General features: G+C 69.8%; 44 protein-coding genes, 1 tRNA gene and 1 pseudogene (1 of these 46 running past the window's edge). 24 read left to right on the top strand and 22 right to left on the bottom strand.

Annotation, left to right across the window (positions count from 1 at the left end):
• Nucleotides 1-412, top strand: partial view of a PQQ-binding-like beta-propeller repeat protein gene (locus AB0G52_RS09220; protein ID WP_361335225.1) — the 3' portion only. It extends 1,379 nt beyond the left edge of the window; the window shows 412 of its 1,791 coding nt (coding positions 1,380-1,791); its start codon lies off the left edge, out of view; its stop codon occupies nt 410-412.
• A 234-nt stretch (nt 413-646) separates the two neighbouring features.
• A complete protein-coding gene (locus AB0G52_RS09215; RefSeq protein WP_132891905.1) occupies nt 647-1,339 on the top strand; it encodes a response regulator transcription factor in 693 nt (230 codons plus the stop codon).
• On the opposite strand, the gene AB0G52_RS09210 is transcribed toward AB0G52_RS09215, so the two are convergent.
• Entirely contained in the window at nt 1,336-1,683 is a 348-nt protein-coding gene (locus AB0G52_RS09210) for a hypothetical protein (protein WP_132891904.1), read from the bottom strand. The genes AB0G52_RS09215 and AB0G52_RS09210 overlap by 4 nt on opposite strands.
• 27 nt (nt 1,684-1,710) lie before the next feature.
• The gene (locus AB0G52_RS09205) at nt 1,711-3,411 is read right to left on the bottom strand and encodes a sodium:solute symporter family protein (RefSeq protein ID WP_132891903.1); all 1,701 of its coding nucleotides are present in this window, start codon (nt 3,409-3,411) and stop codon (nt 1,711-1,713) included.
• A gap of 125 nt (nt 3,412-3,536) precedes the next feature.
• Here AB0G52_RS09205 and galT point away from each other — a divergent pair, with 125 nt between their 5' ends.
• The 3 genes from galT to galK are packed head-to-tail and all read left to right on the top strand — an operon-like array spanning nt 3,537 to nt 6,720.
• A complete protein-coding gene (gene galT / locus AB0G52_RS09200; RefSeq protein WP_132891902.1) occupies nt 3,537-4,595 on the top strand; it encodes a galactose-1-phosphate uridylyltransferase in 1,059 nt (352 codons plus the stop codon).
• Nucleotides 4,595-5,566: a UDP-glucose 4-epimerase GalE gene (gene galE / locus AB0G52_RS09195; RefSeq protein ID WP_132891901.1), complete on the top strand. Its 972-nt coding sequence runs from the start codon at nt 4,595-4,597 to the stop codon at nt 5,564-5,566. Before galT ends, galE begins: the two co-directional genes overlap by 1 nt.
• A complete protein-coding gene (gene galK, locus AB0G52_RS09190; protein WP_132891900.1) occupies nt 5,566-6,720 on the top strand; it encodes a galactokinase in 1,155 nt (384 codons plus the stop codon). The genes galE and galK overlap by 1 nt, the downstream gene beginning before the upstream one ends.
• A gap of 3 nt (nt 6,721-6,723) precedes the next feature.
• Here galK and AB0G52_RS09185 read toward each other — a convergent pair whose 3' ends face one another.
• On the bottom strand, nt 6,724-7,182 hold the full coding sequence (locus tag AB0G52_RS09185) for a GNAT family N-acetyltransferase (RefSeq protein WP_207921867.1): 459 nt from the start codon (nt 7,180-7,182) through the stop codon (nt 6,724-6,726).
• Nucleotides 7,183-7,439: 257 nt separating this feature from the next.
• Here AB0G52_RS09185 and AB0G52_RS09180 point away from each other — a divergent pair, with 257 nt between their 5' ends.
• A complete protein-coding gene (locus AB0G52_RS09180; protein WP_361335220.1) occupies nt 7,440-8,213 on the top strand; it encodes a response regulator transcription factor in 774 nt (257 codons plus the stop codon).
• Between the two features lie 95 nt (nt 8,214-8,308).
• Here the strand turns inward: AB0G52_RS09180 and AB0G52_RS09175 are convergent, their stop codons facing one another.
• Entirely contained in the window at nt 8,309-8,806 is a 498-nt protein-coding gene (locus AB0G52_RS09175; protein ID WP_132891897.1) for a MarR family transcriptional regulator, read from the bottom strand.
• 89 nt (nt 8,807-8,895) lie between these two features.
• Between AB0G52_RS09175 and AB0G52_RS09170 the strand changes: the two genes are divergently transcribed.
• The 3 genes from AB0G52_RS09170 to AB0G52_RS09160 all read left to right on the top strand — a co-directional run bounded on the left by AB0G52_RS09170 (nt 8,896) and on the right by AB0G52_RS09160 (nt 10,338).
• Nucleotides 8,896-9,723 (top strand): trans-aconitate 2-methyltransferase, encoded by an 828-nt coding sequence (locus AB0G52_RS09170; protein WP_361335217.1) that lies wholly within the window; start codon nt 8,896-8,898, stop codon nt 9,721-9,723.
• A complete protein-coding gene (locus tag AB0G52_RS09165) occupies nt 9,723-10,085 on the top strand; it encodes a VOC family protein (RefSeq protein ID WP_132891895.1) in 363 nt (120 codons plus the stop codon). Before AB0G52_RS09170 ends, AB0G52_RS09165 begins: the two co-directional genes overlap by 1 nt.
• Before the next feature lie 79 nt (nt 10,086-10,164).
• Nucleotides 10,165-10,338, top strand: a complete 174-nt coding sequence (locus AB0G52_RS09160) for a CsbD family protein (RefSeq protein WP_361335212.1) — start codon at nt 10,165-10,167, stop codon at nt 10,336-10,338.
• Between the two features lie 38 nt (nt 10,339-10,376).
• Here the strand turns inward: AB0G52_RS09160 and AB0G52_RS09155 are convergent, their stop codons facing one another.
• Entirely contained in the window at nt 10,377-11,054 is a 678-nt protein-coding gene (locus AB0G52_RS09155) for a TetR/AcrR family transcriptional regulator (protein WP_132891893.1), read from the bottom strand.
• A complete protein-coding gene (locus AB0G52_RS09150; protein WP_132891892.1) occupies nt 11,051-12,061 on the bottom strand; it encodes a fatty acid desaturase in 1,011 nt (336 codons plus the stop codon). Before AB0G52_RS09150 ends, AB0G52_RS09155 begins: the two co-directional genes overlap by 4 nt.
• Nucleotides 12,062-12,363: 302 nt before the next feature.
• Here AB0G52_RS09150 and ppc point away from each other — a divergent pair, with 302 nt between their 5' ends.
• Nucleotides 12,364-15,105 (top strand): phosphoenolpyruvate carboxylase, encoded by a 2,742-nt coding sequence (gene ppc / locus AB0G52_RS09145; RefSeq protein ID WP_132891891.1) that lies wholly within the window; start codon nt 12,364-12,366, stop codon nt 15,103-15,105.
• A 64-nt stretch (nt 15,106-15,169) separates the two neighbouring features.
• Here ppc and AB0G52_RS09140 read toward each other — a convergent pair whose 3' ends face one another.
• From AB0G52_RS09140 to AB0G52_RS09125, 4 genes and pseudogenes are all read right to left on the bottom strand, one after another.
• The gene (locus AB0G52_RS09140; RefSeq protein ID WP_132891890.1) at nt 15,170-15,670 is read right to left on the bottom strand and encodes a hypothetical protein; all 501 of its coding nucleotides are present in this window, start codon (nt 15,668-15,670) and stop codon (nt 15,170-15,172) included.
• 42 nt (nt 15,671-15,712) lie between these two features.
• Nucleotides 15,713-15,796 (bottom strand): annotated as a pseudogene (locus tag AB0G52_RS09135) (aminoacyl-tRNA hydrolase); the annotation flags it as partial.
• The gene (locus AB0G52_RS09130; protein WP_361335207.1) at nt 15,792-16,454 is read right to left on the bottom strand and encodes a DUF4276 family protein; all 663 of its coding nucleotides are present in this window, start codon (nt 16,452-16,454) and stop codon (nt 15,792-15,794) included. The pseudogene AB0G52_RS09135 and the gene AB0G52_RS09130, both read right to left, overlap by 5 nt.
• Nucleotides 16,455-16,456: 2 nt before the next feature.
• The gene (locus AB0G52_RS09125) at nt 16,457-17,581 is read right to left on the bottom strand and encodes an AAA family ATPase (RefSeq protein WP_361335204.1); all 1,125 of its coding nucleotides are present in this window, start codon (nt 17,579-17,581) and stop codon (nt 16,457-16,459) included.
• A 201-nt stretch (nt 17,582-17,782) separates the two neighbouring features.
• Between AB0G52_RS09125 and pglW the strand changes: the two genes are divergently transcribed.
• On the top strand, nt 17,783-22,396 hold the full coding sequence (gene pglW / locus AB0G52_RS09120) for a BREX system serine/threonine kinase PglW (protein WP_361335201.1): 4,614 nt from the start codon (nt 17,783-17,785) through the stop codon (nt 22,394-22,396).
• Between the two features lie 23 nt (nt 22,397-22,419).
• On the opposite strand, the gene AB0G52_RS09115 is transcribed toward pglW, so the two are convergent.
• Together AB0G52_RS09115 and AB0G52_RS09110 are read right to left on the bottom strand one after the other, a co-directional pair.
• Nucleotides 22,420-22,704: a hypothetical protein gene (locus AB0G52_RS09115; protein WP_361335198.1), complete on the bottom strand. Its 285-nt coding sequence runs from the start codon at nt 22,702-22,704 to the stop codon at nt 22,420-22,422.
• Entirely contained in the window at nt 22,701-23,054 is a 354-nt protein-coding gene (locus tag AB0G52_RS09110) for a hypothetical protein (protein WP_361335195.1), read from the bottom strand. The genes AB0G52_RS09115 and AB0G52_RS09110 overlap by 4 nt, the downstream gene beginning before the upstream one ends.
• A gap of 133 nt (nt 23,055-23,187) precedes the next feature.
• On the opposite strand from AB0G52_RS09110, the gene AB0G52_RS09105 reads away from it, so the two are divergent.
• From AB0G52_RS09105 to AB0G52_RS09075, 7 genes are all read left to right on the top strand, one after another.
• Nucleotides 23,188-24,033, top strand: coding sequence for a helix-turn-helix transcriptional regulator (locus tag AB0G52_RS09105; protein ID WP_361335192.1), 846 nt, complete (start codon nt 23,188-23,190; stop codon nt 24,031-24,033).
• Nucleotides 24,030-24,242: a DUF397 domain-containing protein gene (locus AB0G52_RS09100; RefSeq protein WP_361335189.1), complete on the top strand. Its 213-nt coding sequence runs from the start codon at nt 24,030-24,032 to the stop codon at nt 24,240-24,242. The genes AB0G52_RS09105 and AB0G52_RS09100 overlap by 4 nt, the downstream gene beginning before the upstream one ends.
• 142 nt (nt 24,243-24,384) lie before the next feature.
• The gene (pglX, locus tag AB0G52_RS09095; protein WP_361335186.1) at nt 24,385-28,059 is read left to right on the top strand and encodes a BREX-2 system adenine-specific DNA-methyltransferase PglX; all 3,675 of its coding nucleotides are present in this window, start codon (nt 24,385-24,387) and stop codon (nt 28,057-28,059) included.
• A 297-nt stretch (nt 28,060-28,356) separates the two neighbouring features.
• Nucleotides 28,357-32,268 carry a phage resistance protein gene (locus tag AB0G52_RS09090; RefSeq protein WP_361335183.1) on the top strand — a complete coding sequence of 1,304 codons (3,912 nt, stop codon included), beginning with the start codon at nt 28,357-28,359 and terminating at the stop codon, nt 32,266-32,268.
• Nucleotides 32,265-35,231 carry a BREX-2 system phosphatase PglZ gene (pglZ, locus tag AB0G52_RS09085; protein WP_361335180.1) on the top strand — a complete coding sequence of 989 codons (2,967 nt, stop codon included), beginning with the start codon at nt 32,265-32,267 and terminating at the stop codon, nt 35,229-35,231. Before AB0G52_RS09090 ends, pglZ begins: the two co-directional genes overlap by 4 nt.
• A complete protein-coding gene (gene brxD / locus AB0G52_RS09080) occupies nt 35,228-36,547 on the top strand; it encodes a BREX system ATP-binding protein BrxD (RefSeq protein ID WP_361335177.1) in 1,320 nt (439 codons plus the stop codon). The genes pglZ and brxD overlap by 4 nt, the downstream gene beginning before the upstream one ends.
• A 7-nt stretch (nt 36,548-36,554) precedes the next feature.
• A complete protein-coding gene (locus AB0G52_RS09075; protein ID WP_361335174.1) occupies nt 36,555-38,693 on the top strand; it encodes a DEAD/DEAH box helicase in 2,139 nt (712 codons plus the stop codon).
• A gap of 27 nt (nt 38,694-38,720) precedes the next feature.
• On the opposite strand, the gene pth is transcribed toward AB0G52_RS09075, so the two are convergent.
• The 6 genes from pth to AB0G52_RS09045 all read right to left on the bottom strand — a co-directional run bounded on the left by pth (nt 38,721) and on the right by AB0G52_RS09045 (nt 43,853).
• Nucleotides 38,721-39,338 (bottom strand): aminoacyl-tRNA hydrolase, encoded by a 618-nt coding sequence (gene pth / locus AB0G52_RS09070; protein WP_132891889.1) that lies wholly within the window; start codon nt 39,336-39,338, stop codon nt 38,721-38,723.
• 74 nt (nt 39,339-39,412) lie between these two features.
• The gene (locus AB0G52_RS09065; RefSeq protein WP_132891888.1) at nt 39,413-40,009 is read right to left on the bottom strand and encodes a 50S ribosomal protein L25/general stress protein Ctc; all 597 of its coding nucleotides are present in this window, start codon (nt 40,007-40,009) and stop codon (nt 39,413-39,415) included.
• Nucleotides 40,010-40,206: 197 nt separating this feature from the next.
• Entirely contained in the window at nt 40,207-41,187 is a 981-nt protein-coding gene (locus AB0G52_RS09060) for a ribose-phosphate diphosphokinase (protein WP_132891887.1), read from the bottom strand.
• A 141-nt stretch (nt 41,188-41,328) separates the two neighbouring features.
• On the bottom strand, nt 41,329-42,777 hold the full coding sequence (gene glmU, locus AB0G52_RS09055) for a bifunctional UDP-N-acetylglucosamine diphosphorylase/glucosamine-1-phosphate N-acetyltransferase GlmU (RefSeq protein ID WP_132891886.1): 1,449 nt from the start codon (nt 42,775-42,777) through the stop codon (nt 41,329-41,331).
• Between the two features lie 128 nt (nt 42,778-42,905).
• A tRNA-Gln gene (locus AB0G52_RS09050) sits at nt 42,906-42,978 on the bottom strand.
• A gap of 14 nt (nt 42,979-42,992) precedes the next feature.
• Nucleotides 42,993-43,853 (bottom strand): hypothetical protein, encoded by an 861-nt coding sequence (locus AB0G52_RS09045; protein ID WP_132891885.1) that lies wholly within the window; start codon nt 43,851-43,853, stop codon nt 42,993-42,995.
• A 166-nt stretch (nt 43,854-44,019) separates the two neighbouring features.
• Here AB0G52_RS09045 and AB0G52_RS09040 point away from each other — a divergent pair, with 166 nt between their 5' ends.
• On the top strand, nt 44,020-45,408 hold the full coding sequence (locus AB0G52_RS09040; RefSeq protein WP_132891884.1) for a histidine kinase: 1,389 nt from the start codon (nt 44,020-44,022) through the stop codon (nt 45,406-45,408).
• A 16-nt stretch (nt 45,409-45,424) separates the two neighbouring features.
• Here the strand turns inward: AB0G52_RS09040 and AB0G52_RS09035 are convergent, their stop codons facing one another.
• The gene (locus AB0G52_RS09035; RefSeq protein ID WP_132891883.1) at nt 45,425-45,958 is read right to left on the bottom strand and encodes an SUKH-3 domain-containing protein; all 534 of its coding nucleotides are present in this window, start codon (nt 45,956-45,958) and stop codon (nt 45,425-45,427) included.
• 88 nt (nt 45,959-46,046) lie between these two features.
• The gene (locus tag AB0G52_RS09030) at nt 46,047-46,583 is read right to left on the bottom strand and encodes a YwqJ-related putative deaminase (protein ID WP_132891882.1); all 537 of its coding nucleotides are present in this window, start codon (nt 46,581-46,583) and stop codon (nt 46,047-46,049) included.
• A 297-nt stretch (nt 46,584-46,880) separates the two neighbouring features.
• Here AB0G52_RS09030 and AB0G52_RS09025 point away from each other — a divergent pair, with 297 nt between their 5' ends.
• The 3 genes from AB0G52_RS09025 to AB0G52_RS09015 all read left to right on the top strand — a co-directional run bounded on the left by AB0G52_RS09025 (nt 46,881) and on the right by AB0G52_RS09015 (nt 51,627).
• Nucleotides 46,881-47,864 carry an SMI1/KNR4 family protein gene (locus tag AB0G52_RS09025; RefSeq protein WP_132891881.1) on the top strand — a complete coding sequence of 328 codons (984 nt, stop codon included), beginning with the start codon at nt 46,881-46,883 and terminating at the stop codon, nt 47,862-47,864.
• Between the two features lie 8 nt (nt 47,865-47,872).
• Entirely contained in the window at nt 47,873-50,509 is a 2,637-nt protein-coding gene (locus tag AB0G52_RS09020; protein WP_361335167.1) for an SUKH-4 family immunity protein, read from the top strand.
• 230 nt (nt 50,510-50,739) lie between these two features.
• On the top strand, nt 50,740-51,627 hold the full coding sequence (locus AB0G52_RS09015) for a cellulose-binding protein (protein WP_361335164.1): 888 nt from the start codon (nt 50,740-50,742) through the stop codon (nt 51,625-51,627).
• Between the two features lie 41 nt (nt 51,628-51,668).
• Here the strand turns inward: AB0G52_RS09015 and AB0G52_RS09010 are convergent, their stop codons facing one another.
• Nucleotides 51,669-53,267, bottom strand: a complete 1,599-nt coding sequence (locus AB0G52_RS09010) for a cation acetate symporter (protein WP_132891972.1) — start codon at nt 53,265-53,267, stop codon at nt 51,669-51,671.
• 26 nt (nt 53,268-53,293) lie between these two features.
• Nucleotides 53,294-53,704 (bottom strand): DUF485 domain-containing protein, encoded by a 411-nt coding sequence (locus tag AB0G52_RS09005; RefSeq protein WP_132891879.1) that lies wholly within the window; start codon nt 53,702-53,704, stop codon nt 53,294-53,296.
• A gap of 516 nt (nt 53,705-54,220) precedes the next feature.
• On the opposite strand from AB0G52_RS09005, the gene AB0G52_RS09000 reads away from it, so the two are divergent.
• Together AB0G52_RS09000 and AB0G52_RS08995 are read left to right on the top strand one after the other, a co-directional pair.
• Entirely contained in the window at nt 54,221-55,009 is a 789-nt protein-coding gene (locus AB0G52_RS09000) for an ABC transporter ATP-binding protein (RefSeq protein ID WP_132891878.1), read from the top strand.
• Nucleotides 55,006-57,585 (top strand): FtsX-like permease family protein, encoded by a 2,580-nt coding sequence (locus AB0G52_RS08995; protein ID WP_361335160.1) that lies wholly within the window; start codon nt 55,006-55,008, stop codon nt 57,583-57,585. The genes AB0G52_RS09000 and AB0G52_RS08995 overlap by 4 nt, the downstream gene beginning before the upstream one ends.
• The last annotated feature ends 86 nt before the right edge of the window (nt 57,586-57,671 follow it).

The raw sequence follows: 57,671 nt of genomic DNA, 5'->3' as shown, positions 1-57,671 counted from the left end.
CCTGGCCACCGAGGAGCACGACGGCAGCGGGGCCTTCGCGAAGACCAACGAGATCGTCGCCTTCGACCTCGCCACCGGTGAGCAGACCGGCCAGCGCGCCGACGCCGGCAACAACTACACGATCACGCCGCTGCGCATGGACGGCCCCAATGTGATCGCGTACAAGAACGCCCCGTACAACAAGGGTGCTCAGGTCGTCAGTATCGACGGCGGCTCGTTCAAGGAGACCAGGCTGCTGGAGAATCCGGTGAGTACGGCGGTCAAGGCGGTGGAGACGAGCATGTCACCGCAGTACGCGGAGGTCCTCTACGGACAGGGCCGGCTCTACCTGTCCGCGGTGTACGCCCACGCCGTCGGTGCGTCGACGTCGGGGAAGGAGTATCTGGTCACCGCGTTCGGCGCGGGAGGCTGATCCCCGGTCAAGTGGGTGCTTACCGCACCACACCCGCTCTTCACCCGCGAATACGAGAAAAGCCTGAGATTCCTCCGATCCGGGGCACTTCTCATCAGTAGGGGCAGCGCAACGTCGAACAAGCGTGTAGCTTCCGGGGGCATGAAAGGACGGGGTGCCGGGGGGCCCTCTGTCCATGCGGCCCCGTGGGCATCCATAGTGGGGCATCCATGGGGGGGACTGGGGGGTTGCTCTATGGGAGTGCGGCTCATGGTGGTGGACGACCACCGGTTGCTCGCCGAGGCGCTGGCGTCTGCGCTGAAACTGCGCGGCCACCGGGTGCTCGCGGCGGCGGCACCGGCGGCGGGCGCGGCCGAGCTGGTGATCACACGGGCGCCCGAGGTGTGCCTGCTGGGCACGGCGACCCCGGCCGAGCCCGGCATCTTCGACCCGGTGGTGCGGATCAAGAAGGAGCGCCCACAGGTCGCGGTGCTGGTGCTGGGCCCGGTGCCGTCCCCGCGGGGCATCGCGGCGGCCTTCGCGGCGGGCGCCTCCGGTTACGTACGGCACGACGAGCGGATAGAGGGCGTCGAGCGGGCCATCATGAAGGCGCGGGCGGGTGAGGCGGCCGTGGCCCCCGCCCTCCTCCAGGGCGCGTTCGGCGAACTCCTCAACCCCGCCGCCCAGCCCGACGACGAGGGCCAGCGCCTGCTGCAGATACTCACCCCGAGGGAGGTCGAGGTGCTGGTCCGGGTGGCCGACGGCGAGGACACCCGCCTCATCGCCGCCGGCATGAACATCGCCCCCAGCACGGCCCGCACCCACGTCCAGCGGGTCCTGATGAAGCTGGGCGTGGGGTCCCGCCTGGAAGCGGCGGCCCTGGCGGCACGTACCGGGCTGCTGGATCGGGCGGGACCCCTCAACGGCGGCGCAGAAGCGCCCCGTTAGTACTCCGCCGCCTTCTCCTCCTCCTCCACCGGAGGCACCGGCGGCGGAGTGGGCCGCAGCCACAGCCACACCAGGAAGAACACCCCCAGCAACAGCATCCCGATCCCCGTCCACAGGTTGATGTTGATCCCCTGTGCCTTGTCGATCTCGGCCTGCGAGTCCGTGATCCCGGTGATCGTCACGATGATCCCGTACACCACGAACAGCCCGCCGATGATCCTCCGCAGGTCGAAGATCCGCGCGGCGGTCGCGGACCGCCCCTCCAGCTCGGTGACCTCCCGCTGGACGTCCTGCTCGGAGTAGTGGAACCCGGTGCGCTCCGGGTGCCCGAAGTCGTCGGTCATGGTCTCTCCATTCTCCAGCGACGGCGATCAGAACGAGAACGGGATGTAGCACAGGGCCGCGAGGACCACCGCACCCCAGCCCAGCAGCGCCGGCCGCCGGTACCAGGCCTCGTCCCCGGGCGCGGGCGGCTCGGCCATGCCGGGGGAGGTCGTGCCGTAGACCAGCCCGGCCAGTTCCTCCTCCGGCTTCGGCGCCGTGAACAGGGACACGACCACCATCACCACCGCGCCGGCGACGAACCCGGCGATCGCGGAGACGAAGTTGGCGCCCTGGTCGGAGGGGATGTGGATGATGTGCCGCTTGTAGAGGACGAAGTAGTTGACCATCGCGGTCACCGTCCCCGCGAGCAGCCCCCAGAAGCCGGATTTCGCCGAGGCGCGCTTCCAGAACATGCCGACGATGAAGACGACGAACATCGGCACGTTGAAGAAGGAGAACAGGGTCTGGAGGTAGCTCATGATGTTCGAGAACGACGACGCGAGGAACGCCGTCCCGATGGACGCGCAGACGCCGATCGCGGTGATCAGCCGACCGAAGCGCACGTAGTAGCCGTCCTCGCGGCCCTTCACCACGTACTTCGCCCAGATGTCGGTGGTGAACACGGTGTTGAAGGACGACACGTTGGCGGCCATGCCCGCCATGAAGGCCGCCAGCAGACCGGTCACCGCGATGCCGAGCACGCCGTTGGGCAGCAGCTGCGACATGAGGTAGGGGATCGCGTCGTTGTACTGGAGGCCGGACTTCGCGGTCCCGATGTTCGGCACCAGCGCGGCGGCGACCAGCCCCGGGATCATCACCAGGAAGACGATGAAGATCTTCGGGTAGGCGGCGATCAGCGGCGTGCGCTGGGCGGCGGAGAGGTTCTTCGCCGACAGGGCGCGCTGCACCTCGGCGAAGTTCGTCGTCCAGTAGCCGAAGGAGAGGACGAAGCCGAGGCCGAGGACGATGGTCAGCCAGTTCGCGCCGAGCGGGTTGGCGGAGCCGATGCCGGTGCCGCCCCAGGCGGTGGTGAAGTTGTGGCCGTGGGTGGCGGTGAGCTTGTCGACCAGGCCGTTCCAGCCGCCGACCTTCTTCAGGCCGAGCACGGACAGCGGGATGAGGGCGGCCAGGATCACGAAGAACTGGAGCACCTCGTTGTAGATGGCCGAGGAGAGGCCGCCGAGGGTGATGTACGCCAGGACGAACGCGCCGGCGACCACGATCGCCACCCACTGGGGCCAGCCGAGCAGCGCCTCGACGACGATCGCGAGGGCGTACAGGTTGACGCCCGCGATGAGGATGGCCGCGAAGGCGAACAGGATCGAACTCAGCAGGTGCGCCGCCCTGTCGAAGCGGAGCAGCAGCATCTCGGGGACCGAGCGGACCTTGCTGCCGTAGTAGAAGGGCATCATCACCAGGCCGAGGAAGACCATGGCGGGGATGGCGCCGATCCAGTACCAGTGCACGGTGTACGCGCCGTACTGCGCGCTGTTGGCGGCCATGCCGAGGATCTCGGTCGCGGCCAGGTTCGCCGAGATGAACGCGAGGCCCGTGATCCAGGCGGGCAGCGACCGGCCGGAGAGGAAGAAGTCGAGGCTCGTTCGCACCGAGCGGCGGGCCGCGAAGCCGATGCCCAGGACGACGACGAAGTAGATCGCCAGGATCGTGTAGTCGAGGCCGTTGGTGGGGAGCCGGAGCCCCGCCGCGAGGAATGTGGGGGAATACGGGGCGTTTGTGGGGTTCTGCACCCAGTAATTCAACACTTTCGTTGTCTCACCTTGATTGATTCCGATGTTGACTGGCGTGGTGAGTTGTGTTTTGGTGTGTTCGGTTCTGTTTGAAGGTTGGATGACTCGATCAACGGGAGTCCGCAGTGAAGAAGACCTCGACCCGGCTGGCCGACGGTCGCGAGCTCATCTACTACGACCTGCGTGACGACACCGTGCGGGACGCGGTGGACCGCCGGCCGCTGGAGCGGACGCACACCACCTCGGAGATCCGCCGGGACCCGCTGCTCGGCGACCAGGTCGCCATCGCCTCGCACCGGCAGGGCCGCACCTACCACCCGCCGGCCGACCAGTGCCCGCTGTGCCCGACCGAGGGCGACCGGCTGAGCGAGATCCCGGACTCGTCGTACGACGTGGTGGTCTTCGAGAATCGTTTCCCCTCGCTGGCCGGCGACTCCGGACGCTGTGAGGTGGTCTGCTTCACCTCGGACCACGACGCCTCCTTCGCGAGCCTCACCGAGGAGCAGGCCCGGCTGGTCCTCGACGCGTGGACCGACCGGACCTCGGAACTGTCGCATCTCCCCTCCGTCGAGCAGGTGTTCTGCTTCGAGAACCGCGGCGAGGAGATCGGCGTGACGCTCGGTCACCCGCACGGGCAGATCTACGCCTACCCCTTCACCACCCCGCGCACCGCCCTGATGTTGCGTTCACTCGCGGCACACAAGGAGGCGACCGGCGGCGAGAACCTCTTCGACGCCGTCCTGGAGCGTGAACTCGCCGGCGAGCGGATCGTCCTTGAGGGTGAACACTGGGTCGCCTTCGTGCCCTACGCGGCGCACTGGCCCTACGAGGTCCACCTGTACCCGAAGCACCGCGTCCCCGACCTGCTCGCCCTCGACGAGGCGGCCCGCTCAGAGTTCCCCAAGGTTTATCTGGAACTCTTGAGGCGCTTCGACCGTATCTTCGGCGAGGGTGAACCTCCCACGCCCTACATCGCCGCCTGGCACCAGGCGCCGTTCGGGACGCTGGAGGAGTTCGAGGGTGTCACGCGCGACGACTTCGCGCTCCACCTCGAGCTTTTCACCATCCGCCGAACGTCCGGCAAGCTGAAGTTTCTCGCGGGTTCCGAATCCGGCATGAGCGTGTTCATCAACGACGTGCCGCCGGAGCGCGCGGCCGAGCGACTGCGAGAGGTAGCGAGTTGATGAAGTACCTGGTGACGGGCGGAGCGGGTTACGTCGGCAGCGTGGTCGCCCAGCACCTGCTGGAGGCGGGCCACGAGGTCACCGTCCTCGACAACCTCTCCACCGGCTTCCGCGAGGGCGTCCCCGCGGGCGCCGCCTTCGTCGAGGGCGACATCCGCGACGCCGCCAAGTGGCTCGACTCCTCCTACGAGGCGGTCCTGCACTTCGCCGCGTTCTCCCAGGTCGGCGAGTCGGTCGTGAAGCCCGAGAAGTACTGGGACAACAACGTCGGCGGCACCATGGCGCTGCTCGGCGCGATGCGCGAGGCGGGCGTGCGCAAGCTCGTCTTCTCCTCCACGGCGGCCACCTACGGCGAGCCCGAGCAGGTCCCGATCGTCGAGACCGCCCCGACGAAGCCGACCAACCCGTACGGCGCCACCAAGCTCGCCGTCGACCACATGATCACCGGCGAGGCCGCCGCCCACGGCCTGGGCGCGGTCTCCCTGCGCTACTTCAACGTGGCCGGCGCCTACGGCGCGCAGGGCGAGCGGCACAACCCCGAGTCGCACCTGATCCCCCTGGTCCTCCAGGTCGCCCAGGGCAAGCGGGAGGCCATCTCGGTCTTCGGCGACGACTACCCGACGCCCGACGGCACCTGCGTCCGCGACTACATCCACGTCGCCGACCTCGCCGACGCCCATCTGCTGGCGCTCAGGGCCGCACGGCCCGGCGAGCACCTGATCTGCAACCTCGGCAACGGCGAGGGCTTCTCGGTCCGTCAGGTCATCGAGACCGTCCGGCAGGTCACCGGCCACCCGATCCCCGAGGTCGTGGCCCCGCGCCGGGGCGGTGACCCGGCCGTCCTGGTCGCCTCGGCGGCCGCCGCCCGCGAGCAGCTGGGCTGGCACCCGACCCGCGCGGACCTCGCGGGGATCGTCGCGGACGCCTGGGAGTTCGCACAGACCATCGCAAGCGCGGCAAGGGAGCAGTAGTGGGGGCACAGCAGGTCCGTGAGGGCTTCACCGAGCTGTACGGCACCGCACCGGACGGCGTCTGGTCGGCGCCCGGCCGGGTCAACCTGATCGGCGAGCACACCGACTACAACGACGGCTTCGTGATGCCGTTCGCGCTGCCGCACGTGACGACGGCCGCGGTCGCCCGCCGTACCGACGGGGTGCTGCGCCTGCACTCCTCGGACATCGAGGGCGGCGTCGCCGAACTCTCCCTCGACGCCCTGGAGCCCGGCACCGACCAGGAGTGGACGGCGTACCCGGCGGGCGTGGTCTGGGCGCTGCGCGAGGCCGGCCACCCGGTGACCGGCGCCGACGTCCACCTCACCTCGACGGTTCCGACCGGCGCGGGCCTGTCCTCCTCCGCGGCCCTGGAGGTGGTGATCGCCCTCGCCCTCAACGACCTCTTCGCACTCGGCCTGCAGCGCTGGCAGCTGGCCCGGCTGTGCCAGCGCGCGGAGAACGTCTACGTCGGGGCGCCGACCGGCATCATGGACCAGACGGCGTCCGCCTGCTGCGAGGACGGGCACGCCCTGTTCCTGGACACCCGCGACCTCTCGCAGAAGCAGATCCCCTTCGACCTCGCGGCCGAGGGCATGCGGCTGCTGGTCGTGGACACCCAGGTCAAGCACGCGCACAGCAACGGCGAGTACGGCAAGCGCCGCGCGGGCTGCGAGAAGGGCGCGGCCCTGCTCGGGGTGGACGCCCTGCGGGACGTTCCCTACGGCGAACTGGACGCGGCGCTCGACCGCCTCGGCGACGAGGAGGAGGTGCGCCGCCTGGTCCGCCACGTCGTCACCGAGGACCACCGCGTCGAACGCGTCGTCGCCCTCCTGGAGGCCGGCGACACCCGGGCCATCGGACCGGTCCTCACCGAGGGCCACGCCTCGCTGCGCGACGACTTCCGGGTCTCCTGCCCGGAGCTGGACCTGGTGGTCGAGGCGGCCAACGCGGCCGGTGCGCTGGGCGCCCGGATGACCGGCGGCGGCTTCGGCGGCTCGGCGATCGTCCTCGCCGAGACGGCCGACGTCGACACGGTCACCAAGGCGGTCGAGGAGGCCTTCGCGGCGGCCGGTTTCAAGGCGCCGCGGGTCTTCGAGGCGGTGCCGTCGGCAGGTGCCCGCAAGGCGGGCTGAGCCTCAGGCCAGCCGTTTGGTCAGGGTGTACTCCGTGATCCCCGGCGGGTAGTCGGGGATCACGCACACCACGTCGTACCCCTGCTTCCGGTAGAAGTCGGGGGCCTGGAAGTCCCAGGTCTCCAGGCGGGCGGCGGTGCAGGCGTGGTCCTCGCGGGCGATGCGCTCCGCCTCGGCGAGCAGTCTCCCGCCCAGCCCCGTGCCGCGCCGGCGGGCGTCCACCCACAGGTAGGTGACGTGCAGCCAGGACGCCCAGGTGTGCCCGACGAGGCCGCCGCCCAGGTCGCCCGTACGCTCGTCCGTCGCCCAGACGTGCAGCGGCGCTTCGCGTTCCGCGGGGGTACCGCGCAGGGCCGCCAGCACGGGGGAGGCCGCGGTGTTGGTGGCCAGCAGCCGAGCGCGGAGCAGATCACGTCGTTCCTTGTCGACTTCCGCCTCAATACGAAACATGCGGCACACCATAAACGCGTCCGCCGGACAGTTCTGCAAATTGCCTTCCGCTTCCGGCGCCCAGCCGTACTCTGATGAGCGGTACCGGTGGGGGCCGGTGCTGATCAGGGGGCGAGACAAGTCGGGTACGACGCCCGTGGTGGGGTAGCTGTTCAGGCACGGCGGCGGCCGTGCGGTTCCTCCCCCCACGGGTGTCGTGTCCGCATGGGTCGTCGTTTCCCGACCTTGGGGTATCCCCTGCTCTTGAGGAGCTTGGGGAAGGGGGTTTCGTGGTTCGCATCCGAGTCCTGGTCGTCGACGACCACCGCATCTTCGCCGAGTCGCTGGCCGCCGCACTGGCCGCCGAGCCCGATGTCGACGTGTCCGCGGCCGGCAGCGGTCCGGCGGCGCTGCGCTGCCTGGAGCGCGCGGTCGCCGAGGGCCGCCGCTACGACGTGCTGCTCGTCGACGCCGACCTGGGCGGCCAACTGACGGCCGGCCGGCCGGCCGTGCCGGTGCAGGTGGCCAACGAGGAGGGGCTGGTCGACGGCATATCGCTGGTCGCCGGTGTCCGCGCCGCGCATCCCGCCGTGCGGGTCGTCGTCCTCGCCGAGCGGGACGACCCGCGGCGGGCGGCCCTGGCCCTGCAGGCCGGCGCCTGCGGCTGGGTGGCCAAGGACTGCTCGCTGTCCCGGCTGCTGAACGTGATCCGCGGCGTGCTGCGCGACGAGACGCACCTGCCGCCCGCCCTGCTGACCGGGGTGCTGCGCGAGCTGACGGCCGCCCGCAAGCACCGCACCGAGAGCGAACGGCTGGTGGAGTCCCTCACGCCGAGGGAGCGGGAAGTGCTCCGGTGCATGGTGGCGGGTCTGGGGCGCAAGGCGGTCGCCGAGCGCCTGTTCCTGTCCCCGCACACCGTCCGCACCCACATGCAGAACGTCCTCGGCAAACTCGGCGTCCACAGCACCCTGGCCGCGGTCGCCCTGGCACGGCGGGCCGGGGTCGGCCCGGCGGACCTGGGACCCACCGGCCGGATCATGCCGGAGGCGACCAGCAGCGCCTGACGGCAGCGCCCCTTAGGGGCGCGAGGAACTGCGCGACCAGCCCCGACGGCGCCGCAGCCGACAACTGGCATGGCGCGGCAAGTCCAGCGGAGCGCCTACCCGGGGATGTTGTCGAACGGGGCGGTCAGCCGGCGCAGCAGTCCCGCCAGTTCGGAACGCTGCGGGCGGGAGAGCTCCCCGAGGATCGCCCGCTCCTGCTCCAGGAGACCTGCCAGGGCCTGGTCCGCGCGGTCCTGGCCCTCGGTGGTCAGCCGTACCAGCACACCACGCCGGTCGCTCGGGTCCGGCAGCCGCTCCACCAGCCCCTTCTTGGCCAGCCGGTCGATCCGGTTGGTCATCGTCCCCGAGGTGACCAGGGTCTGCGTCAGCAGCTGGCCCGGGGAGAGCTGGTAGGGGGTGCCCGCGCGCCTGAGCGCGGTCAGCACGTCGAACTCCCAGGGCTCCAGGCTGTGCTCCGCGAAGGCCAGCCGACGTGCCCGGTCCAGGTGCCGGGCCAGTCGGCTCACCCGGCTGAGCACCTCAAGCGGTTCCACGTCGAGGTCCGGGCGCTCCCGGCGCCACGCAGCCACCAGCCGATCGACCTCGTCCTCCATGGCGATCAGTGTAGTGGTTGTGTCGACATGAAGTCTCTTGATGTCGAGTCTCTTGACATCAAGATATACGTCCGGCGAAGGTGGACCCCATGACGACTCCCGCCTGGGACCCCGCCCAGTACCTCCGGCACGCCGGCCACCGCGCCCGCCCCTTCACCGACCTGCTCGCCCGCGTCCCCGGCCTCCCCGGCGAATCCACCCCCGGCCGCCCCCGCATCGCCGACCTCGGCTGCGGCCCCGGCAACGTGACCGCCCTGCTCGCCGAACGCTGGCCCACCGCCCACATCACCGGCTACGACAACTCGCCCGACATGCTCGACAAGGCCCTCGTGGAGTACGAGGGCCCCACCGCCGGCGGCGGCCGCCTGGACTTCCGCCACGCCGACGTCCGCACCTGGACCCCCGAGGCGCCGTACGACCTGATCGTCTCCAACGCGACACTCCAGTGGGTCCCCGGGCACCCCGACCGCTTCGCCGACTGGACCGCCGCCCTCGCCCCCGGCGGCACCTTCGCCTTCCAGGTCCCCGGCAACTTCACCGCCCCCAGCCACCGGCTGATGCGCGACCTCGCCCACTCCGCCCGCTGGCGGGGCCGGCTCGCCGAGACCCTCCGCCACGAGGACGCGGTCCTCGCCCCCGAGGCCTACCTGGAGCGGCTGACCGCCCTCGGCTGCGCCGCCGACGTCTGGGAGACGACGTACATCCACCTGCTCACCGGCGAGGACCCGGTCCTCGACTGGGTGAAGGGCACCGGCCTGCGCCCCGTCCTCACCGCCCTCGCCGACGACCCCGAGGCCCGTGACGCCTTCCTCGCCGACTACCGCACCGCCCTGCGCGAGGCCTACCCGCCCGGCCCGCACGGCACCCCGTTCCCGTTCCGGCGGATCTTCGCCGTCGCCCGCAAGGAGGCCTCCTGATGCTCACCGCCCTCGACCACGTCCAGCTGGCCGCGCCACCCGGCTCCGAGGACCTGCTGCGCGCGTACTACGTCGACCTCCTCGGCATGACCGAGATCCCCAAGCCGCCCGTGCTCGCGGCGCGCGGCGGCTGCTGGTTCCAGGCCGGGGCCGTGCACCTGCACCTGGGGGTCGAGGCGGCCTTCCGCCCCGCCCTGAAGGCCCACCCGGGACTGCGGGTCACGGACATCGAGGCCGTCGCCGACCGGCTCGCAGCGGGCGGCGCCCCGGTCACCTGGGACGACGAACTGCCCGGACACCGCCGTTTCTACTCCCAGGACCCGGTCGGCAACCGCCTGGAGTTCCTGGAACCGGTGCGCTGACCGCCGTTTGCCCCGGCCCGCTCGCGGTTACCCGGACCGGTGACCCCACGCACGTTCTCCGCGTCAGGAGGAACCCACGGTGTCAGGACACCAGAAGGCCAAGGCCAAGAAGGAACAGCTCAAGGGCAAGGCCAAGGAGGCCGGCGGCCGCGCGGTGCGCGACGTGCCGCTGGAGTCCGAGGGCCGCCTGGAGCAGTCGAAGGGCGACGCCCGGCAGGCCAAGGAGAAGATCAAGGACGTCTTCAAGCACTGAGAAGCACGGAAAACGCTGATATCAGGGCACCGGGGCCCTCACGCCTTCCGGTGCCCTATCAGCCGCGGCTTCTGCTCCAGGCCGTCCAGCCCGTGCCAGGCCAGGTTGACCAGGTGGGCGGCGACCTCCGCCTTCCTCGGCCGGCGCACGTCCAGCCACCACTGCCCGGTCAGCGCGACCATGCCCACCAAAGCCTGCGCGTACAGCGGGGCCAGCTTCGGGTCGAAGCCGCGGGACTTGAACTCGCGGCCCAGGATGTCCTCCACCTGGGTGGCGATGTCCGAGATCAGCGAGGCGAAGGACCCCGTCGACTGCGGGATGGGGGAGTCGCGGACCAGGATCCGGAAACCGTCCGTGTACTCCTCGATGTAGTCGAGGAGCGCGAAGGCTGCCTGCTCGCACAGCTCCCGCGGATGCCCGGCCGTCAGCGAACCGGTCACCATGTCGAGCAGCCGCCGCATCTCCCGGTCCACCACCACCGCGTACAGCCCCTCCTTGCCGCCGAAGTGCTCGTACACCACCGGCTTGGAGACCCCCGCCTTCGCCGCGATCTCCTCCACCGAGGTGCCCTCGAACCCCTTCGCCGCGAAGAGGGTGCGACCGATCTCCAGCAGCTGCTGGCGGCGCTCCGCCCCGGTCATCCGGGTGCGGCGCGTCCGCCGCTGCTTGCCGTCGGGACTGGGGGTGCTGGAGTCGGTCGCCACGGCGTCAATCATGCCGCCTTCGCGGTCTCCGCCCCCTGCCGGGAGCCGCCGTCCCCGGTGTTACGACGCGAATCGATACGCGAGCGTGACGGCCAGCGCACGTCGTACGCCCAGCCCAGCTGCTCGCACCAGCGGATGATCCGCGCCGACGAGTCCAGCTGCCCGCGCTCCACACCGTGCCGCGCGGAGGTCGGGTCGGCGTGGTGCAGGTTGTGCCAGGACTCGCCGCAGGACAGCACCGCCAGCCACCACACGTTGCCCGAGCGGTCCCGCGACTTGAACGGCCGCTTGCCCACCGCGTGGCAGATCGAGTTGATCGACCACGTCACATGGTGGAGCAACGCCACCCGCACGAGTGAACCCCAGAAGAACCCGGTGAACGCGCCCCACCAGGACATCGTCGCCAGACCGCCGATCAGCGGCGGCAGCGCCAGCGACAGCATCGTCCAGTAGACGAACTGCCGCGAGATCGCCCGGATGGCCGGGTCCTTGATCAGGTCGGGGGCGTACTTCTCCTGGTTGGTCTGCTCCTCGTCGAACATCCAGGCGATGTGCGCCCACCACAGGCCCTTGATCAGCGCCGGCACGGTCTCCCCGTACCGCCACGGGGAGTGCGGGTCGCCCTCCGCGTCGGAGAACTTGTGGTGCTTGCGGTGATCGGCCACCCAGCGCACCAGGGGGCCCTCCACCGCCATCGAGCCCGCGACGGCCAGCGCGATCCGCAGCGGCCGCTTCGCCTTGAACGACCCGTGCGTGAAGTACCGGTGGTAACCGATCGTCACGCCGTGGCAGCCCAGGTAGTAGAAGAAGACCAGCAGAGCCAGGTCGAGCCAGCTCACGCCCCAGCCCCACGCCAGCGGCACCGCCGCCAGCAGCGCGAGGAACGGGACGACGATGAACAGCAGAAGGGTGATCTGCTCGATCGAACCCTTCTGTTCGCCGCCCAGAGTGGCGGACGACGGCGAGGCGGTGGGGGGCTGCTGGGCTTCTTCGATCACATCGGAACCAGACGAGGTCATGCGCGTCCCCTGTGGGGTCGAGGGTTGAGACAGGTGCCGATCCGCGGCCACCGCACGGGACTCTAGAACTCATTCCCTACGGTTCCGTAACCTACGGCGACGTAAGTATGGCAGCGAGGCGTCTCACAGCAAGAGCCCGACAGCCTGCGCGTCCTCGTGGACACCTATCCTTGAGTCGGTCGGACAGCGCGGTCCGCTCTGTTTCCTTCCCGGATGTCCGGCCCGTATGCGGGGCACGCCCGCCGCGGCCGACGGACGGGTTCCCCTCCAGATGAGCTTCAACACTGCAAGGAGCCGCACCTGTGAGCAGTGCCGACGACCTGACTACCAGTGCCACGACGACCAGCAGTGAGCTGCGCGCCGACATCCGGCGACTGGGAGACCTCCTCGGCGAGACCCTCGTCCGGCAGGAGGGCCCCGAACTGCTGGACCTCGTCGAGCGGGTCCGCCGACTGACCCGCGAGGACGGCGAGGCCGCCGCCGAACTGCTGCGCGGCATCGAACTGGAGACCGCCGCCAAGCTGGTCCGCGCCTTCTCCACCTACTTCCACCTCGCCAACGTCACCGAGCAGGTGCACCGCGGCCGCGAGCTGCGCGCCCGCCGCGGCGCCGAGGGCGGCCTGCTCGCCCGCACCGCCGACCGGCTCAAGGACGCCGACCCCGACCACCTGCGCCAGACCGTCCAGAACCTCAACGTCCGCCCGGTGTTCACGGCCCACCCCACCGAGGCCGCACGCCGCTCCGTCCTCAACAAGCTCCGGCGCATCGCCGCACTCCTGGACACCCCCGTCATCGAGTCCGACCGCCGCCGCACCGACGTCCGCCTCGCCGAGAACATCGACCTCGTCTGGCAGACCGACGAGCTGCGCGTCGTACGCCCGGAACCCGCCGACGAGGCCCGCAACGCCATCTACTACCTGGACGAGCTGCACGCCGACGCGGTCGGCGACGTCCTGGAAGACCTCACCGCGGAGCTGGAACGGGTCGGCGTCAAGCTCCCCGACGACACCCGCCCGCTCACCTTCGGCACCTGGATCGGCGGCGACCGCGACGGCAACCCCAACGTGACCCCCCAGGTCACCTGGGACGTCCTCATCCTCCAGCACGAACACGGCATCAACGACGCCCTGGAGATGATCGACGAACTGCGCGGCTTCCTCTCCAACTCCATCCGCTACACCGGCGCCACCGAGGAACTCCTGGAGTCCCTCCGCGCCGACCTGGAGCGGCTCCCCGAAATCAGCCCCCGCTACAAGCGGCTCAACGCCGAGGAGCCCTACCGGCTCAAGGCCACCTGCATCCGGCAGAAGCTGGAGAACACCAAGCACCGCCTGGCCACCGGCACCCCGCACGAGGCCGGCCACGACTACCTCGGCACCGCCGAGCTCCTCGCCGACCTGCGCGTCATCCAGACCTCCCTGCGCGCCCACCGCGGCGGCCTGTTCGCCGACGGCCGCCTCGCCCGGACGATCCGCACCCTGGCCGCCTTCGGCCTCCAGCTCGCCACCATGGACGTCCGCGAACACGCCGAAGCCCACCACCACGCCCTCGGCCAGCTCTTCGACCGCCTCGGCGAGGAGTCCTGGCGCTACGCCGACATGCCCCGCGAGTACCGCGCCAAGCTCCTCGCCAAGGAACTGCGCTCCCGCCGGCCCCTCGCGCCCACCCCGGCACCCGTCGACGCGGCCGGCGAGAAGACCCTCGGCGTCTTCCAGACCGTGAAGAGGGCCCTGGAGGTCTTCGGACCCGAGGTCGTCGAGTCGTACATCATCTCCATGTGCCGGGGCGCCGACGACGTCTTCGCCGCCGCGGTGCTGGCCCGCGAGGCCGGACTGCTCGACCTGCACGCCGGCTGGGCGAAGATCGGCATCGTGCCGCTCCTGGAGACCACCGACGAGCTCAAGGCCGCCGACACCATCCTGGAGGACATGCTCTCCGACCCCTCGTACCGCCGGCTGGTGGCACTGCGCGGGGACGTCCAGGAGGTCATGCTCGGCTACTCCGACTCCTCCAAGTTCGGCGGCATCACCACCTCCCAATGGGAGATCCACCGCGCCCAGCGCCGGCTGCGCGACGTCGCCCACCGCTACGGGGTGCGGCTGCGCCTCTTCCACGGCCGCGGCGGCACCGTCGGCCGTGGCGGCGGCCCCTCGCACGACGCGATCCTCGCCCAGCCCTGGGGCACCCTGGAAGGCGAGATCAAGGTCACCGAGCAGGGCGAGGTCATCTCCGACAAGTACCTCATCCCCTCCCTCGCCCGGGAGAACCTGGAACTGACCGTCGCGGCCACCCTCCAGGCCTCCGCCCTGCACACGGCCCCCCGCCAGTCCGTGGAAGCCCTCGCCCGCTGGGACGCGGCCATGGACGTCGTCTCCGACGCCGCCCACGCCGCCTACCGCCGCCTCGTGGAGGACCCGGACCTGCCGACGTACTTCCTCGCGTCGACGCCGGTGGACCAGCTCGCCGACCTGCACCTGGGCTCCCGGCCCTCCCGCCGCCCCGGCTCCGGCGTCTCGCTCGACGGCCTGCGCGCCATCCCGTGGGTGTTCGGCTGGACCCAGTCCCGGCAGATCGTCCCCGGCTGGTTCGGCGTCGGCTCCGGCCTCAAGGCCCTGCGCGAGGCCGGCCTCGACACCGTCCTGGACGAGATGCACGAGCAGTGGCACTTCTTCCGCAACTTCATCTCCAACGTCGAGATGACCCTCGCCAAGACGGACCTGCGGATCGCCCAGCACTACGTCGACACCCTCGTCCCCGACGAGCTCAAGCACGTGTTCGACACCATCAAGGCCGAGCACGAGCTGACCGTCGCCGAGGTCCTGAAGATCACCGGAGAGGCCGAACTCCTCGACGCCACCCCGGCCCTCAAGCAGACCTTCACCATCCGCGACGCCTACCTGGACCCGATCTCCTACCTCCAGGTCACCCTGCTCAAGCGCCAGCGCGACGCGGCCGCGGCGGGCGCCGAACCCGACCCGCTCCTCGCCCGCGCCCTCCTCCTCACCGTCAACGGCGTGGCGGCGGGCCTGCGCAACACCGGCTGACCGCCGCTCCCGGACACGGCTGTGCCCCCGGGGGTCCGTACCCCGGGGGCACAGCCGTGTGCGGCTACCGCACCGTGACGAAGGCCGCCGTGAGCAGCGCGAGCCCCGAGATCCCCAGCACCCACGCCACCCGGCTCAGCCGCAGCCCTCCGGCCACCACCACCGACGCCAGCAGCAACGCCCCGCCGAACGGCACCCAGGAGTACAGGAACCCCGCCGCACCGGACCGGACCACCTCGTCGGTACCGGGCTTCACGATCACGTCGTACGTCCGCCCCTCGCGCACCGCGACCGACCTGTCGATGACGACCCCGGGGCGCGCCGAGGCGCCGGGCGAGACGGGGGTGAACGGTCCCGAGCAGCTGTCCGCACCGCACGAGGTCACCCTGACCGTGCCCCGCTCCTTGCCCTTCGTCAGCATCACGTGCTGCGCGGTGCCCCAGGAGCCCCACACCCCGCCGACCAGGATCAGCACGGCGACCGCGCCCATCACCACGACACGCAGCGCGTCGACCGCAGCCGTACGGGAGGAGGTCGCGGAGGCAGCAGGCATGGCCGGGATCATTGGCCATGTCCCTACGGCCGGTCAACTTCCGTGGGCGACTCGTCAGGAGTTGTACGAGCTCTGCGCCCGCTCCAGCCCCTCCGTCACCAGCGCCTCCACCGCGTCGGCCGCGCGGTCCACCTCAAATCAGCCGTGCAAGGGCCAGGAGCCTCGTGATCCAGTTGTCGAAGTGCGGGCAGGCAGCGCGCAGAGCAGGCAAACCGAGCTCCATGACTGCCACAGGTCCGTCCTGTGTTTTCGCATACCTCGGGTACAGCTTCAGAATCCTCTTGGAGGGAGCGGTCGCCGGCCCGTCGTTCACGTTCTCCGGCCCGCCGGCCCGGTCAGCCTGACGCTTCAATTCCTGGCCGAGGCTTGGGTCGTCGACCCAGTCTCCGAGCTGTTCTGCTGCCGCAAAGACCCAGCTTTCTGTTTCGTGCAGGACGACATGAGGGAGGAAACGACGGTGGCCGATGCATTCCGCGAGGCGTCGCTCGACGTGTATCACCCGATCGAGAGCCGAGCCGTTCGGTCGGTCGCTCATCCCCGGGCTGTCCAGGGGAAGACCGTAGTAGTCAAGAAGAGTGGTGACCGCCGCCCAATGGGTGCCGGCCAGCAGCTTGTGCAGGTCCTTCTCGATCTTCGCCCACTTACTGACTCCACCTTTACCGCCAGGACCACCCGCTGGCATTCGGGTCACCAGGACGGTTGGAACCAGGCAAATGCCGTACTCAGCCAGCTCAGGTAGGAGGAAATCATTGACCATGTTTTCTTCAGTCTGCCCCTCGCACAGCACCCCCACCATGATCATTCCGGGCGGCCTCGCAACGGCAGCTCCGGCGAGGGCCTGCCGCCCAGCACATTCTTCTCCCAGAGCTCCCCGAGGGAGTAATCCTCCAGCCACCCCTGGAGCTCCTCAGGAGCCGGACGTCTCAGCTCTGTCGCCCCTTCCTCGCGCTCCACCACCACAATGTCGTCCAGCGAGAACTGGTTCAGGAGGGTCACCGACTGTGTGGCGATCACGATCTGACTGCGCACGGCGGCTGAGCGAAGCATGTCCGACAACTGGACGATCGCGTAGGGATGCAGCCCGAGTTCCGGCTCATCGAGCGTGAAAAGAGCCGGTGGATCAGGTTGTAGGAGCAAGACGCACAGGCAGATGTAACGCAAGGTGCCGTCCGAGAGCGCCTCCGCGGGAAATACCGCGTCGACCCCCTCTTGCATCCAGCGCAGACGGATCCTTCCACCCGGCTCCTCTGCCAGCAGGAAGTCCCGGAAGAACGGCGCTACGGACTTGATCGCCCGCACGATACGCCGGTAGCACTTCGGCTCGCCCTCGCGCAGCCGCAGCAGAAACGCCGCGAGATTCCCAGCATCAGGGCGCAGCGCCTCGTTGTCCGCCGCATACCCGAACTGCTTGACCGGCGCCTCACGGCTGGTGTCCTGGAAGTGGAAGACACGGCAGCCCGCCAGAATCTGTCTCACTGGACCCGCCAGGCGGGAGAGCTGCTCTTCCTCCTTCTGCCTCAGCAGTGATTCCCGATGTCCGCGGCCGAAGCTCTCCTCCATCGGGCGCCCCGGGCCCGGCTCGTGGAAGTGCCCCTTCTCCTCAGCGAACACGAGGCTGTCGTTCGCCGCGGGGACGAGATGGGCTTCATAGCGATACGGGGGAGCACTGACCCTGAGCCGGATGCCCTTCTCCATGCCGCGCCCCGCGAACTGCAGGGCTTGGGCGCCACCGTGGATACCCACCTGGAGTGCCAGGTCGCCGTCCGCCATCCACCCCAGCAGTTCGAGCGCGCCGACGACGTTGCTCTTGCCCGCTCCATTGGCGCCCACCAAGACGGTCACGCCCTCGCCCAGCTTCAGTGTGCTTGATCGCAGGGAGGTGTATCCCTCGACGGTCACCTCTGAGAGCTTGTACGACGGCATGACCCCAACCCTAGGTCAGGGCCACCGTCCCGCGGTGTGTAGAGGCCCAACAAATGATCTGTTGCCACCGCTTTGTCCACAGCATGCCAGTCCACGCTTCTGGCCTGTCGGTCGTGCTCGATAGGCTGGACCACCTGCTGTGATCCAGCCACCGGCAGGGAACAGACGAGACAGCGAGATACGGAAAGGGGCGTCGCGGTCATGCGAGACGGCAGGTGGACCACTGTCACCGAGTCGCAGTTCCAGCACGAGCGCAGCGGACTGCTGTATCTCAAGGAGAGGCTCCCGGACACCGAGCCCTACCGCGCCTGGTCGAACTTCACGTTCACCGCACACAGCGGCCACGTCCGCGAGGTCGACCTGCTGGTCGCCGCCCCGGCAGGCCTTTTCCTGGTCGAACTGAAGAACTGGCAGGGCACGGTCAGCACGTCCGGAGCGAGCTGGCTGCAGACGCTCTCCGACGACCGCACCCGTATCCACCGCAATCCTCGCCACCTCGCCAACCAGAAGGCGAAGGAACTGAAGGGTCTACTCAAGGACGCCCTTCAGAAGACCGACCTCCGGCGCCGCGTCCCGTACATCCATGAACTGGTCTTCTTCACCGATCCCGGCCTGCGTGTCCGCCTCGCGCCGAACGATCTGGTGGGAGTCTTCGGCAAGGCCGGTCACAGCGGCCTGGACGACATCCTCACCGAGCTCCAGCGCCCTGCCCGCGACATGAAGTCGGGCATCGACCGCCAGTTCTCCCGTCAGCTCGGCAAGCTTCTGGCTGAAGTGGGCATCGGCCGTTCCGATGCCGAGTTCCACGTCGGCACCTACCGCCTGGACCGCACTCCTTTCGACACCGGGCCGAACTGGGGCGACTACCTCGGTCGCCACGACTCCCTGAACAAGACCCGCCGGGTACGCGTCTACCTGCGCGAACGCGGAGCGGACCGGCAGGCCCGCGAATCCATCAGCCACACCGCCGAGCGTGAGGCACGGGCACTGGAGGGCCTGAGGCACCCGGGCCTGGTCGCTCTGGAGAACTTCGACGAGAACGGCCACAGCGCCGGTCCCGCCCTCCTCTACGCCTACGACCCGCGCACGCTCCGCCTGGACGACTACCTCCTCCGGTACGGCGCGAAGCTGGACGCCCAGGCGCGGGCGGCCCTCCTGCGTCAGCTGGCCGAGACCGTCCACTACGCGCACCGGCACCTCCTCTTCCACCGTGCCCTGCACGCCCGGGCCGTCCATGTCCTGCCCGGCCCGCGCACCGGAACCGGCAGCGAGGAGGACCGCTGGCTCCACCCGATCCTCCAGATCGCCGAATGGCAGACGGCGGTCCGCCGGCCCCGCACCAAGGGCGCCTCGGGAGGCTCCGGCGGCACCCTGAGCAGCGGCCACGAGATAATCCCGTCGAACAACCTCGCCGCGTACGTCTCCGAGGCCGCCGACCCGTACCTCGCCCCCGAGGTGACCGCCAAGTCCCCGGACCCCACCGCCCTCGACGTTTTCGGGCTCGGCGTACTCGGCTATCTGATCTTCACCGGCAAGCCGCCCGCGAGCAGCCAGGCCGAGCTGGGTGCCAGACTCGAACAGGGCCGCGGGCTTGTGCCCTCCGCCGTATCCGACGGCCTGACCAAGGACGTCGACCAGATCGTCCAGGACGCCACGGCTTTCGACCCGCACCGCCGCATCCGGACGGCCGCGGAATTCCTGGAGTGGCTCGACGTCGTCGAACAGGGGCTCAAGCCCGCGAAGCCCGAGCCGCAGGCGACTCCTGAAGCCCCTGGCGATGAGGGCGACCCGCTGGAGGCCGCCCCGGGCGACGTCGTCGGCCGCCGTTTCCGCATCAAGCGGAATTTGGGCCAGGGCTCCACCTCTCGCGCCCTGCTCGCCGAGGACCTCGAGCGCGACAACGCACCAGTCGTCCTCAAGATCGCCCGCAAGGACAAGTACGCCGAAGCGCTGCGCCGCGAGGCCGACGTCCTGTCCAAGCTGCGCAACGACTCCAAGGTCATCCACCTAACCCTGCCCGAGCCGATCCGCATCGGCCCGCGCACCGTCCTCGTCCTCGACCACGCGGGCGACCGCACCGTCGCCCGCCAGCTGCGCGAGCGGGGCCCGCTCCTCACCGACCAACTGGAGACCTACTCGACTTACCTCTTCGCCGCCGTCGACTTCCTGGACGGCGAAGGCGTGTGGCACCGCGACCTCAAGCCAGACAACATCGCCATCCGGGTACGTCCCAACGGCACCCGGCAACTGGTCCTCTTCGACTTCTCCCTCGCCGGCCTCGACGTGGACGCCGTCCGGGCCGGCACGGAGGGCTATCTCGACCCCTTCGTCGAGAACATCACCCGAGGCCGCTACGACGCGCACGCAGAGTGGTACGCCCTGGCCGTCACCCTCCACGAGATGGCCTCGGGAGAGCTGCCCCAGTGGGGCGACGGCTCCGTCCTCGCGCGCCAGACCGACCCCGAGCAGTGGCCCCACCCGAGGATCGCGTCCGAGGCCTTCGACTCGGCCCTCCGCGACGGCCTTACCGAGTTCTTCGAGCGCGCTCTGCACCGCGACCACCGCAAGCGGTTCCCCGACCTGAAGGAGATGCAGCGCGCCTGGCAGCGCATCTTCGCCCTCGCCGACCTGTCGGTCCAAGGCCGCTCCGGCGGCCATCCCGAGGACACCACCTCGTCGGCCGGTGCCCTGCCCGTGGGCGAACTGCCGCCCCTCGATCCCGCGGCTGACGAGGACGCCCGGGAGGAAGCCGCGGCCAAGGCCGGCCGCGGCACCGCACTCCTCATGGCGGGGCTTTCCCTCAGGGCGGTCTCCTTCCTCAACGGCCTGGACGTCCACACCGTCGGCGACCTCCTCGACTACTCCACCCGCCGACTCGTCAACCGCCCCGGCCTCGGGGCCCGCACCCGCGACGAGATCAACCGCCGCATCAAGCAGTGGCGCCTCGCCCTCGACGTCCGCCAGCCCTCCCCGCTCTCACCGACCGAGCGCGGCGACTCCGCGGAGGAGATCGCGGAGGCACGCTCCGAGCAGCGCGAGGAGGGCAGCGACCTGCCCCTGCGCCGCCTCTCCCTCGACGCCCTGGTCACCCTCCTGGTGCCCAAACCGGCGCCCCGGGGTCGCAATACCACAGAGGTCGAAGCGGTGCGGCTGCTGCTGCGCCTCCCTGACGAGGAGGGCAGGTTCCCGGACGAGCTGCCCAGCTGGCCCCTGAACAAGTCGGTCGCCCCACTCACCAGCGAACAGGTCACCGAAGGCCGCATCGCCCAGATCCTCGGCGCCCAGCGCAAGCGCTGGTCCCGGGACCCGGCGCTCGTCGCCCTGCGCGACGAGGTCGTCGAGATACTGGCCACGCTGGGCCGGGTCGCCTCGGCCACCGAGCTCGCCGAAGCCTTGATTGGCCGACGCGGCACCTCCCAGGCCGACCCGCGAGTGAGGCGTGCCCTGGGCATGGCCGCCGTGCGCGCCGCCTACGAGGTCGACTGGGGGATGACCCCGCGCCGCATGCGCAGCCGCCGCCACGGTGAGACCGGCGACAACCGACTGCTGCTGGCCCTGGAGGTCGACGAGGACAGGGACGCGCCGGACACCCCCTCGGCCCCCGCCCTCCTCAACTACGCCGACCGGCTCGGCAAGGCGGCCGACGCACTGGCCGCACGTGACACCCTCGCCGGTCCCGGCACCGTGCTGGAACAGATCGTCGCCGCGGACACCGCGTTCCGGGCCCGATGGCCCGAAGCCCAGATCACCATGGACCAGGCCCGCATGGTCACCCTCGCGGCCGCGGGCTCCCATGACGCCGCAGCCAACGCCCGATTGGAGATCTACGCACGGTCCCTGGAGCCGGTGCGGGCCCTCCGCCTCGCCCAGGCCGGCCTGCTGCTGCCGCTGGCGGGCAAGCCGGACGACGAACAGGACGGGCTGACCGTCGAGCAGATCCACGACCGGGTCCACGCCCGTTTCCCCGACCTGTCCAGCCGCCTCCCCGACGACCGGGTCCTGCTCGGCCGGCTGCTGCGGCAAGCCGGTTTCGAACTGGAGTGGCGTACCAGCAGGAAGCGTCCACGAGGCTGGTTCGTACCCAGGCGGGAGTCCACCGGCGGCGACGTCACCTCGGTCGTCACACAGCGCCGCCCCAGCCGCATCAGCCGCACCGATCACTGGACGGCGCGCGACCCGGAGCAGCGCGCCCGGCTGAAGGCCAGAGCACAACTGCTGGAATCGGCCGGCCGCCCCGGCTTCAGGCTCCTCACCGTCCGCTTCGACGACCAGCGCCTCGCCCTCCAGACCCTCACCGAGCCGGGACGCGAGTGGCAGGCCGAGCCCGTCGACGTCAGCGCTCTCTTCCTGGCGTCTCTGCGCCGCTTGGTCGAGGCCCGTCCCCGGCCCACCTGGGAGACCATCCTGGAGGCGGACAACGCGGAACCGGGATCACGGGACGCGATGAAGTTCGGCGAGTACACGGCCGCCGCGTGGCGAGACGTGGAGAAGGACATCCTGGCCGCGCTGGAGGCCCCCAGGCCCTCCGGCAACGTCACGGAGGGTGACACGGCGGCGGGCCGTCGCCCACTCCTCCTCCACGACGCCTCGGTCATGGCCCGCTACGGAGGTATGAGCCTCCTCCAGCGGCTCGCCGACCTGGCCCGCCGGGGCGGTCCGGACGGGCTAGGCCTGTGGCTGCTCAGCCCGCTCACGGACGCTACGGCGGGGCCTCGGCTGGACGCCGTGACCGTCCCGATCGAGGACCGCGAGGAGTGGATCAGCCTCAACCATGCCTGGGTCGTCAACGACCCGGGGGAGGAGCAGGCGGCGTAACCGCCTGCTCCTGCGGCCCTGTTTCAACCCCGCCCTTCCGCGTCCGGCGGGAAGGCCCGGCTCCTGGCATTGGCGGCGGCCACGGACGCACTCAGCCGCTCGGCGGAGGAGGCGACGTGCACCTTTGCCGGGTCGGCGTCCCACTCCCGGCCACCGCCGAGGGGCCGTAACTGGAGGTACGGGCCGACGTGCCCCATGACGACCCCGGTCCGGCCCGCACGCTCGTCGACAACGACCGTTCCGGCGGCCGGTGGGAGCGGGGTGGTCGTGTGCGGGCCCGGGAGGGGACTGGGTGGTGGCGCGGTCACCGGTCTGTGCCGCCGCCGGTTCCGTCGACGTCGCAGGAGCTCCGGTCGGCCACAGTCGCTGCGTCGCTTGCCTCCGCCGCGACGGTGAGCACTGCGGTCAGACGGCGGGCCGTGCTCAGGTTCACCCGGCCCAGCTCCAGGAGCGGACGGTGCAGGGCGGTCGTCGTGCAGGAGGCCAGGTCAGGCCCGAGGGACGGCAGGGTGATGCCGTGCAGGGCGAGGGCGGCGCTGAGTTCGTCGGAGACGGCGAGCGCGGAGGCGAGAGGGTTGTCCGGGAAAGGATAGGCGGCCGGGGCGGTTGGAAGTGCGCGCTCGGTTCGGCTGCGAAAGAGATGATTGCTGCTGTTCATGCTCACAGAGTGCCTATGTGACGCTACTCTGAGCAGATGTCGCTTGCCAGCAACGGAGTTGCGGGCAGCGAGCCGCACTCGGCCCCGCGGAGTCGGCGGGCGCGCACACGAACACCGCAAGGGGGCACAGCCGTTGGCCGGCCGGCAGAACCGCAACCACGACCTGGACCCGTACACCTCGCCGCGGACCTTCTTCGGCAGCGAACTCCGGCGGGCTCGCGAGGCCGCCGGCCTCTCCCAGGACCAACTCGGCGAGCGGGTCTTCTGCTCCGGCACGTACATCGGCCAGTTCGAGTCCGCGACCAGGCGCCCACAGCCGGACTTGTCCCGTCTCCTGGACGAGGTCCTGGGTACGGGCGAGCACTTCCAGCGGCTCTGCGAACTGGCCCGCAAGTCCAAGCACGCCGACTACTTCGCCGACGCCGCAGAGCTGGAGATACGCGCCAAGACGATCAGCGAGTACGCGCCGATGCTGGTGCCGGGGTTGTTGCAGACGGAGGCGTATGCGCGGGCGTTGATCAGTGCTGCCCAAAGATTCGAGTCGCACGAGGCGGTGGAGTCACTGGTACAGGCCCGACTGGAGCGTCAAGCCATCCTTGCTGATTCGACAGCTCCACTGCTGTGGATCGTTCTGCATGAAGCTGCACTGCGAGTGCGGGTGGGAAGTGCCCATGTCATGGCCGAGCAACTGACGCGCCTGGTCGCGACGGCTGGGGCCAATCGCAGAGTGCTGATCCAGGTGCTGCCCTTCGCGGCCGGTGCAGATGCCTTCCTCAACGGCACAACGATCTACATGACCTTCGCTGATGCGCCATCTGTGACGTATGCGGAGAGCGCGTACACAGGACAACTCATTGAGGAACCAGCGTTGGTTGCCCAGTACCAGAGGGCCTACGATCTGACGAAGGCCGCTTCGCTGTCGCCGGAAGCGTCCCTATCCCTGATCGAGTCGGCGGCGAAGGACTTCGCGAATCAATGATTCCCACGTCTGACCTGCACACAGTTACTTGGCGCAAGTCGTCCTACAGCAACGGCGATGGTGGCGCCTGCGTTGAGGTGGCTACCGGTGGCCTGGGCGTGGTGCCTCTCCGCGACAGCAAGATCCCGGCGGGCCCTGTTGTCTTCGTCTCCAGTGACGGGTGGTCAGCCTTCCTCGACGCCATCAAGGATGGGGCCGCCCCGTCTTGATCCTTCATTCGTCACCCTTCGTGCGAGCCCTGTCACTCAGCTGAGGGACAGGGCTTCGACGTGGTGCAATGGATGCTTGTGCGCCCTGTGGCGCCTCCGTGACAAAACACCTCAACTGTTGGCGGGCTCAGTGATTGACAGCGTGCGTCTACTCAAGGACCTGCAGAAGCAGGTGACCGAGGCGGAGAAGGACCTCCATGCTCAGCTCGGAGGGCTTCCTGAGGTCACAAAGCGCCTGCTCGCCGAACACGAGAGTGCTTTCAGGGTGGGCAGGACTTCGGTAGCGGCTTCCCGCTGGATCGGTGAACGGGTGACCCAGTCCGCAGTGGCGTGGGTGCTGGGAACGGTTTTTGTCCGCTTCTGCGAGGACAACTACCTCCTTCCCCTCCCGTTTCTAACCGGAGCATCAACCGCTCGCGAGACGCATGCACAGGAGCGGCACGGCCAGTTCATGGCTGAAAATCCGGCTCACACTCACCGGGATTGGCTTTTTGCGGCCTTCGAAGAAATTGGCTCTTCACCCGCCGGGCGACTTCTTTTTAATGAGCACAATCCCCTATATCAAATCCCTTTGTCGAATGAAGGTGCAAAGAAGCTGATTGACTTCTGGCGCCTTCACGAACAGGGTGATGGGGGTGGCACGAGCATCGTGCATGATTTTAGTGACGCTGAATGGGATACCAGATTCCTCGGCGATATTTACCAGGACCTTTCACAAGATGCGCAAGACAAATATGCCCTCTTTCAGACGCCGGAGTTTGTTGAAAAATTCATTCTCGACCGCACACTGAAAAAGGCGCTCACCCACGTCGGATACGACGCCATCAAGATGATCGATCCGACTTGCGGTTCCGGACACTTCCTCCTCGGGGCCTTCCGTCAGATTTTGAACGAGTGGGAGCGTAGAGCCCCTAGTGATGACGTACACACCCGGGTGGCGGGCGCCCTTGATGCAATTCACGGTGTTGATCTCAATCCGTTTGCGGTGGCTATTGCTCGATTCCGCCTATTGATCGCTGCATTGAAAGCAGCAAGTGTGACTAGTTTGCGGGAGGCGGCGAATTACGATTGGCCGCTTCACGTTGCGACAGGGGACGCCCTCCTTAAGTCCCAGCAAGGCAAGTTGTTTGATACAAGCGAGAGAGATCTCGAAGGCGGGGAAAGTTATGATTTCTGGTTTGAAACCGAGGATCTTGCCGAGCATTTGGATATTCTCGCGCCGGGACGTTATCACGTAGTGGTGGGTAATCCGCCATATATTGCGGTTAAAGAATCAGGCTTGAGGGATATTTACCGCAATCTATACAGGAACGTCTGCCATGGACGGTACACGCTTTCGGTGCCGTTCATGCAAAGATTCTTTGAGCTTGCGAAACGCGATGACACTGGTGTGGAGGCAGGCTACGTAGGGCAGATCACTTCCAGTGCCTTCATGAAGCGCGAGTTCGGCGAGAAGCTCGTCGAGGGTTTTCTGAAGAGTTCGGTAGACCTGACCGAGGTGGTGGACTCTTCCGGGGCTTATATCCCTCACCATGGCACCCCAACTGTAATTGTCGTGGGAAGAAATCGACCTGCTGCCAGCGGGGCAAAGAAAGTGCGCGCGGTGCGTGGGGTGCAGGGAGAGCCGGGAATCCCGGATAACCCTGCGCAAGGGCGTGTGTGGCGTGACATTGTCGAACGAATTGACGATCCCGGAAAGAGTGTTGGCGACTGGGTATCAGCTGACAACCTTGACCGGGAAAAATACTTCGGTAGGCACCCCTGGATTCTGGCCGATGGCGGAGTGGAAACGATCGACGAGATCGACGAGCATTCTGTCGGGAAACTTAAAAAAACATGGCGTGCAACAGTGGGTATCACATGCGTAACTGGAGAAGATGACCTATATCTTCTACCGAAGAACGGTGCTGTGCGTAGGATGGGGATTAAGAGATATCGGCCTCTAGTTTCCGGTGATGCTGTACGCGACTATCAGGCTCGCCCGGAATTTGATGCAATCTGGACCTATGATGCCGAGTTCAAGGTCACCCCTTTTTCAGATCTCAAGGATTCTGAAAAGTTCCTTTCGGGTGGCAGGAGTGTCATTCGGCATAGGAGGCGCTTTGGTACGCCGATGGTGGATCGTGGGCTAGCTTGGTATGAGTGGCAGGAGCTGTACTCGACAAAGCTTGAGACTCCTCTATCGATCACCTATGCAGAAGTGGCTACCCATAATCACTTCACCCTCGATCGGGATGCTAATCTTTTCAAGCAGACTGCCCCTGTAATTAAGCTTGCAGAGGGGTCTACCGAGCAAGACTATCTCAAGCTACTTGGCCTTCTTAATTCCTCCACCGCCTGCTTTTGGCTGAAGCAGATGTGCCACATCAAGCCCAGTAATGGGGTTGGGCGCGGTCTTGAATCGGAAAAATGGACAGTGTGGTCGCAATTCAACTCGACCAACGTCCAAGAGTTCCCTCTCCCTGAGCTGCACCCCCTCGGCCGCGCCACCGAACTGGACACCCTCGCCCAGCAGCTTGCTGCCGTAACCCCTTCCGCCGTCGCCGCAGACCCGGACAGTCCGCCGACGTCCGAAGCCTTGGCGCAGGCCAAGTCGGAATGGCACCGCATCCGTACCCGGATGATCGCTGTCCAGGAGGAGCTGGACTGGGAGGTCTACGGCATCTACGGGCTGCACGACGACCTCACCGCACCTGAAGATTCCCTCCCCGCCGAAGGACTCGACCTCGGACAGCGAGCCTTCGAAATCGACCTCGGCAAGCGCGTCAAGGAGCAGGGCGTCAAGACGGAGTGGTTCCGGCGCCACAGGTCCGAGATGATCAGCGAGATCCCGGTCGAGTGGCCCGAGGCGTACAAGGAGACGGTCCGGCGCCGACTCGACGCCATGAAGAACTCCTCCGTGATCGGGCTCATCGAGCGCCCCGAATACAAGCGGCGCTGGCTCACTGACAGCTGGGAAGACCAGCAGAAAGCCGCGCTCAAGGAGTGGCTGCTCGCGCGCGTGGAGCGCCGGGAGCTGTGGTACGAGACGGACTATGACGGGACGGAGCGTCCCCGCACCCGTTCCCTTCCCGAGCTCGTCGACGACCTCGCCCGTGACGACGACTTCGGGGCCGTCGCCGCACTCTACGCGCCCGGCGAGGAGCTGTCGGTGATCGTCCCCAAGCTGGTTGAGGACCAGCACGTGCCCTTCCTGGCCGCCCTGCGCTATACGGAGACGGCCCACAAGAAGAAGCGCGAGGTTTGGGAGCACGTCTGGGACCGGCAGCGGGAAGAGGACGCGGCCACCGCCGCCGGGGACCACCGGAAAGCGTTGGAGATCAGGGACGGTACTCCTGTGCCGCCGAAGTACACGACGGCAGATTTCCGCAAGGCCTCCTATGCTGCCCAACGCGGTGGTCTGGACGTGCCCAAGGAGCGGTTCATCTCCTACAGCCGTACCCTCAGCCCGGCGATCGAGGTCCTGGGCTGGGGCGGCTGGGACCACCTGGAGCAGGCCACTGCCCTCACCGAGACCATCGAGGCCCGTACGACCTCCGGCAACTGGGAGCGGGAGGACTTTATCCCCTACCTCGCCGGTCTGCTGGAGCTGCTGCCGTGGCTGAGGCAGTGGCATCCCGAGGACGCCGGCATGTTCGAGGAGGCGCTGCTGGACTGGCAGCGGGAGGAGGCGTTCGCGGTCACCGACGAGGAGCTGCGTGCCTGGCGCCCACGCAAGGCAGCGAAGAAGGCCACGGCCAAGCCCGCCGGGAGGAAGAGGAAGACGAAGGGGGACGCGGCCGCCGACCTGGCGGAACCCGGTGGCCAGCAGGAGTAGCCAGCCCTTCGCAGGCCACGTCGGGGCCAGAATGCCCCACCCCCGCCCCGCCCACCTCCGCAAACCCGGCAGATCCATGCCCCCCGCACGTTACGCTGGGGCGTTCGGGTGACGCGGGCCGGGCGGGTCCGGGGTCCGGTGTGCCGTGCGCGGTCGTACGGCAGGCAGGACGCCGATCCGTGTCCGGTGCGTGCACACCCGGTGACAGGGGCGGACGGCCCGGCGAGCGGCGGCAACGCGGCTCGCGTCGGCCAGAGCGGTCGAGCGGGTCACAACGGGACACACGAGGAGTACGCGATGGCACACCCCACTCAGCCACTGCTGCGTGAGGTCATCGACATCCCGACAACCATCAGCCACGAGAGTTTCGTCCTGAAGCTCACCGAGGCGCTGGGCAGCGACGAAGAGCTCTCGAAGGCGCTGGACGCGTACGTCCTCACCGACAACCTCGTCGACAGGTTCGGGATGGCCCTGTCCGTCATCGAGGCCGCGCTGACCAGCGGCAGCTCCAAGGCCGCCTACCTCCACGGCTCCTTCGGTTCCGGTAAGTCGCACTTCATGGCGGTGCTGGCCGCGCTGCTCGGCATCCAGGAGCAGGCGGCGCTCCGGGTGCGAGGCGAAGAGAAGTTCGCCGGGGCCATGCGCGAGCACGCCTGGCTGCACAACACGAAGTTCCTGCTGCTGCCCTTCCACATGCTCGACGGCAAATCCCTCGAGCAGAAGGTGCTCGGCGGTTACGTGGAGCACATCCGCCGCCTGCACGAGGACGCCCCGATCCCGCAGGTCTACCGCACGGACGCGCTCTTCGAGAACATCCGCAGCCACCGGGCGCGGATGGGCGACGAGGCGTTCATCGACGGCCTGCCGGGCGGGGACGCCGAGGACAAGTGGGGCGACTCGGTCTTCTGGACGTCCGAGAAGCTGGACACCGCACTCGCCGCCGAGCAGGTGGACGAGGACACCCTCAACGAGGTGGACCCGCAGTGGCACCGCGAGCCCGTCACCCCCGGCGGGCTGCGTGCCAAGCTGGTCTCCGACGCGCTCAGCACCTGGTTCACGGGGCTCTTCCAGGACGCAGCCGAGGACCGGCAGGCGTTCGTGTCCCTCGACCGGGGTCTCGGCATCATCGCCGCGCACGCGAAGTCCCTCGGGTACGACGCGCTCGTCCTCTTCCTCGACGAGCTGATCCTGTGGCTCGCCAACCACATCCGGGACGAGCAGTTCGTCTCCGAACAGGCCGCCAAGATCACCAACTTCGTGGAGGGCAGCGACGCCCGCCGCGCCATCCCGGTGATCTCCTTCATCGCCCGTCAGCGCGATCTGCGGGATCTGGTCGGCGACGAGGCCGTGCTCGGCTCGGCCGAGGTGTCCATCCAGGACACCCTCTCCCTGGCCGACGACCGGTTCCGCACGATCCCGCTGCCCGACAGCGACCTGCCGGCGATCGCGCACGCCCGGCTGCTGGAGCCCCGCAAGGACGTGCCCGACGCGCAGGCCCGCATCGATCAGGCCTTCGCCAACATCAAGCGCGTCAAGCCCGACGTGTGGGACGCGCTGCTGGGCGACAGCAAGGACGTGACGACAGCGGACGAGGACGCCTTCCGCAGGGCCTTCCCGTTCTCGCCGGCCTTCATGGACACCCTGGTGCGGGTCGCCGAGGCGCTGTCCCGTTCCCGCACCGGCCTGAAGCTCATGGGCCAGATGCTGTCCGACAACCGCGACACCCTCCGCCTCGGTCAGCTCGTGCCCCTCGGTGACCTGTACGAGGTGCTGTACCGGGGCGGCAGCGACCCGTTCACCCAGACCCTGCGGGAGCAGTTCCGGTCCGCCCAGGAGCTGTACCGGAACAAGCTTCAGCCGTACCTGCTGGGCCGGCACGAGATCACCCCGGACGACATCGACGCGTACCGTCGCGACCCGGACGGAGTCGAACCTGAGGTACGCACCCGGGTGGAGTCCTTCATCGCCGACAACCGCCTCATCGGCACCCTGCTGCTGTCCGCCCTCGTGCCGTCCGTCCCCGCTTTCCAGAACCTCACCGTCAAGCGGCTCACCGCGCTCAACCACGGTGTCGTCACCTCCCGGGTCCGCGGCTTCGAGGCCAAGGAGGTCGCCAAGAAGGCCAAGGAGTGGGCCGACGAGTTCGGCGAGATCAAGTACACGGAAGGGCCCGACGCCGGCATCTCGCTGGAACTGGTCGGGGTCGACTACGAGTCGGTGATCACCCGCGCCCAGACCAACAACAACCCGTCCAACCGCCGCGGGCTCCTCAAGCGCATGCTGTGGGAGGAGCTGGGGGTGAGCGAAGGCCAGCTCGACGACCAGCTCAACCTGTCCTGGCGCGGCTCCAAGCGGTCCGCCGAGGTCCTCTTCGGCAACCTCGCCGACGCCAACACCCTGGACGACGACAAGGTCAAACCGCGCCAGCCCGGCAACTGGCGACTCATCGTCGACATGCCCTTCGACGACGTCTACGGCGAGGCCGAGGACCGCGACCGCATCATGCGGCTCAAGAACCTCCCCGACCACGACGAGATCCGCACCATCGGCTGGATCCCCGCGCACTTCACGCACGCCATGTATCTGAAGTTCCAGCGGCTGGTCATCATCGACTACGTCCTCAACGGACAGCGCTTCGAGTCCTACGCCGGACACCTCAGCCCCAACGACCGGGAACGCGCCAAGGACGCCCTGCGCAACCAGCACCGCCGCCTGTCCAGCACCGTACGGAACGCCCTCAAGCAGGCCTACGGCCTTCTGCCGAAGGACCCGGCGGTCGTCGGCGGCTACGACGAGCACATCCTGGCCGTCCCCGACATGCAGGGGATCGTCCTGGAGTACAACCAGCCGCTGTACGACGCGGCGCGGCGCATCATCTCCCACGCCCTCGCCCACCAGTACCCGGCCCACCCCGACTTCGACCCGCAGAACGAGCAGCTGTCGGTGCGGACGGCCGACGTCAAGACCGTCTTCGCCTACCTGCGCACCGCATCCGACGAAGGCACCGACGTCGTCGAGATCCGCCCGAAGGACCGCCCGCTGATGGCCCGCATCGCGGGGCAGAAGGGCCTGAAGCTGGGCACCATGTTCGAGGCCCGCTTTCAGCTCGGCCGGCACTGGGAGGAGCACTTCGGGCAGAAGGCGGGCACCGCCTACGACGACAAGGACATCCCCGTCCGCACCCTCCTCGACTGGATCGACGAGCCCCTCGCCTACGGCCTCGACCCGGTGCTCGCCAACCTGGTGCTGTGCGCCTACGCCGAACGCACCGACCGGGTGTGGACCTACCACAACGGACCCGTCGCGGTCGCCGACCCCACCGCCCTCAAGAGCGTCTACAGCTTGCGGGCCCAGGAACGCCCCACCGAGGAGACGTGGAACGAGGCCGTCGAACGCGCGGCCCGCATCTTCGGTGAAGCCCCGCTGTCGCCGATGCGCCGGGCCCGCATCATCGCCGAGTTCAGCGACCGCGTTCGCGAGCGGGCCGTACAGCTGCGCACCGCCGCGAGGAAGCTCGTCGACGAGCTGGAGAAGCACGTCGGCTACCTCGGCCTTGACACGGAGAACGACGAGGGCCGACTCGGCACCGCGCGCCGGGCAGCCGTCCTCGTCGACGACCTCGCCGACGCCGACCGGCACGACCCGCTCGCCGTCGTCACCCTGCTCGCCGGTGCCGACGCCGGTGACCGGGCAGGACAGGAGCGGATCGGGAAGTCCTTGTCGAGCGCGTCCGCCGTCATCAGCGCGCTGGCGGGCGTCCCCTGGAACAGTGTTTACGACATGGCCCGCGACGTGCGCGAACCGTACGCCACAGAGACCCGCGCCGTACTCGACTCCCTGCACGGCACGGCACGGGCGGACGAGAACACGGCCGTCCTCGGCACCGCGCTGGAGAAGGCGACCCGGGAACTCACCGCGATCCTGCGCCGCGCCAACGCCGCACAGACCCCGCCGCCCGCGCCTCCCACCATCCCGCAGCCCGGCCCCGCGCCGGTTCCCTCCCCCGCCCGCTTCCCCCTGGACGACCACAGCACCCCGGGCCGTAACGGTGACGGCATGTCCGCCACCGTCCCGGAGCAGCCGCACGGACAGTACGAGGCGCAGGCCACCGACGTCGTCGACCGGCTGCGGACGGAACTCGCCGAAGTGACCCAAGCCCACCCGCACGTTCGCGTCCAGGTCACGTGGCAGGTGATCGACCAGCCGTGAGCACCAACAGCACCACTGCTCCGCCCCCCGGCCATGGCACCGGGCAGCCCCGTCCCAGGCCCGCACACCCAGCCGCGGTCGTCCAGGTACTGGAAGCCCGTTCCTTCACGGAGGGCGAGCCCCGCATCGTCCTCATCCGGGCCGAGCCGCACTGGAACGGGCCCCGCCTGCTGCCGCTCGGCGGCGGCCGGACTGCGCACATCGCCACCGCGGTGTCACCGCTCGCCGTGCTGGACACCCTCGCCGCATGGCAGCAGACCGAAACCGGTGAGCGGGACGTGCTCGCCGTCCTCACCGACGTCGAGGAAGCCGACCTCGGCCCCGGCCTGCTCGCCCGCGTCTACCGCAACCGGGTCTACCCCATAGAGCCCTGGGCCGTCGTCCGCCGCCTCTTCGGCGCCGTGGACCTCGACCCCCGCCTGACCGCCGAGGGCTGGGCGGCCGAGGCCCTCATCGACGCCGCAGGCCAGGAGAGCTGGCCCAAAACCCCCGGCACGGTCCTCTCCCGCGACACCGCCCTGTCCCGGCTCGCCGCCGGGCGGTTGTCCACCGCCGCCCACCGCCTCGACCCCGACCGGCTGGACCTGCACGCTCTGATGGCCTGGTCCCTCGCACCCGGTGCCGTCGAACGCGTCGCCTCCCTCCGTGACCAGGAACGGCGCGGACTCGCGTCCTGGCTCGCCGACGCCACTCGCGTCGGCCTTCGGGCACACCAGGCACTCACCGCCCTGTTCGCGCTCTTCGAAGCGGGCAACGGCGCGGACGCGGTGCCCATGGGACTGGTGTGCGCCGCTCTCTGGGGTGAAAAAGCACCGGCCGGAGTGGAACGCGCCCGCGGCCGCGCGGAGCTGAAGTTCGGCGGCCGACGGCTCGACGACGACAGTTTCGCCGCCTTCGGCGCCGAGACCGAGGACTACGTCCGGGTCCTTCTGACCGTCCGCTCCGCGGGCGTGACCGAGGACGAACCGGTGCTGCCGGGACCCGATCCCCGCGTCCTCATGGCCCGCGCCGATGTGCTCATCCGTGAGATGGGAGCGGAGGACGCAGCTGCCGCCAGCGACCTGCTCGAAACCGGGCAGCGGGCGCGCTACGGAGCCGTCGCCCGCGCACTCGCCGCTTGCGTCCCCTCCGACCCCGGCAAGGCACCGGCCGAGCGGTGCATCCGCGACTTGAAGCGCGCCGTCGAACGCCTGACCGGGCACGAGCTGTCCCGGCTGGCGAGCCACCGCGCGACCATGACCCGGATCCGCATGGCGCAGCGTCTCGTGCTCTGGCTCGCCCAGCCTCCGGCCCCGGGATTCACGACGGCAGCCGAGGCGGTGCAGCAGCACATCACCACCTACGGATGGGTCGACCTCGCCCACGGCTGGATCACCGACGGCGACCACGCCCACGCGGAACTGCCCGGCGCACTCGCCGCGCTGAGCGCCGCCGTACGGGCCCGGCGTCACACTCTCGACGAGGCGTTCGCCGCCCGCCTCGCCGAGGAGACCCGCAGCGGCGTCGCACCGCGGGAGGCCCTCGTCGTGGAGGACTTCGCCCGCCGTGTCCTGGCACCGGTTGTCAAGCCCGCCCGCCAGTCGGGCGCCGGAAGTCCCCCGCTCCTCCTCGTTGTGCTCGACGGGGCGAGTGCCGCCGTGGCCGCGGCCCTCGCGGAGGAACTGCGCACACGGTCCTGGGCGGAATACGACCCGGTGCCCGATACCGCGGGAGACGGGCAACGGCGCGGCATGCTCGCCGCGTTGCCCACGATCACGCGGGCCTCCCGCGGTTCGCTCTTCGCCGGTGAACTCACCGAGATCGACCAGCAGGAGGAGCGCAGACGTTTCGCGGCACACCGTTTCTGGGGCGGAGCGAACGTCCAGCTCTTCCACAAGGCCGATCTGAGAGGAGACTCAGGACACGCCCTCGGCAGCGAACTGACCGAGGCACTCGCCGACCCCGACACCCACGTCGCCGTCGTCGTCAACACCATCGACGACCGTCTCGGCGAGGACCGGGCGATGTCCCACTGGCAGCTGAACGAACTCCTCGGCATGGAACAACTGCTGGCCCAGGCCCGCACCACTGGCCGTGCCCTGGTCATCACCGCCGACCACGGACACGTCATCGATCACGGCACCGACAAGGAGAACGTCCCCGACGCACTCTCCGCACGGCACCGCAGGGGCACCACACCCGCGGGCCGCGGCGAAGCCGTCCTCACCGGACGGCGCGTCGTCGCCGAAGGACAGCGCATCACCGCCCTGTGGGACACCGGACTGCGCTACGGGAACCGGCAGGCCGGATACCACGGCGGCGTCGCCCTCGCCGAAGCCGCCATCCCCGTGCTGGCCTTCGTCCCCCATGGCGCGCCCGTCCCCAAGGGGTGGCGGGAACTCGGCCCCCAGCGGCCGTCCTGGTGGTCTCTGCAAAAGGACGCCGTTCCTGGCCCGCCGGTCCTGTCCGTGAAGGCCCCCAGCAGCACATCCGTAACCAAACGCACGCCCTCGGCCGCCGTTCTGCGAAAGAGGGAAGAACAGCAGGCCGCCGAACGCGAGACTGGCCAGGGAGCGCTGATGTCGTTCGACGAGATCAGCACAGCCAAGCCGGCCGAGGCCGCCGGACCTCCCCAACCCACCCCTGCCTCGGCCACCGAACAGCTCATCGAGGCGCTGCGCGCATCCGACATCATGAGCGCCCAGCTCGGCTCACTGCCGCGCCCCGAGGGCTTCGACACCGTCGCCAAGGCCGTCCAGGCCCTCCTCGACGCCCACGGCATCCTGCCGATCACCGTGGTCGCGGAACGGGCCGGGAAACGCGCGACGCGCGCCACCGGCTTCGCCGCCACACTGCAACGCGTGCTCAACTACGACCAGGCGGAGGTCCTCACCCTCACCGACAACGCCCGCTCCCTACGGCTCGACGTACCGCTGCTGCGACGGCAGTTCCGCCTCGGCACGACAGACGGAGCCCGGACGTGACATCACAGGGACTGAGCCCTGACCGGCGTCTCCGGCTCATCGACGCACTGCGCCGAGGCGCCGTACCCGAGACAGGCCTCGGGCTCCTAGCCGTGGGTCTCGGCCGCTTCGAAGCCGCCGTCGACGCGGAACTCGACGCGGTCACCACCGGGTCGGCCGTCTTCAAAGCCGTACGGGGCGAATACGGCTCGGGCAAGACCTTTTTCACACGCTGGCTCGCCGAACGCGCCAAGCAGCGCAACTTCGCCGTCGCCGAAGTGCAGGTCTCCGAGAACGAGACACCCCTGCACAAACTGGAGACCGTGTACCGTCGGCTCACCGAACGCCTCGCCACCAGCACCTTCCCACCCAGCGCCTTCAGGCCGGTCGTCGATGCCTGGTTCTACGCCTTGGAGGAGGACGCACTCGCCGCCGGCGCCACCGACGACGAACTGCCGCAAGCCGTGGACAGCCTACTCACCGCCCGCCTCGCCGAGGTCTCCCGCGTCGCGCCGGCATTCGCCACGGCCCTGCGCGGCTACCGGCGCGCCCAGGACACGGGTGACGACGCCACCGCCGACTCCGTCCTCGCCTGGCTCGGCGGACAGCCCCACGTCGCCGCGGCGGCCCGCAGAAGCGCCGGCGTCCGCGGCGACTTGGACCACTTCGGAGCCCTCGGCTTCCTACAGGGCCTGCTGACCGTCCTCAAGGACTCCGGTCATCCCGGGCTGCTCCTGGTCCTCGACGAGGTCGAGACACTGCAGCGGGTCCGGTCGGACGCCCGGGACAAGGCACTCAACGCGCTGCGCCAGCTCATCGACGAGGTGCATTCCGGCCGGTTCCCCGGCCTCTACCTCCTCATCACCGGCACGCCCGCCTTCTTCGAAGGACCACAGGGCGTCCAGCGGCTGGCTCCGCTCGCACAGCGACTGTCCACCGACTTCACCACGGACGCCCGCTTCGACAACCCGCGTGCCGTGCAGCTCAGACTCCCCGGCTTCACCGTCGCTTCTCTGACCGAACTCGGCGGGAGAGTGCGGGACCTCTACGCCTCGGGCATCGAAGGAAACGCCGCCGAACGGGTACGGAGCGTCGTCGACGACTCCTACGTGACCGATCTCGCGTGCGCCGTGGCAGGCAGTCTGGGCGGCAGGGTCGGCATTGCACCGCGGCTCTTCCTGAAAAAGCTCGTAGGCGACGTCCTCGATCGCGTGGAACAGTTCGAAGACTTCGATCCCCGCAGTCACTATGCGCTCACGGTCGCGGCAGCCGAACTCACCGATACCGAGAGGAACGCCGTGGCAGGCTCGGCCGACGACGTCGAACTCCCCCTGTGAGGCGCCCGTGAACGACAGCAACACCCCGGGCGCGGTCGACCGGCTCCACCCCATCGTCCTGCACCACATAGTCAACACGCTCGGCTGGCCCGATCTGCGGCCCCTCCAGAAGGCCGCCGTTCACCCCGTCATGGACGGCGTGGACGCATTGCTCCTAGCCCCCACAGCTGGCGGCAAGACCGAAGCCGTCACCTTCCCGCTGCTGTCCAGGATGGCCGGGGCAAAGTGGACGGGAACCTCGGTCCTCTACGTGTGCCCAATCAAGGCACTGCTCAACAATCTGCTGCCGCGCCTCGAGAGCTACACCTCCTGGCTCGGCCGCTCCGCCGCCCTCTGGCACGGCGACGTCTCGCAGACCCGACGCAAGCGCATCCTGTGGGAACGGCCCGACATCCTGCTGACCACTCCGGAATCGCTGGAATCGATGCTGGTCAGCGCAAACGTCGATCACCGAGCCTTCTTCTCCGGGCTGCGGACGGTCGTCGTGGACGAGGTCCACGCCTTCGCAGGCGACGATCGGGGCTGGCATCTCCTTGCCGTGCTGGAACGCCTGGAACGGGTCGCCGGCCATCCGGTGCAGCGGATCGGGCTCTCTGCGACCGTGGGCAACCCCCCGCAGCTCCTGGCCTGGCTGCAAGGCTCCAGCGCCGCAAAACGACCGTCAGAGGTTGTTGCGGTCAGCGGCCCCGAGCCGACGGCTGCCGCCCCGCCGCCCGGCGACATCCAGCTCGACTACGTGGGCTCCCTGGAGAACGCCGCCACCGTCATCGCCTCACTCCACCGAGGGGAGAAACGACTGGTCTTCTGCGAGAGCCGGAGGCACGTCGAAAAGCTCGGCGAGCGTCTGCGCGCCAAGGGCGTGACCACGTTTCTATCGCACGCCTCCCTAGCGGCAGAAGAGCGCCGACGCGCCGAGGAAGCGTTCAGCGAGGCCCGTGACTGTGTCATCGTCTCCACCAGCACCCTCGAACTCGGTATCGACGTGGGTGACCTCGATCGAGTCATACAGATCGACGCACCGCCCACCGTGGCGTCCTTCCTCCAACGCCTCGGCCGAACCGGCAGACGGCCCGGGTCCCTGCGCAACTGCCTCTTCCTCACCCTTGACGAGGACGGTCTGCTCGCTGCTGCGGCTCTGCTCCTGCAATGGTCACGGGGTTGGGTTGAACCAGTGGTGGCCCCGCCCGAACCCCGGCACATCGTCGCCCAGCAGGTACTCGCCCTCTGCCTTCAGGAAAACACTGTCGGAGAGCACCTCTGGCAGGAATGGTGGGGCGGGCTGGGCCCCTTCGGGCCCCCGGCCGAACCGATCGTGAAACATCTGATCGACGAGGGCTACCTCGAACGAGACGGTGACATGTTGTTCATCGGCTCCGAGGCGGAGCAGCGCTTCGGCTACCGGCACTTCATGGACCTGACAGCGGTTTTCACGACGGCACCAGAATTCACCGTCCTCTTCGGCCGTAAGGAGATCGGATCCACCGACCCGGCACTGCTGACCGAGAAGGTCGCCGGACCTCGACGCCTCCTGCTGGCAGGCCGCAGCTGGCAGGTCACCTACATCGACTGGTCCAGGCGCCGGTGCTTCGTCGAACCCGTGGAGACCGGAGGAAAGGCACGGTGGGCAAGAGCGGGCTTCGCCAGGGGCGCCTCGTACGAACTCACACGCGCAATACGCGAAGTCCTCCTCGGCTCCACCCCACCCGTGACGCTGACACGCCGTGCACACGACGCCCTGGCCGCTGCCCGGGAAGACGCCGGGGAGCGGGTGCACCCAGGGGGGACCGTCGTCGTTCGCGGTGGTCCCGACACCGGTGTGCGCTGGTGGACCTGGGCTGGGCAGCGAGCGAACGCCACGCTCGCAGCCACCCTCAGTGAGATCGCCGACCCTCTCCAGTACCCCACGGACGCCTGCATCCGCCTCCGAGAGGACCTGACAGCGGAGCAATGGCGGCGGGCTAAATCTCGCGCGGCGGCACACTTGAGCCTCCCCGTCGTGGACCCCGGTGCGTTGCGAGGGATGAAATTCAGCGTGGCCCTGCCGGAGCGCCTCGCTACCGCCACAATGGCCGCGCGTCTGGCAGATCCGGGGGTGGCCTCTGCGGTACTCGCCGAGCCGGCCCGCTTCTCGAGCCTGCCGTCTTGACGTACGGGTCTTCGGGAGTGGTGTCGTTCAGGAGTTGTACGAGCTCTGCGCCCGCTCCAGCCCCTCCGTCACCAGCGCCTCCACCGCGTCGGCCGCGCGGTCCACGAAGTAGTCCAGCTCCTTGCGCTCGGCCGAGGAGAAGTCCTTCAGCACGAAGTCCGCGACCTGCATACGACCCGGAGGGCGCCCGATCCCGAACCGCAGCCGGTGGTAGTCCGGACCCATCGCCTTCGTCATCGACTTCAGCCCGTTGTGGCCGTTGTCGCCGCCCCCCAGCTTGAGGCGCAGGGTGCCGTAGTCGATGTCCAGCTCGTCGTGGATCGCGACGACGTGGGCGAGCGGCACCTTGTAGAAGTCGCGCAGCGCGTTCACCGGACCGCCGGACAGGTTCATGAACGACATCGGCTTCGCCAGGATCACCCGCCGGTTCGCCGGCCCCGGCGCCCCGATCCGCCCCTCCAGGACCTGCGCCTGCGCCTTCCCGGCCCGCTTGAACTTCCCGCCGATCCGGTCGGCGACCAGGTCCACGACCATGAACCCGACGTTGTGCCGGTTCGCCGCGTACTCCGGCCCGGGATTCCCGAGACCGACGATCAGCCAGGGGGCGTTGGCGGGGGAGGCCCCGGTGGGGGTGGTCACGTCCATGTCTCCTTGATACGCGCCAGCCGCCGCTCCCGGGAGGAAGCAGCGGCTGACGAACGATGAAACGAAGGTGAGGATCAGGCCTCGGCGGCCTCGTCGCCCTCGGCGGCCTCGCCCTCCGGGGCCTCCTCGGCCTGCGCGGCCAGCACCTGGAGGACGACCGCGTCCTCCTCGACGGCCAGGGTCACGCCGGACGGCAGGGTGATGTCCTTGGCGAGGACGGAGGCACCGGCCTCCAGGCCCTCGACGGAGACGGTGACGGACTCGGGGATGTGGGTGGCCTCGGCCTCGACCGGCAGCGCGTTCAGGACGTGCTCCAGCAGGTTGCCGCCGGGGGCCAGCTCGCCCTCGGTGTGCACCGGGATCTCGACCGTGACCTTCTCGCCCCGCTTGACCAGCAGCAGGTCGACGTGCTCCAGGAAGCCCTTGATCGGGTCGCGCTGCACGGACTTCGGGATCGCCAGCTCGTTGCTCTTGCCGTCGATGTCCAGGGAGATCAGGACGTTCGGCGTACGCAGCGCGAGCAGCAGGTCGTGGCCCGGCAGGGTCAGGTGGATCGGGTCGGCACCGTGGCCGTACAGGACACCGGGGACCTGGGAGGCGCGGCGGATACGACGCGCGGCACCCTTGCCGAACTCGGTGCGCGTCTGGGCGGCGAGCTTCACCTCGGACATGTGGATCACTCCTCGTAAAGACAGATGCGGACGTGGTCACCCGGCCACGAACGGCCTGCTACGAAGAGCGCGTCGATAACGGAGGCGTGGCCTCCCTCGCCGAGCAACTGGAGAAGTCTACTCGGCGCGGGAGGCCACGGAAAAATCGATCATCGGCGCCCACGGCGCGGGCGATCATGCAGAAGCGTTTTTACAGCTCACTGCTCGTCGAACAGGCTCGTCACCGAACCGTCCTCGAACACCTCACGCACCGCACTCGCGATCGTCGGCGCGATCGACAGCACCGTGATCTTGTCCAGATCACGGCTCAGCTCACCCGGCGTCGGCAGCGTGTTCGTCAGCACGAACTCACTCACCCGGGAGTTCTTCAGCCGGTCCGCCGCCGGACCCGACAGCACCCCGTGCGTCGCCGTCACGATGACGTCCTCCGCACCGTGCGCGAACAACGCGTCCGCGGCCGCACAGATCGTGCCGCCCGTGTCGATCATGTCGTCGACCAGCACACACACCCGGCCCTCGACCTCACCCACGACCTCGTGGACGGTCACCTGGTTCGCCACGTCCTTGTCACGCCGCTTGTGCACGATCGCCAGCGGCGCACCCAGCCGGTCGCACCACCGGTCCGCCACCCGCACCCGGCCGGCGTCCGGAGACACGATCGTCAGCTTGTCCTTGTCCACCTTCGTGCCCACGTAGTCCGCCAGCAGCGGAAGCGCGAACAGGTGGTCCACCGGGCCGTCGAAGAAACCCTGGATCTGGTCCGTGTGCAGATCCACCGTGAGGATCCGGTCCGCACCCGCCGTCTTCATCAGATCGGCGATCAGCCGCGCCGAGATCGGTTCACGACCCCGGTGCTTCTTGTCCTGCCGCGCGTAACCGTAGAACGGCACGATCACGGTGATGGAGCGGGCCGACGCACGCTTCAGCGCGTCGATCATGATCAGCTGCTCCATGATCCACTGGTTGATCGGAGCCGTGTGGCTCTGGATCACGAAGCAGTCGGCACCGCGCGCCGACTCCTGGTAACGGACGTAGATCTCGCCGTTCGCGAAGTCGAAGGCCTTCGTCGGGACGACCCCGACACCCAGCTGCTGGGCGACCTCCTCGGCAAGCTCGGGGTGGGCGCGGCCGGAGAAGAACATCATCTTCTTCTCGCCGGTCGTCTTGATCCCGGTCACAGCACTGTCTCCTCAGAGGTGTCTCAGCCGTACAGCCGCAGGTGCGATGAACTCCACGCCGGACGCGGAGGGCCGAATCAGCTGGTTAGGTGCGGGTGTGCACTTATCACGGTACGACGTCTTCGGCGCACCTGTTTCCGGTCAGTCCTCGCTCGCGCCCCGCCGGGAAGCCGCCTCGGCCGCCTTCGCCGCCGCGCTCCCCGGACGCTTCCGGGCCACCCAACCCTCGATATTCCGCTGCTGACCGCGGGCCACGGCCAGCGAACCGGGCGGCACGTCCTTCGTGATCACGGACCCGGCGGCGGTGTACGCACCGTCCCCGACCGTGACAGGAGCCACAAACATGTTGTCCGACCCCGTCTTGCAGTGCGACCCGACGGTGGTGTGATGCTTGTTCTCACCGTCGTAGTTGACGAACACACTCGCCGCACCGATGTTCGAGTACTCCCCGATCGTCGCATCACCGACGTACGACAGGTGCGGGACCTTCGTCCCCTCCCCGATCGAGGCGTTCTTCGTCTCCACGTACGTACCGATCTTGCCCTTCGCCCCCAGCCGCGTCCCCGGCCGCAGATACGCGTACGGCCCCACCGACGCGTCCGCACCGATCTGCGCGGAATCCGAGACCGTGTTGTCCACCCGCGCCCCCGCACCCACCCGCGTGTCCCGCAGCCGGCTGTTCGGCCCGACCTCCGCACCCTCCGCCACATGCGTCGCACCGAGCAACTGCGTCCCCGGATGCACGACGACGTCCTGCCCGAACGTCACCGTCACATCCACCCACGTGGTGGCCGGGTCGACCACCGTCACCCCGGCGAGCATCGCCCGCTCCAGCAACCGGTCGTTCAGGATCCGGCGCGCCTGCGCCAACTGCACCCGGTTGTTGATCCCCGCGATCTCCCGGTGGTCGGCCGCCACCGAAGCACCCACCCGGTGCCCGGCCTCCCGCAGGATCCCCAGCACGTCCGTCAGGTACTCCTCACCCTGACTGTTGTCCGTGCGCACCTTCCCCAACGCGTCCGCCAGCAACCGGCCGTCGAACGCGAACACACCCGAGTTGATCTCCCGGATCGCCCGCTGCGCCTCCGAGGCGTCCTTGTGCTCCACGATCGCCGTCACGGCGCCGGAACCGGCGTCGCGCACGATACGGCCGTACCCCGTCGCGTCCGGCACCTCCGCCGTCAGCACGGTCACCGCGTTGCCGTCGGTGTGGTGGGTCTCCGCGAGCCGGGTGAGCGTCTCCCCGGTCAGCAACGGGGTGTCCCCGCACACCACGACCACGGTCCCGTCGACCGTCCCGCCCAGCTCCTCCAACGCCATCCGGACGGCGTGCCCGGTGCCGTTCTGCTGCTCCTGCACGGCGGTACGGACGGCCGCGTCGACCTCGCCGAGATGCGCGGCGACCTGCTCGCGCGCGTGCCCGACCACGACGACCAGGTGCTCGGGGTCCAACTCACGGGAGGCGGCGAGCACATGACCCACCAGGGAACGGCCGCAGATGTCGTGCAGGACCTTGGGTGTGGCCGACTTCATACGGGTGCCCTCACCCGCTGCGAGAACGACGACGGCTGCCGGGCGAATGGCGCTCACGGATGTGCCCTTCGGCTTTGGACGGGTGGGGGTGACATCCGCAGGATACCGGGGCGTTTCCCGGGCGACATGAGAGCGGGCCCTGACGGTGCTGTCAGGGCCCGAACCCACGTCTTGTCTGCTGTGAGCTCCCCCGCAAGGATTCGAACCTTGTCCTGCTAGATCCAAAATCTAGTGTGCTGCCGGTTACACCACGGGGGACAGCGCTTCAGACCTTACCCGAGACGCCTCTCTGCCTGGGCCACGATTCCGCTCCACCAGCCCTCGATCCGGTTGTACAAGTGGGCGCTGCGGGCCACGCCGATGACAAGGCAACCGTGGTAGTCGTCGCCGGTGTTCTTGCGAACGGTCTTCGGGTTGTGCTTCTTGAGCGTCGGCCTGGCGAAGACCTCCGGGCCGATGTCCGCGATCCGCGCCCAGAACCGATGCGCTGCTCCGACGTCAGCCGATTCGTGGATGAGCAGCCGGAAACCCAGCTTCCCCCGGTCCACCTCCAGGAGATCGAGCCAGGCGAGGTAGACGCGGATCACCCCCGGGTCGCTGTTGACGAAGACCGCCCGCTCTCGCCGGTCGTACGGCTTGCTCTTCGACCCCTCGGCCCAGTACAGCGCGACGCCCGCCATGAACAGCTCGCGGTCCGTCATCTCGCCGATCTCCCGATGGGCGCTCGCCTTGGTCTTCCTCCGCTCTTCGTTGTCAGCCGCGCGGCGCTTCGCGAGCCCCTCCTGCATGAGAGCCCGTTGTTCTTCCGGCGTGTACCGGGGCTCCGGGCGCGGCAGGTCCCGGACCCACAGTGACACCGAGCTTCGCGAACAGCCCAGCTCCGCCTCGATCCGGTCGTACGTCCAGCCCTGCGACCGCAACTCCCGTGCCCTTGCCCGCAGGTCGTCCTTGGCGTTCGGGCGCTTCGTCCATTCCGGTGGCGGTTCCCCCTTCACCAGCTGGTTGAGGATGTCGTTGTTGAAGATCTTCAGTTCGTCCCGGATCTGTCGAAGGCTGTAGCCGCCGCGCCGGAGTGCCACTGCTTGCTCTCGCAGTGCTTCGAATTCCTTGTACTTGCTGGGTGGATGTGCCATGGGCATACCGTCCAGGCGGAATGGTGGGTTCCGGGGTCGAACGGGTGTGGTTCAGCAGTTCGAGGGTTTCCGGGGGGTTTCGGGGTTGTTCGGTTACGGAGTGTGGTGTAGGCGAGTAGACGAAACTCACCGGAAAAGCCCACCCTCGCGCCCGTAGGCTGGACGCATGACCACGACGGGGGCAGACCACGCGACGGCCGTGACCGGGCCGTGGTGGTGGTCGCGGTGGCGTAGTGCGGTGCTGGACGGGGCGCTCGCCCTGGTGTCGGGGTTGGAGTGCGGCGCGGAGGGGATCCCGTTCGCGCGGGACGCGGGGATCCCGTTGGCGGCGGGCATCGTGTTCGGTTTGCTGGCCGGTTCCGTGCTGGTGCTGCGCAGGAAGTGGCCGATCGCCGTCGTCCTGGTCGCGATCGCCGTCACGCCGGCCCAGATGGGCTTCCTGATGGGCATCGTCGGCCTGTACACGCTGGCCGCGGCGGAGCTGCCGCGCCGGATCATCGTGGCGCTGGCGGGCATGTCGCTGGTCGGCACGATGATCGTGACGTTCGTGCGGGTGAAGCAGGACATGGCGCGGGGGGATCTGACGCTGGGGGACTGGTTCGTGCCCTTCGCGGCGGTCACCACGTCCCTCGGGCTGACGGCGCCGCCGTTGCTGCTCGGGTTGTACGTGGGTGCGCGGCGCCGGCTGATGGAGAGCCTGCGGGAGCGGGCGGACAGTCTGGAGCGGGAGTTGCAGCTGCTCGCGGAGCGCGCGGAGGAGCGTGCGGAGTGGGCGCGGGGTGAGGAGCGGACGCGGATCGCGCGGGAGATGCATGACGTGGTCGCGCACCGGGTGTCGTTGATGGTGGTGCATGCGGCGGCGTTGCAGGCGGTGGCGCGCAAGGACCCCGAGAAGGCGGTGAAGAACGCGGCGCTGGTGGGGGACATGGGGCGGCAGGCGCTGACGGAGTTGCGGGAGATGCTGGGGGTGCTGCGTTCGGGGGAGGGCGCTCAGCGTCGTACGGCATCCGCATCGGCGTCGGCTGCGGTCTCGGTGCCGGGCTCGGGGGCGGCTGCGGCCGCCGTTTCGGTGGCCGTGTCGACGGCGCCGGGGTCGGTGCCGTTGGCGTCGGTGGGGGTGGCGGCCGCGGCGGCGGCTTCGCGGGTGGCCGAGGAGGAGGGGCCGTGGCTGTCGGAGCTCGATGTGCTGATCGGGCAGTCGGCGGCGGCGGGGATGGTGGTGGACCTGTCGGTGGAGGGGGATGTTCGGTCGTACGCGGCGGAGATCGAGCAGACGGCGTTCCGGGTGGTGCAGGAGGCGCTGACCAACGTCCACAAGCACGCGGCGGGTGCGAAGACGCATGTGAGGTTGGCGCACCGGGTGGCGGAGATCGCGATGCAGGTGGAGAACGAGCCGCCGCCGGAGCCGGCGTCGGCGGCGTCGGCCGGGCTGCCGTCCGGGGGGAACGGTCTGGTGGGGATGCGGGAGCGGGTGCTGGGGCTGGGCGGCGTGTTCGTGTCGGGTCCGACGGACGCGGGGGGTTTCCGGGTGTCGGTGGTGATTCCGGCGGCTTGATCGTGCGGGGTGGGGCTCAGCCGTGGGTGGTGAGGCGTTGTGGTGCGATGCCCGCGACGAGGGTGGTGAGGGCGTGGTCGATGTCGGGGCCGAGGTACCAGTCGCCGGTGTGGTCGAGGGCGTAGACGCGGCCTTCGGTGTCGACGGCGAGCAGGGCGTGGGTGTCGGTCTCCGCGCCGAGCGGGCAGACCTCGGTGCCGAGGGCGCGGCCCAGGTCGCCGAGGGTGCGGGCGAGGTGGAGGCCGTGCAGCGGGTCGAGGTGGAGGGTGGCGGGGGCGACCTGGCGGCCCGCTGCGGCGGGCGTGACGCGCAGGCCGCCGAACTCGGCCCAGGCCTCCACGGCGGCGGGGAAGACGGCGTGCCGGTGTCCGGCGGGTGAGACGTGGTCGCGCAGGGCGTCGGCCCAGATCTCGGCCTGTTTTATGTCCCAGCGTCCGGGTTGCCAGCCGGCGGTGCGCAGGGCGGTGTCGACGGGCGCGGGGAAGCGTGACGGGGGTTCCGCGGGGCGGGTGAGGCCGAGACTGGCGGACGTGGTGCGGTCGGCGTGCATCTGCCCTTCGTTCGTGTGTGGTGCGGGTGCGGGTGCGGGTGCGGGTGCGGGTGCGGGTGCTTCGTGTGAGGGGGTGTGGGGGCGTGTGTCAGTCGTCCTGGGTGGGGTCGACGACGCGGACGCCGAAGTGTGCGGTGAGGGCGGTGCAGGCCCGGCAGGGCGGGGCGAAGCTGCCGTGCAGCGGGTCGCCGTCCTCGCGTATCCGGCGGGCGGTGAGCTTGGCCTGCTTGAGGGCTTTGCGGGCCTCTCCGTTGGTCATGGGTTTGCGCAGGGCGCGTTTGCTGCGGGCGGCGTCGGCGGTGGTGATGTGCCGTGAGATGAGGATGGCCTCGGCGCAGCGGCCGGTGAAGCGGTCGCGCTGTCCGCTGGGGAGGGTGTCGAGGAACTCCTGGACCAGGGGGTGCAGCGGCGGCGGCTGGTCGCCGCGGGCGGCGGTGCCGGTGAGGGTGGCGCCGCGCACGGACAGGGCGGCGGCGACGGTGGGCAGGATGCCGTCGCGGCGGTGCTGGAGGGTGGGCGCGGGCGGTGCCCCGGTGCTGCTCCAGCCGATGCGCGGGTCGCCGGTGACGGCGCTGTGGGCGGCGCCGGGTACGGCGTTGTGAGGTCCCGTCTGTGTGGCGTTCATGATCGTCTTCCCCTCCCGGGCATCCCCCCGAAAGTCACAGACTGCCAAATCCCGTGGCGGGTGCGGTAGCTGGGGCGTCACGACACGCCCGGGTTTGGGCGGGCTGTCACGGCGGGGTGACGGCTGGTCACGAAGCGGAGGGCCGGTGACCGGGGTTCGCGTACCGCATAGGCTGTCGGCACCGCGATGGGCGCGGTCGACGCGTCTGGGACGTGGGAGAGACAGCCGGATACGGGCCGTGGCGCGCCGCAGGGGTGTGGTCCGGACTCGTACAGAGTGCCGCAGGGGGCAACCGTCATGACGACAGGTCGGCTCGGGCAGGCCGCGCCGCCGAACGCGGCCTATGCCGGGCAGGTCGTGCATTTCCCGGATCCGGTCCGGGCGGCACGTCACCCGAGAGGGGTACGTGTCGACGAGCGTGGCTACCCCGATTTCTCGCCCTACGCGCGTGCGGTGGCGGAGATCGCCGATCCGCCGGAGGGCTTCGGGGTCGACGAACTGCGGTTGACGGACTTCGTGTCCGCGAACGCGGTGCTGGCGGCTTCGGGTCACGAACTGTGGGACACGGTGCCTGCGGTGGCGACGCCGCACGGCTGGACCTGGCACCACGTGGTGGGTTCGCGGCGCCTTGAGCTGGTTCCGGTCGAGGTGAAGGCGCTGCTGCGGCATCACGGCGGGGTGGCGACGGCGCGGGTGGACCAGGGGAAGCGGGGGACGCGGCCGTTGCAGGAGACGCGTCCGGCGCACTTCGGGCTGCCGAAGTCGGGTGTGGCGGTGTCGGAGTCGCAGGTGCAGGGCGTCGAGGAGGACCTGGGGTACCGGCTGCCCGGTGCCTACCGGTCCTTCCTGAAGGCGGCGGGCGGTTGCGCGCCGGTGGGCACGGCGCTGCTCGCCGATCTGGGGCTGCTGGTCGACCAGCCGTTCTTCACGGTGCGCGACGAGGCGGCGGTCAACGACCTCGTGTACGTGAACAAGTGCCTGCGCGACCACCTGACCAAGGACTACCTCGGGGTCTGTTTCGTGCAGGGGGGCCTGGTGGCGGTGAAGGTGCGGGGCGACCGGCCGGGTTCGGTGTGGTTCTGCGCGTACGACGATGTGCGTGACGTGGACCCCTCGTGGTCGCCGGCGGAGCGCGTGGAGCGGCTGTTGCTGCCGTGCGGTGAGGACTTCGACGTGTTCCTGTCCCGGCTGGCGGGTTCTCCGCCGGAGTTGGAGACGGTGGCGAACCTGATGGTGGACGGCGGTTTCGCGCATGCCGTCCCGGTCGGCCCGGGGGAGTGAGTTTCGGCATGGTGACGTTCGCGCAGGCGCAGGAGCGCGCGGAGGAGTGGATCAACGGGGACGTGCCCGGGTACCAGCACCGTGAGGTGCGGGTGCGGGAGTTCGGGCTCGGGTTCGTGGTGTGGGGCGAGGACCGCGCGGAGGGCCCGCGTTCCGACGGGGGCGGGCAGCGGCTGGTCATCGCCCGGGACAGCGGGGAGGCCACGTTGTGGCCCGCGCTGCCGGTGGGTGAGGTGATCCGCCGGTACGAGGAGGAGTACGGCCGGGAGGCGGAGGTCGCCGACGCGGTGCCGGCGCCGGCCGCCCGGGTGGACCTGAATCAGACGTCGTTCTTGTTGAGCCCGCCGGAGTGGCTCCAGGACGCGGCGGACAAGCTGGGGATTCCGGACCGGCGGTCGGAGGGGGCTGAGAGTCCTGAGGGCTCGACGGGCTCGGGGGCGTCGGCGGCTGGTTCCGATGCGGGCGCCGGGGCGACTCCCTGGGCGGGTACGGACACGAATGCGGACGCCGGTGACGACCGTTCCGTCCCGTTGCCCGCGACGGTGTTCGCGCCACCGCTGAGTGACGCGGGCGACGGCGCGCTGGGTGATGCCGAGACGGCGCTGATGGCGGGCGGCAGTCGGCTGCCGCCGACGGCGGTGTCCCCGGCGCTCGACGACCCGAACAGGCCGGGCGCGCAGGGGGCGGCTGCAACGGAGGGCGGCGTTCCGGGAGCGCCCGGTACGCCCACCGCACCGGGTGCCCCTGGAACTCCGGCACCGCACGTCGGCAGCAGCACGACGCCGCCACCCCCGCAGGCACCCCCGTCGTACGGCTACCCGCAGGGTCCGGCGGCTCCGGACCGGGCTCCGCAGGGGCAGGACGCCGCGGGTGGGGCCGGTTTTCCGAAGGCGCCCGCCGGTTCCTCCTACGGTTACCCGCAGGCCCCGGCTGGCCCCGGTTACGGCTATCCGCAGCCGCCTGCCGGGGCGCCTCATGCGCCCCAGCCTCCCGTCGGCCCGGGTGCGCCGGGGCCGTCGCTCGCGCCGAACGCCGGTGACATAGCCGAGGCCGCGACGAGCAAGGCGGCGCCTCCGCCCCGCAGGGGACGCGGTGCGGCCGGTGCGCCGCCTCCGCCGCCGGGTGCTCCGGGAGCGCCGGGTGCCCGTCCCGGCGGTGCGCCTGAGCCGTCCGCGCCGGCGGGTGGGTACGCGCCGACGCAGATGATGTCCTCGCCGGGTCCGGGCGGACCTGAGGGGCAGGTGCCCGGTGCGCCGGGCAACCCGGGCGGCAGGCCGCCGGGCGATGTTCATCACGCGGCCACGATGTTGGCCGACCCGAGCGGCATGGGCGCGCAGCGGCCGCCGGGCGCCCCCGGCATGCCCGGTGCGCCGAACCCGCCCGGCGCTCCCGGAGCACCGGCCGCCCCTGGCGCTCCGCAACCGCCGGGCGCCCCCGGCATGCCTCCCGCGCCCCCCGGGCAGGGCTCTCCCGGCGGTTCCCGCGGAGCGGTGCACCACGCGGAGACCGTGCTCGCCGCACCCCCGGTGGGTGCCCCCGGTACGCCGCCGGGTGCCCCGCCGATGCCGCCGCCGATGCCGGCCGGTGCCATGCCGCCGCCCGGGCAGCCGGTGCCCGGGCAGCCCGTGCCCGGTGGGCCGCCGCCCGCGTACGGCTACCCGCAGCAGGGTCAGCCGACGGTCGGTCCCGGCTACCAGGCGGTGCTGCGCTACCGCGCGCAGGACGGCTCGGAGCAGCAGCTGATCCGGCGTTCGGCGCCGGGCACGCCGCACCCGGAGTGGCAGATCTACCACGAGCTGCGGGCCATGAACGTGCCGCCGGACCAGGTGCTGGAGCTGCACACGGAGCTGGAGCCGTGCGAGCTGCCGGGTGCCTACTGCGCGCGGATGATCCGGGAGCAGTGGCCGCAGGCGCGGCTGGCGAGCATCGCGCCGTACGGGACGGACCACGCGAGCCGGCAGCAGGGGATGCGTCAGTTGCTGGCGCATCAGGGCGAGTTGCACGAGGTGGCCGCGGGTCCCGCGCGGCCCGCGCCGGTGCGGGCGCCGTTGCCGCAGGTGCAGGCGGCGCCGCCGATCCCGCCGGAGGCGATCGCGCAGGAGCTCGGCGCGGCGTTCGGCCCCGGCGTGTTCCGGTTCGAGCAGGCTGCGGTGTCGCGGCAGGGCGTTCCGCCGATCGTGGCGCACACGCTGGTGGCCGCGGGGCTGCCGCTGGAAATGGGGCCGTTCTTCTGGGCGCAGGCCCAGCCGGGCCGTCCGGTGCCGACGCTGGCGGAGCTGGCGCAGGAGCGCGGGCTGCGGCCGGCGCCGGACGCGGGGTCGTACCTCGTCATGGGCACCGACTTCGGCAAGGCGGTCTGTGTGCAGTACGGCACCGCGAACATCGTGGCGGTACCGGTGGAGGCCGGTCCGGGCGGGGCGTCCGTGCCGCCGCAGTTCGTCAACACCGGGCTGCCGGAGTTCGCCCGCTGTCTGGCGCTGCTGGGCCGGATGTGGCGGCTCAGGTTCGGTCTGAACCAGGAGCAGGCGGGCCGTTGGACCGTCGACTTCCAGGCCCAGCTGGCCTCCTTGGACCCGGCGGCGCTGGGATCGCCGGAGAGCTGGTGGTCGGTGCTGCTGGAACAGATGTGGGACGGGCTGCTGTAGGGAGCGGTGACCGGCCCGGCGCGCAGGCGCTGACCCGTCGGCGGAGGGCGCACGGCTGAAGCCGTGCGCCCTTCGGTGCGTTTGTGTGCCCAGGTGTGCCCAGGTGCCCCGCGGGGTGCTTCGGCCGTGACATCTCTGCGGAGTGTCGCGTTATGAACACTTACGTCCCATCCATCAAGATGTGCGCGAAATCATCGTTTCTCGCGGTCCGGTGGAGAGGGGTTCCCAGGGTGAGCAACGCATCGATGTCGCCGTACGGTTTCGCGACCGTGCGAGGGCGTGGCTACCGCCCCGAGCAGGTCGACTCGTTCCTGGCCGCGCTCTGCGAGGACCGGGACGCGGCCTGGGAGCGTGCCGCGCGGCTCACCGTGCTCGCCAAGGACATGGGTGCGGAGGCCGAGCGGCTGCGGATCGCCGTCGAGCAGCTCCCGCCCCAGTCCTACGAGGCTCTCGGGGACCGTGCGCAGCGGGTGTGGCGGCTGGTGCAGGACGAGGCGACGGCCCTGCGGGACAACGCCCGGCGGGCGCTGACGGACGGGGCCGCGCAGTGCGAGGAGAGCGTCGAGAACGCGCTTCGGGCGGCGCAGGAGCAGGCCGACGCGCTCCGCGCGGACGCCGAGGAGCGTGCCCGTCAGCTGCTGCTCGCCGCGCGTGCGGAGGCGGACGACATCCGTATCGGCGCCCGTCTCGACGTGAAGGAGTGGCGGGGCGAGGCCCTGGCGGCGTTGCGTGAGGTGCGTCAGCGCACCACGGCGATGCTCGCGGAGCAGGCCAAGCAGCATGCCGAGCGGTGGGCCGAGGCGGAGCGCGAGGAGGTCGCGAGCGCCGCCGCGGTCGACGCGCACAACGCCGAGCGGATCGCCCGTGCGGAGGCGGCCCTCGCGGAGGCGGAGCGTGCCCTGGAGGAGGCGGAGGAGTCGGCGCGCCGCTCGGAGGAGGAGGCGCACGCGCGGGCCGCCGAGATCCTCACGGAGGCGCGGTTGCGTGAGGAACGCATCGCGCGGGAGACCGAACGGGTGCTGCGCGAACACGGCGAGACCTGGGACGACGTCCAGGCGCACATGGACCACATGCGCGACAGCCTCATGACCCTGACGGGGCGCGCGGCGGCGGAGTAGCGCGCTCACGCCCCGGGCGGCCTCACGCCCCCGCGGAGACCTCACGCCCCCTCGGCGGCCTCCCGCCCCCGGCGGGAGGCGCCCGCCAGGATCCAGCCCTCGACCGCCTCGTACTGCCGTCGCTGCTCCGCGGCCCCGCGCCGGCCGGAGGCCACCGTCCCGAGCCATCCGAGCAGGAAGCCGGCCGGGATGGAGACGATCCCGGTGGTGGTGAAGGGGAACCAGTTGAAGTGGGCGCCCGGGAAGGCGGCGCCGGGCGAACCCGAGACCAGGTTGGTGCCGGGCATCAGCAGCAGCACGGTGAGGCTGCCGCCGATGAGCGTGCAGAGTAGGCCGGTACGGGTGTAGCGGCGCCAGAAGAGGCCGTACACCAGGGCGGGGGCGAGGGCGGAGGCGCCGAGGCAGAAGGAGAGGGTGACCAGGGGCTGCAGGCTGTGGTGCTGCACGAGGGTCGCCAGCAGCACCGTGGGGACTCCGGTGGCGAGCGCGCAGACGCGGGCCACGCCCATCTCGCGGCGGGCCGGCATTTCCCGGGCGCGGGTGGCGAACACGTCGTGGGCGAGGGAGTTGGCGCAGGCGAGGATCATGCCGGCGACGGAGGCGAGCAGGGTCAGGAAGATCGCCGTGGTGACGGTGGTGAAGAGCAGGGTCTCCGCGGTCGACACGTCGGTTCCGAAGGCCGCGCGGGAGCCGAGCAGGTAGGCGGTGTTGCCCTGGGGGTCGGCGGCGGTGACGGCGGCCCGGCCGACCAGGGCGGTGGCGCCGAACCCGACGACGCCGACGACCAGCGCGAACAGGGCCACGCAGGACACGGCCCAGGACATCGAGCGGCGTACCTGGCGGGCGCTGGAGGCGGTGTACATGCGCATGGTGACGTGCGGCAGGCAGGCGCCGCCGAGGACGATGGTCAGCTCCGAGCTGATCATGTCCAGCCGGGGCGCGGGGCCGCCCCTGAACTGGAGGCCCGAGTGCAGGAAGGCGTCACCGGCGCCGCTGCCGCGGGCCGCCGCGGTGAGCAGGGCGCCCGGGTCCCAGTGGAAGCGGTGCAGGACCAGCAGGGCGACCACGGTGCCGGAGCCGAGCAGCATGACGATCTTCAGGATCTGGATGAGGGCGGTGCCCTTCATGCCGCCGATGGCCGCGTAACTGATCATCAGGGTGCCGAGGCCGATGACGCAGCCGGTTCCCACCGACCGGTCGGAGAAGCCGAGGACGAAGGCCATCAGCTGTCCGGCTCCGGCGAGTTGGACCAGCATCAGCGGCAGCAGGGCGGCGATGGTCACCGCGCAGGCCGCGATCCGCACCGAACGGCCGGGCATCCGCCGGGCCAGCGCGTCGCCCATGGTGAACCGGCCCGCGTTGCGCAGCGGTTCGGCGAGCAGGAACATCAGCAGCAGGAGTGACAGGGCCGTGCTGAGGGCGAGTACGACGCCGTCGTAGCCGCAGAGGGCGATCACGCCGCCGGTGCCGAGGACCGTGGCCGCGGAGATGTAGTCGCCGGCGATCGCGAGGCCGTTGCGCAGCGGTGAGAGGGAGCCGTAGCCGGTGTAGAACTCGTCGAGGTCGTCGCGGTCCGGGCCGGCCATCACGCACAGCAGCAGGGTGAGCGTGGCGACCGCGGTGAACGCGACCAGGGACATGGAGTGCGCGGAGCCGCTCAGTCCGGTCACCGTACGGCCCCCCGTCTGGCGTCCAGTTCCGCGGTTCTGCGGATCCGGTCGGCGAGGGGGTCGACATGGCGGCGCGCGGTGCGCTCGTACAGGACGATCGCCAGCCAGGTGACGGGGACTTGCAGGAGGGCGAGGAGCAGCCCCGCGGGTACGCCGTCGGCGACCGTGCGGGTCATCAGGCGGGGCGCGAACGCCGACAGCAGCAGGAACAGCGTGAAGTAGCCGAGGGCGGTCAGGGTCGCGGCGCGCCGCTGGAGGCGGTAGGCGCCGCGCAGCACGCGCAGGTCGCTGTGGTGGCCGACCGGCTCCCGGTGCGGCACGTGCCGGGGCTGCGCCGGCTGCGGCGGCGACGGCCGCCAGGGGTAGGTGGGGTGGGGCGGGTCGGGTGGGCAGGGGTGGTGGGACATCCCGGTGCTCCTTGCGTGGCTCGGGTCCGTGGCGGCGGACCGCAGGGAGAGGGAGCGGGGCACGCACGTTACTCGGAGGTATCCGGAGCGCGCGCAGTTTTCCCCGAACTGGGCGGTCGGTATGCGCTTACTTCATCAGAACGTGTCTGACCTCGGGTGTTACCCGCGTTAACCCTGAGGGGGGAGGCGGCTCCCGGGGGCAAGGGTGGAGCCGGACCCCTAGACGGTCTCCACCCGGCGGTGGAGGACCCCTAGGGGGTTCTCCGCATCACGGCTCGGGGAGGGGTCGTACCCCCGGAGGACGAGACGGCGCCCCCGTCGTCCTTAACCTGGCTTTACGCCGCCGGGGGGCGGTTGACCGAACCCGCGGAGGTGGGGTTTTCCCCCGGGGAAGACGGGGCTTCGCACCAGCGCGGAGCGCCCCCGCCGACCGCGAGACTCATCGACGTACCGCACGCAGCACAGCAAGGGGCGGCACCACGCTGCCCGTTCGCTGACCGACTTAGGAGACATACCGTGACATCGGCTGTGACCATTCCCAGGCACGGGGGTACTGGAGGGCGTACGGCCGTTGCCGCGCGGGCGCGGCAGGTCGTCAAGGCGTACGGGTCCGGGGAGACCCGGGTCGTCGCCCTGGACCACGTCGACGTGGACATCACGCGGGGACAGTTCACCGCGATCATGGGCCCCTCGGGGTCCGGCAAGTCCACCCTGATGCACTGCCTCGCCGGGCTCGACACCGTGACGAGCGGTCAGATCCACCTGGACGAGACCGAGATCACCGGCCTGAAGGACAAGAAGCTCACCAAGCTGCGCCGGGACCGGATCGGCTTCATCTTCCAGGCGTTCAACCTGCTGCCGACGCTGAACGCGCTGGAGAACATCACGCTGCCCATGGACATCGCCGGGCGCAGGCCCGACAAGGAGTGGCTGCAGCGCGTGGTGACCACCGTCGGGCTCGCGGACCGGCTCAAGCACCGCCCCACCCAGCTCTCGGGCGGTCAGCAGCAGCGGGTGGCCGTGGCGCGCGCCCTCGCCGCCCGCCCCGAGATCATCTTCGGGGACGAGCCGACCGGGAACCTCGACTCCCGCGCGGGCGCGGAGGTCCTCGGCTTCCTGCGCCGCTCCGTGGACGAACTGGGCCAGACCATCGTCATGGTCACCCACGACCCGGTGGCCGCCTCTTACGCGGACCGCGTCCTCTACCTCGCCGACGGCCGGATCGTCGACGAGATGTTCGAGCCGACCGCGGACACCGTCCTCGACCGCATGAAGGACTTCGACGCCCGGGGGCGTACGTCATGACCGTCCTGAAGACCTCGATGCGCAACTTCTTCGCGCACAAGGGGCGCATGGCCCTGTCGGCGGTCGCCGTGCTGCTGTCGGTGGCGTTCGTGTGCGGCACGCTGGTGTTCACGGACACGATGAACACGACGTTCGACAAGCTGTTCGCGGCCACCTCGTCCGACGTGACGGTCAGTGCCAAGAGCGCCTCCGACACCGGTCAGACCACCTCCGACGACGGCAGGCCGCCGGTCCTGCCCGCCTCGGTGGTGGCGAAGGTCCGCGCGGCGCACGGTGTCGAGGCCGCCGAGGGCACGGTCTTCTCGACGTCCGTGACCGTCGTCGACGCCCGGAAGGACAGCCTGTCGCCGTCCAGCGGCGCCCCGACCATCGTGGGCAGCTGGAACTCCAACGACGCCCGCACCATGAAGATCACCTCCGGTGCGGCGCCGAAGAACGCCGGCCAGGTCATGGTGGACGCCGACACCGCCGACAAGCACCACCTGAAGCTCGGCGACCAGATCGGCGTGATCAGCGCGGTCGGCACCCACACCGCGAGGATCTCCGGCATAGCCGACTTCACCGTCACCAACCCCGGTGCCGCGATCTTCTACCTGGACACGAGGACCGCGCAGCGGACGCTCGTCGGACGGACCGGTGTCTTCACCAACGTCAACGTGACCGCGGCGCCCGGCGTGACCGACCCGCAGCTGAAGCGGAACGTGCTCGCCGAACTCGGCACCGCCTACAAGGTGCAGACCGCCAAGGAGACCGCCGACGCCAACCAGAAGGACGTCGAGAGCTTCATGGACGTCATGAAGTACGCGATGCTCGGCTTCGCCGGGATCGCCTTCCTGGTCGGCATCTTCCTGATCATCAACACCTTCTCCATGCTGGTCGCCCAGCGCACCCGCGAGATCGGCCTGATGCGGGCCATCGGCGCCGGCCGCCGCCAGGTCAACCGCTCCGTGCTCGTCGAGGCACTGCTGCTCGGCGTGGTCGGCTCGGTCCTGGGCGTCGGCGCGGGCGTCGGCATCGCGGTCGGCCTGATGAAGCTCATGGGCTCCATGGGCATGCACCTGTCGACCAGTGATCTGACGGTCGCCTGGACGACCCCGGTGGTCGGCCTCGTCCTCGGCGTCGTCGTCACCGTCCTCGCCGCCTACCTGCCCGCGCGCCGCGCCGGCAAGGTCTCCCCGATGGCCGCGCTGCGCGACGCGGGCGCCCCCGCCGACGCCAGGGCGGGCGTCGTACGCGCCCTGGTCGGCCTCCTGATGACCGCGGGCGGCGGCTACGGCCTGTGGATGGCCTCCACCGCGGACCAGGCCAAGGCGGGCTCGCTCTGGCTGGGGCTCGGCATCGTGGCCTCGCTCATCGGGTTCGTCGTCATCGGCCCGCTGCTCGCGGGGGGTGTCGTACGGGTCCTGGGCGCCGTCCTGCTGCGGATGTTCGGCCCCGTAGGACGCATGGCCGAACGCAACGCGCTGCGCAACCCGCGCCGCACCGGCGCCACCGGCGCCGCCCTGATGATCGGCCTCGCCCTGGTCGCCTGCCTCTCGGTGGTCGGCTCCTCCATGGTCGCCTCCGCCTCCGACCAGCTCGACAAGACCGTCGGCACCGACTTCATCATCCAGTCAGACAGCGGCCAGCGGATCACCCCGCAGGCGGTCACGGCCGTCAAGGACGTACCCGGCCTCGCCCGGGTCACCGAGTACCGCACCACCACCGCCGACTACACCACCCCCGACGGCAGGACGCTCAAGGACACCGACATCACGGCGGCCGACCCGACCTACGCGACCGACCTGCGCACCAAGACGGTCGCCGGCGACCTCAAGGACGCCTACCTGCCCGACTCGATGTCCGTGCACCAGAAGTTCGCCGAGGCCCACGGCATCCACCTCGGCTCGAAGATCACCGTCAGGTTCAAGGACGGCGGCACCGCGCACCTCACGGTCCGCGCGATCACCAGCAGCGACGTCGTCATCGACCAGGGCGCCAAGTACACCTCTCTCGCCACCCTCGCCAAGTACGTCCCGGCCGACCGGATGCCGCTCGACCAGCTGGTCTTCGCCACCGCCAAGGACGGGCAGCAGGACAGCGCCTACAAGGCGCTCAAGACCGCGCTGCACGACTACCCGCAGTACACCGTGCGCGACCAGACCGACTACAAGCAGGCGCTGAAGGACCAGATCGGCCAGCTGCTGAACCTGATCTACGGTCTGCTCGCCCTGGCGATCATCGTCGCGGTCCTCGGTGTCGTGAACACCCTGGCCCTGTCGGTCGTCGAGCGCACCCGCGAGATCGGCCTCATGCGGGCCATCGGACTCTCCCGCCGCCAGCTGCGCCGCATGATCCGCATGGAGTCCGTGGTGATCGCCCTGTTCGGCGCCCTGCTGGGCCTCGGACTCGGCATGGGCTGGGGCGCGACCGCCCAGCAGCTGCTCGCCCTGCAGGGCCTGAAGGTCCTGGAGATCCCCTGGCCCACGATCATCGGGGTCTTCGTCGGCTCGGCCTTCGTGGGCCTGTTCGCCGCCCTGGTCCCGGCGTTCCGCGCGGGCCGCATGAACGTCCTGAACGCCATCGCGACGGACTGACGGGACGCGGACACAGACCACCGCACACGGGGGTTGCGGGGGAAAGGCCCGGCAGGGCGCCGATCAGGGCGTTCACCACGGACTCC

The organism is Streptomyces sp. NPDC021562, from assembly GCF_040640875.1.
In the GTDB taxonomy this organism is placed as follows: domain Bacteria; phylum Actinomycetota; class Actinomycetes; order Streptomycetales; family Streptomycetaceae; genus Streptomyces.
The sequence above is the reverse complement of the archived record's forward strand: the minus strand, read 5'-3'. Positions and strand labels throughout refer to the sequence as shown.

What these genes read in the sequence shown, in the direction of transcription:
- AB0G52_RS09215 (WP_132891905.1), top strand. Translation starts at nt 647, where the DNA reads ATGGGAGTGCGGCTCATGGTGGTGGACGACCACCGGTTGCTCGCCGAG.
- AB0G52_RS09210 (WP_132891904.1), bottom strand. Translation starts at nt 1,683, where the DNA reads ATGACCGACGACTTCGGGCACCCGGAGCGCACCGGGTTCCACTACTCC.
- galE (WP_132891901.1), top strand. Translation starts at nt 4,595, where the DNA reads ATGAAGTACCTGGTGACGGGCGGAGCGGGTTACGTCGGCAGCGTGGTC.
- AB0G52_RS09185 (WP_207921867.1), bottom strand. Translation starts at nt 7,182, where the DNA reads ATGGTGTGCCGCATGTTTCGTATTGAGGCGGAAGTCGACAAGGAACGA.
- AB0G52_RS09175 (WP_132891897.1), bottom strand. Translation starts at nt 8,806, where the DNA reads ATGGAGGACGAGGTCGATCGGCTGGTGGCTGCGTGGCGCCGGGAGCGC.
- AB0G52_RS09170 (WP_361335217.1), top strand. Translation starts at nt 8,896, where the DNA reads ATGACGACTCCCGCCTGGGACCCCGCCCAGTACCTCCGGCACGCCGGC.
- AB0G52_RS09165 (WP_132891895.1), top strand. Translation starts at nt 9,723, where the DNA reads ATGCTCACCGCCCTCGACCACGTCCAGCTGGCCGCGCCACCCGGCTCC.
- AB0G52_RS09155 (WP_132891893.1), bottom strand. Translation starts at nt 11,054, where the DNA reads ATGATTGACGCCGTGGCGACCGACTCCAGCACCCCCAGTCCCGACGGC.
- AB0G52_RS09150 (WP_132891892.1), bottom strand. Translation starts at nt 12,061, where the DNA reads ATGACCTCGTCTGGTTCCGATGTGATCGAAGAAGCCCAGCAGCCCCCC.
- AB0G52_RS09140 (WP_132891890.1), bottom strand. Translation starts at nt 15,670, where the DNA reads ATGATCCCGGCCATGCCTGCTGCCTCCGCGACCTCCTCCCGTACGGCT.
- AB0G52_RS09130 (WP_361335207.1), bottom strand. Translation starts at nt 16,454, where the DNA reads ATGGTGGGGGTGCTGTGCGAGGGGCAGACTGAAGAAAACATGGTCAAT.
- AB0G52_RS09125 (WP_361335204.1), bottom strand. Translation starts at nt 17,581, where the DNA reads ATGCCGTCGTACAAGCTCTCAGAGGTGACCGTCGAGGGATACACCTCC.
- pglW (WP_361335201.1), top strand. Translation starts at nt 17,783, where the DNA reads ATGCGAGACGGCAGGTGGACCACTGTCACCGAGTCGCAGTTCCAGCAC.
- AB0G52_RS09110 (WP_361335195.1), bottom strand. Translation starts at nt 23,054, where the DNA reads ATGAACAGCAGCAATCATCTCTTTCGCAGCCGAACCGAGCGCGCACTT.
- AB0G52_RS09100 (WP_361335189.1), top strand. Translation starts at nt 24,030, where the DNA reads ATGATTCCCACGTCTGACCTGCACACAGTTACTTGGCGCAAGTCGTCC.
- AB0G52_RS09090 (WP_361335183.1), top strand. Translation starts at nt 28,357, where the DNA reads ATGGCACACCCCACTCAGCCACTGCTGCGTGAGGTCATCGACATCCCG.
- pth (WP_132891889.1), bottom strand. Translation starts at nt 39,338, where the DNA reads ATGGACGTGACCACCCCCACCGGGGCCTCCCCCGCCAACGCCCCCTGG.
- AB0G52_RS09065 (WP_132891888.1), bottom strand. Translation starts at nt 40,009, where the DNA reads ATGTCCGAGGTGAAGCTCGCCGCCCAGACGCGCACCGAGTTCGGCAAG.
- AB0G52_RS09045 (WP_132891885.1), bottom strand. Translation starts at nt 43,853, where the DNA reads ATGGCACATCCACCCAGCAAGTACAAGGAATTCGAAGCACTGCGAGAG.
- AB0G52_RS09040 (WP_132891884.1), top strand. Translation starts at nt 44,020, where the DNA reads ATGACCACGACGGGGGCAGACCACGCGACGGCCGTGACCGGGCCGTGG.
- AB0G52_RS09035 (WP_132891883.1), bottom strand. Translation starts at nt 45,958, where the DNA reads ATGCACGCCGACCGCACCACGTCCGCCAGTCTCGGCCTCACCCGCCCC.
- AB0G52_RS09030 (WP_132891882.1), bottom strand. Translation starts at nt 46,583, where the DNA reads ATGAACGCCACACAGACGGGACCTCACAACGCCGTACCCGGCGCCGCC.
- AB0G52_RS09025 (WP_132891881.1), top strand. Translation starts at nt 46,881, where the DNA reads ATGACGACAGGTCGGCTCGGGCAGGCCGCGCCGCCGAACGCGGCCTAT.
- AB0G52_RS09020 (WP_361335167.1), top strand. Translation starts at nt 47,873, where the DNA reads ATGGTGACGTTCGCGCAGGCGCAGGAGCGCGCGGAGGAGTGGATCAAC.
- AB0G52_RS09010 (WP_132891972.1), bottom strand. Translation starts at nt 53,267, where the DNA reads ATGTCCCTGGTCGCGTTCACCGCGGTCGCCACGCTCACCCTGCTGCTG.
- AB0G52_RS09005 (WP_132891879.1), bottom strand. Translation starts at nt 53,704, where the DNA reads ATGTCCCACCACCCCTGCCCACCCGACCCGCCCCACCCCACCTACCCC.
- AB0G52_RS08995 (WP_361335160.1), top strand. Translation starts at nt 55,006, where the DNA reads ATGACCGTCCTGAAGACCTCGATGCGCAACTTCTTCGCGCACAAGGGG.